This is a genomic window from Pseudomonas sp. TUM25319, from assembly GCF_056388475.1.
In genome coordinates this window covers 3209203-3264087 of sequence record NZ_CM150751.1, presented here as the reverse complement: position 1 = coordinate 3264087, position 54885 = coordinate 3209203, and the positions used below count along the sequence as shown (strand labels likewise).

Sequence of the window (54885 nt, the reverse complement as noted above, 5' to 3'; positions counted from 1 at the left end):
TCTCAGCCCACCGGCGACTTCCGCCGACGTCACTGCTTCGGCTATGGCCAGCTCGACGTTGTGGGCTCCACCCTCCTTGTCAGTGCCGTAAGCGCGCAACCAGTAACGCTGACCGGCGGCGATCCCAGACCATGGCTCCACGGTGATTACAGCATCGCCATTGAAGTCCTGAAGATTGAGCAACCCGTCCTTGACCTGCGGAATCACCGGCATCGGCAAACCTTCCGGCGGGATTTCCATGACCACCAGCCTCAGTTCATCTGAAAGCCGACTCTGGCCTTTACGAACTCGCGCGTAAAACACCTGAATTCCGTGACCGTCACTGGCCTGCAACACATCCGCCGGCACCGGGAAGTCCACGTACCCCTGCGTGCTGCCCGGTTGCTGTGTGCTGTCATAAAGAGGCTTCTCGCCCACAAAGCCCCAGGTGATGGCCAGAATGTCATCCGGCACCATGTCCGCATAACTCACCCGCACCGTCGCGCCCTTCAGCGGATCGAGCAGTCCATCCACCGCTTCCAGCACCACCGGCGCGAGCAGCGGCGCATCCTCTTCCTGTTCCTTGCCAATCTTCAGCCGCAGGCTTTCCGAGTAGCGCGTCGGCTGGCCCGGCTCTTCCACCCGGTACAGCACCTCCACTTCGCCGTCGAGGTTGTCCCGCAACTGTTCGCCATCGACCAGGAAGCGTACCGGTTTGCCAACCGTGAATTCGTTGATCGGCATGGAGTCGCTGAAGTTGCTTCCCGCCGTGGCTCGCCATTCCAGGTGCACGGTCTGCCCGTCGCGCATGTTGGTATAGGGCGCGATCACCACGTCCACGCCGTTGGGCAGCAGGTCCGGGTCGAGCCAGCCATCGCTGGCCGCCGGGCTCACATCCGGAGCCGGTAGTGCGTTCTGTGCTTCGCCGACCTGCAGGTGCTCGCGCTCGGACGTCAGCGGTGCGTCCAGACCGGAGCGGCGAATTTCGTAGTAGACCTCCAGCCGACCACCTTCCAGCGGTTTGATGTAGTTGGCCTGGACGGTGAAAGGCAGGGGTTTGCCTACTCCGCCGGCACTGACTGAGCGCGCTTCGGTGTGCAGCAGCGGGCTACCACTGGCCAGCGTACCCAGCCAGGTCATCGTTACCCAGTCCCCGGCCTGCAGGGCCGCGCCGGGGACCACGACGGTGGCAAGAGGCAAGTCGGGGTCGAGGCTGCCGCCTACCGCTTCGCTGACCGACGGTTTTGGCAATTGCTGTTCCACGCCGATGAAGCTGACAAACGCGCGCTTGGAGGTGACGTCGCTGCCATCGCTGCGGCTGACTTTGTAAGCCGCTACGCCGCGGCCATGGCCCAGTCCCCGGACGTCGGCATTGGGCACTTCGAAGCTCAACACTGCGGGAATTCGCTGGACGTTTTGTGGCTCGGAGGTGTAGCTGATTTCCTGGCCTTGGGCCGTGGTACCGACCCAGGTCAGCGTCACACTGTCACCCACGGCGATGCCGCCGTCGCGGACCACGATGACCTCCACGGGAAGGTCGTCATCGCCCAGTTTGTCCAGGTCGATCACATCGTACGGATCGGCATTGTCGTCGGGGTTGACGATCAAAGGCGCATCCGGCCGGCTGCCATCCACTTCCACCATCACATGGGTGCGTGGCGACCAGTCGCTGGATTGGTTGTGCACCTCGTCCATCACCCGATAGACCAGCACCAGTTCGTCACTGTCGCCGGCCTTGAGAATCACCGCTTCAAGCACGGTGATTTCCACGGCCTGCCCCACCTCGGCGGCCTTTACTGCGTGTGTAAGGAGTTCCCCGCCCCAGCTCAGGGTGATGCGGTCATATTCGCGCATGTTGGGATAGGGCGCGATGCTGACCTTGACGCCGTTGCGTGCGGCTTCTTCGTCGATAATGCCGCTGGGTGGCAGTTCCGGCGCAGGCGGAGCGAGGTTCTGATGGCCTGGCAGGTCCGGTTCAGGGTCGGTGCCGCCGGGCTGGGCGCGGCGTACCAATATCTGCAGCTCCAGCGATAGCTCCTTGTTGCCACTGCCGGAGCGGGTCACGGTGTAGTGCACCTTGTGCAGGCCTTCGGGAATCTTGCTGGCGTTGACGAACAGGGCAAAGCTGGCGCCGATATGCTCTTCCAGAACCAGCCCCGATGCCGCCGAGGCCGAATCGTCACCCCAGTAGACATCGACCCAGTCACCGGCGCGCATGTTGCTGTAGGGCTGCACCAGCACCAGCAGGCCATCGGCGTGCTGATTCAAGGCGGCATCATTGAGGCCGCCATCGGCGCCGGGGGTCTGCATCGGCGTGATCAGGGCCGGGATGTACAAGGGATCAAGGGCCAGGCTGTCGCCCGAGCGGGCGCGGATCTGCTGGCTGAACAAGGCGATCCGGTGAAGAAGACTGCCGGAATCGAGGGGTTCCTGGATGGTCATGACGGGTGCTCTCCGCTAGCGATTGGGAACAACGACTCGGGTGGAACGAGGAGTCATTGAAGAGCCGCGCGGGGAATCGCACAACTGACAAAAATATCAGGTACCCCCCTAGATTAGGAAAACTATCTTCTCATACGCTTAGCAGCACTACTGGCGCATGCTTCTATTTCATATAAAGAAAAATCGGCCCTGCAGCCTAAGCTGCAGAAGCCGACCTCTGAAGTTCAAAGTTCGAAGATCAGATTATCAAGATACGCACCTGTTCCTGATGTCTCCATTACCATAGTTGAAAAGAACTGACCTGGAGGCGCGGTGTATGTATATCTAAAACTCCCACCCGCCGACCCGGACTGTTGACGGAACCGCCCGATTTCCAAACCCTGTGCGTTATAAAAACTACAGATTGTCGGGTACCAAGGATGATAAGTCGCAGAAAATTCTACAGCCCTACATTGGAACTTCAGCGCCATGGAAATCGCTATGACCGAACTCAAAAGCATGCCATCCATGTGAGGCTGATTACCAGAGACCTGTATAACCTCAGCCCAAGAACTAGGCGTAAAAAGCGTGATCGTCATCGTTGAGGTATTAATAGACTCCAGGTAGTTGATCTTCTGAGGAGGCAGATCATTGAAGTTCTCATGAATGGTTCGCTTTTCCACTCGCACCGTCACAACCAATAGCGGGAACCGTGTCGCCAGATCTTCATTACTACCACCACTCAGAGCCACTTTCAGCTCGACCCGCAACTCACTGTAATTGCCCAGCAGTATCAACTCACTTCTGGCAAGGACCAGCTTTAGCCCTCCAGCAATATCTGCCGCCGTGACCGTCTGGCCCACTGCAAGATCGATGGTATGGGCGGTACCGTCTTGCTTCGTCCCGTAGGCTCGCAACCAGTAATATTGACCCACCGCAATTTCCTGCCACGGCTCAACCGTCACATCGGCATTTCCGTTAAAGCTCGTGAGGTCAAGCCCACCCTCCTTGGCCTGCACAATGACCGGCGTCGGCAAACCTTCCGGCGGGATTTCCATTACTACCAGCCTCAGTTCCTCTGAAAGCCGGCTCTGGCCTTTACGAACTCGCGCGTAAAACACCTGTATCCCGTGGCCATCACTGGCTTGCAGCACATCCGCTGGCACCGGGAAGTCCACATACCCCTGCGTGCTGCCCGGTTGCTGTGTGCTGTCATAGAGAGGCTTCTCACCCACAAAGCCCCAGGTGATGGCCAGTATGTCTTCCGGCACCATGTCCGCATAACTCACCCGCACCGTCGCACCCTTCAACGGATCGAGCAGTCCATCCACCGCTTCCAGCACTACCGGTGCGATCAGCGGTGCATCCTCTTCCTGCTCCTTGCCGATCTTCAGGTGCAGGCTTTGCGACCGTCGTGTCGGCTGGCCCGGCTCTTCCACGCGGTACCACACTTCGACCTCACCCTCGGCGTTTTCTTGCAACTGCGCCTGCCCGATGCCGAACGGCAGCGGATGGCCCACCAGGAATTCGTTGATCGCCATGAAGTCGGACGTGCCGCTGCCCACCGTGGCCCGCCATTCCATGTGCACGGTCTGCCCCACACGCATGTTGGCGTACGGCGCGATCACCACGTCCACGCCGTTGGGCAGCAGGTCCGGGTCGAGCCAGCCGTCGCTGGCCGGCGGGGTCACGCCGGGCGCCGGCAGGGCGTGCTGTGCTTCGCCCACCTGCAGGTGCTCGCGCTCGGACTTCAGCGGTGCGTCCAGGCCGGAGCGCAGAATTTCGTAGTAGACCTCCAGCCGCCCGCCATCCAGCGGCTTGAGGTAGTCGGCCAGGACGGTGAACACCAAGGGGGAGCCCGTGCCGCCGCTGCTCACGGGGCGTCGCGCGGTGTACAACAGCGGGCTGCCGCTGGCCTGAATGCCCAGCCAGGTGAATTCCACCATATCCGAAGCCTGCAGCGCCGCACCGGGTACCACCACCGTGGCCTGGGGCAAGTCGGGGTCAAGGCTGCCACCCACCGCTTCACTGACCGTGGGCTTGGGCAGTTGCTGCTCCACGCCGATGAAGCTGACGAACGCGCGCTTGGAGGTGACGTCGCTGCCATCGCTGCGGCTGACCTTGTAAGCCGCCACGCCACGGCCATGGCCCAGTCCGCGCACATCGGCATTGGGCACTTCGAAGCTCAGCACTGCGGGAATCCGCTGGACGTTCTGCGGCTCGGAGGTGTAGCTGATTTCCTGGCCTTGGGCCGTGGTACCGACCCAGGTCAGCGTCACACTGTCACCCACGGCGATGCCGCCGTCGCGGACCACGATGACCTCCACGGGAAGGTCGTCATCACCCAGCTTGTCCAGGTCGATCACATCGTACGGATCGGCGTTGTCGTCAGGGTTGACGATCAGCGGGGCATCCGGTCGGCTGCCATCCACTTCCACCATCACATGGCTGCGCGGTGACCAGTCGCTGGACTGATTGTGCACCTCGTCCATCACCCGGTAGACCAGCACCAGTTCGTCACTGTCGCCGGCCTTGAGAATCACGGCTTCAGGCACGATGATTTCCACCGCCTGCCCCACCTCGGCGGCCTTCACCGCGTGCGTAACGAGTTCACCGCCCCAGCTCAGGGTGATGCGGTCGTATTCACGCATGTTGGGGTACGGGGCGATGCTGACTTTCACGCCGTTGCGGGCCGCCTCTTCGTCGATAATGCCACTGGGTGGCAGTTCCGGTGCTGGCGGCGCGAGGTTCTGATGGCCCGGCAGGTCCGGCTCGGGGTCGGTGCCACCGGGCTGGGCGCGGCGCACCAGTATCTGCAGTTCCAGCGACAGCTCCTTGTTGCCACTGCCGGAGCGGGTGACGGTGTAGTGCACCTTGTGCAGGCCTTCCGGAATCTTGCTGGCGTTGACGAACAAGGCGAAGCTGGCGCCGATATGCTCCTCCAGCACCAGCCCCGATGCTGCCGACGCCGCATCGTCACCCCAGTAGACATCGACCCAGTCACCGGCGCGCATGTTGCTGTAGGGCTGCACCAGTACCAGCAAGCCATCGGCATGCTGACTCAAGGCGGCGTCATTGAGCCCGCCATCGGCGCCGGGCGTCTGCATCGGCGTGATCAGGGCCGGGATGTACAAGGGATCGAGGGCCAGGCTGTCGCCCGAGCGGGCGCGGATCTGCTGGCTGAACAAGGCGATCCGGTGAAGAAGACTGCCGGAATCGAGGGGTTCCTGGATGGTCATGACGGGTGCTCTCCGTTAGCGACTGGAAACAACGACTCGGGTGGAACGAGGAGTCATTGAAGGGCCGCACGAAAAACCGCACAACTGACAAAAATATCAGGTGCCCGCCTGGCCCAGGCCCGAAGTCCCATGGAATCAGGCCGCGACCTGGATGAGCACGATTGCGACCTCACCGCTATGTATTTTCATATATAGCGTTGTCAGCGCACGTCCCTCGCAGCTAGTATTCGCCCCGGCCCGGCTTGTCTGCCGGGTCAGGTATCCGTAAGCACCAGGGATCCGACCATCTCCGGGGAGGGAGATTTCGGGTCTTTTTTACGGCTATCGCTGTATACACGAATATATAACGATGAGGCCGGAAGGCTGTTGCGCGGTGCGTTCGCAGCCCGTCAACAGCAGCGCCGCGCCTCCATAACATGGAGCCGTCATGAAGTCGTTCACCCCTCGCGCCCTGGTAGTGGCCATCGCTGCCGTCCACGCGCAATCCCTTCTCGCTGCCGAAACCAGCCAGCCGTTCAGCCTCGGCGAAATCCAGATTTCCGCCCCTCAGGATGAAAAACTGGCCACCGGCAGCACCGTTGTCGAACTCAAGGACATCCGCCTGCACGACCGCGAAACCGTGGACCGCGCCCTGGCACTCGCCCCCGGCGTGAACCAGAGCTATATCGGCGGCCGGGCCGAGCAGGTGGTCTACGTACGCGGCTTCGACCGCCTGCAGGTGCCGGTGTACATCGATGGCATCCCGACCTACGTGCCCTACGACGGCAACATCGACCTCGGTCGCTTCACCACCTACGACCTGTCGCGCATCGAAGTGGCCAAGGGCTTCGCCTCGCTGCTGTACGGGCCCAACACCCTGGGTGGCGCAATCAACCTGGTGACCCGCCGGCCCACCGAGGCCTTCGAGGGCGAGGTGGGCGGCGGCCTGGAACTCACCGATCACGGCAACGTCAATGCGTACCGCAGCTACGCCAACGTCGGCTCCAACCAGGGCAACTGGTGGATGCAGGGCGGTGTGTCCTACGTCGACTACGACTACAGCCTGCTGCCGGACGACTTCGAGCCCACCAACAACCAGCAAGGCAACGGGCGCCGCGAGAACAGCGACAAGCGCGACGGCAAGTTCAGCTTCAAGCTCGGCTTCACGCCCAATGAAACCGACGAATACGTGCTGGGCTATGTCCAGCAGGAAGGCCGCAAGGGCCAGCCGCCCTATGCCGGCGACCTGCCCGCCACCGGCCAGCGCAAGCGCTGGTGGGAATGGCCGCAGTGGGACAAGACCAGCCTGTTCGTCGCCACCAATACCCGCTTCGGCGAGCACGGCCTCAAGACCCGCGTGTACCACGACACCTTCAAGAACTCGCTGGAGAGCTACGTCTACAACAACGGCATTCCCGGCGCGCTGCAATCGGGCTTCCCGAGCAAGTACGACGACGAGTCCACCGGTTTCTCCATCGAAGGCGACCTGGCCATCACCGAAGGCAACCGCCTGGGCGTGGCCTATCACTTCAAGGAAGACGTGCACCGCTCCCGCGACGGCAGCGATCCACAGACCCATTTCCGCGACCAGACCCAGTCCATCGCCCTGGAAGACACCCTGCGCCTGAACGACATCTTCAGCCTCGTCGGTGGCGTGTCCTACAACTACCGCAAGAGCCTGGACGCCGAGAACTTCGGCACCAACGCGACCTCACCGAGGGTCAAGACGCTGTACGACGAGCCCACCGGCAGCGACGATGCGGTCAACAGCCAGCTTGGCCTGTTCATGAACACCGGCCCGCTGCTGGACATCGACCACAATGGCCAGGTGCGCTTGACCGTCTCGCGCAAGAGCCGCTTCGCCACCATCAAGGACCGCTACTCCACCCGCTTCGGCACGGTGATCCCGAGCCCGGACCTGAAGTCGGAACGTGCCACCCATTACGAGTTGGGCTACAGTGGCGCGCTGACGTCACAGTGGAGTCTGGACGCCGCGCTGTTCGTGGCCAATATCGAAGACTCGATCCAGCAGGTCACCGTCCCGGCGCAAGCCAATTGCGCGGCCCCGTGCGGGCAGTACCAGAACATCGCCAAGGCGCGCAACCAGGGCTTCGAGCTGGGTCTGAAAGGTGATCTGGGCGACTGGGAGCTGGGCGCCAGCTACACCTTCCTCGACCGCGAGAACCGCAGCAATCCCGAGCTGCACCCGATCGACACGCCGCGCCACAACCTGTTCGCCTCGGCCACCTGGAACCATGACGCCTGGCGCCTGACCGGCAGTGCCGAAGCCGCCTCGCGGCGCTACAACACCTCGGATGGCACGCAGATGTCCGGTGGCTACGCGGTGTACAACTTCAAGTCGGGCTACCGCTTCAGCAACGATGTGCTGGTGGAGGCCGGTGTACGCAACCTGTTCGATCGCCTGTACGAATACAGCGAGGGGTATCCGGAAATTGGCCGCAACTACTTCGTACAGTTCAATGTTCCGCTGTAAGGCATGGCTGACGGCCCTGGCCCTGGCGTTCGCTTCGGCGGGCGTCCAGGCCGCGGCGCCGAAGCCGGTGGTGGTGCTGACCAGCTACCCGGAAGAAATGATGAGCCGTTTCGAGGAAGCCTTCGAGCAGGCCAACCCCGGGTATCGCCTGCAGATCCTCTGGCGCCAGGGCTTCGATGCCCTGCCCTTCCTGCGCCAGCCGGACCAGGGCGGGGTCGATGTGTACTGGGCGCCGTCGCCGGGCAACTTTGCCCGCCTGGCCAGGAACAACAGCTGGCAGCCGCTGGGCGTGGACCTCACCGGGTTGCCGGCGCGCATCGGCGGTACTGCCCTGCGCGACGGCGGTGCGCACTACCAGGCCACGGAGCTGGCCGGCTACGGCTTCGCCATCAACCCCGAGGTGCTGGCGGCGCTGAACCTGCCTGCACCGCAGGACTGGACCGACCTGCTCGATCCGCGCCTGAGCGGCCGCATTGCCTTGCCCGACCCGGGCCGGGTCGGCTTTGCTCCGGTGCTGCTCGACATCGTGCTCCAGGCCTACGGCTGGGAGCGCGGTTGGGCACTGTGGAGCGAGATCGCCGGGCAGTCGCGGCTGGTGAGTCGCGGCGGCACCCTGGTCAGCGATGAGGTGGCCAGCGGACGCGCGGCGGTCGGCCTGTCCATCGACTTCTTCGTCGCCTCGGCGGTGAGCAACGGCCAGCCGGTGGACTTCGTCTATCCGGCCCACGGCGGGCTCAACCCGGCGCATATCGCCATCACCCGCGATGCCAGGGATGTCGAGGGTGCTCGGGCCTTCGTGCGCTTCGTGCTGTCCGAGGCCGGGCAGAAGCTGCTGGCCGACCCGGACATCCGCAAACTGCCGGTGCGGCCCAGCGTGTACGCCGGGTTGCCGGCGGGTTACCACGATCCCTTCGCAGCGGCGGCCAAAGGCGCCTACCGCTATGGCGACGACAGTTCTCGCGAGCGCCTCGCGCTGGTGACGTCGTTGTTCGTGCAGTGGCTTGGCCAACCCCATGAGCGGCTCACGGCGCTGTGGACACGGGTACATGCCGGGGAAGCCGCGGGCCGTGACCTGACCGCCGTGCGCGCCTACCTTGGCGTGCCACCGATCAGCGCCGGGCAAGCGGCCTCCACCGACCTGCTCAAGCTGTTTGGCGCCCGCCAGGACAGCGGCATGGAGCACACCCCCGCCAGCGATCAGGATGAACTGGGCAAGTACGAGATCGCCTGGCAGTTCTACAGCGCCACCCGCCACGCCGAGGCGGCGCGGCTGCTCGACGAGATGGGGCTGTGATGCGCGTCTGGCTACTGGCCGCCGCTGCGGCGCTGACTACGTTACACGCCAGCGCCGAGGTCAATCGCGAAGCCTTCGCCCAGCCGCTGGCAGGGATGGACGACGAGGCACAACTGGAACGGTTCTTCCGTGGTCGCGGGCTGTTCCGCCAGGCCTGGGTCATCGCGCCCTCGCGGGACGACGCGGTGGACGGCCTCGGCCCGCTGTACAACCGCATCACCTGCATCGCCTGTCATCCGAAGAACGGCCGTGGCCAGGCGCCGGTCAACGAGCATTCGCCGATGCGCACGATGCTGGTCCGGCTGTCGCTGCCAGGGCGCGACGTCCATGGCGGACCATTGGCCCACCCGGCCTACGGCGACCAGCTCAACGAGCTGGGCATTCCCGGCGTACGCGGTGAAGGTCGCGCGCACATTCTCTGGCAGGAAAAGACGGTCGCCCTCGGCAATGGCGAACGCGTCAGCCTGCGCCGCCCGCAACTGAAATTCAGTGAACTGGCCTACGGGCCGCTGGGGGACATTCGCACCTCCGTGCGGGTTGGCACGCCGGTGTTCGGCCTTGGCCTGCTGGAGGCGGTCAGTGCCGGCACCTTGCAGCGCATGGCCGAGGAGCACAAGCCGGATGGCGTGCGCGGACGGGTCAACCAGGTGTGGAGCGTCGAGCGCCAGCGTCTGGAACCCGGGCGCTTCGGGCTCAAGGCCAACCAGCCGAACCTCAACCAGCAGATCGCCAGCGCCCTGCACGGAGACCTCGGCATTACTTCACCGCTGTACCCGCAGGAAAACTGTGCACCGCAGCAGGTAGCGTGCAGGCAGGCGCTCAGTGGCGGTCAGCCGGAGCTGGATGCGATGCAACTGGGTGAGCTTGGGTTCTACCTGGCTCATCTGGCAGCGCCTCCCCGGCGGGACCGCAACGTGCCACAGGTGAAACGGGGTGAGCAGGTGTTCAACGAGACCGGCTGCAGCCTGTGTCACCGCCCCCGGCTGGAGACCGGGGTGCATCCGCAATACAAGGCGCTGTCGCAGCGCCGGATCGAGCCGTTTACCGACCTGCTGCTGCATGACATGGGCGAAGGACTGGCCGATGGCCGCGAAGACTTTCTCGCCACCGGGCGCGAATGGCGAACGCCGCCGTTATGGGGGCTGGGGCTGATCGAACAGATCAATCCCGGGGCCGGCTACCTGCATGATGGCCGAGCCCGCACCTTGACCGAGGCGGTGTTGTGGCATGGCGGGGAAGCGGCCGTGGCGCGGCAGCGGTTCGTGGCACTGTCGGGGGAAGATCGCGGGGCGTTGCTCGCGTTTCTGAAATCGTTGTAGATCGCTGTTGGCCACCCGTGGGAGCTGGCTTGTCGGGGCGTAGAACCCCAGCGATGAGGCCATCACAGGCAATGATGGTGCCTGCTATGACGCCATCGTCGGCAAGGCCGACTCCCACAGGTATCGAGCCCTGCCCTGGATAGCGCGGCTGGCCCAGAACCCTGTAGGAGCGGCTTCAGCCGCGATTGGGCGCGCAGCGGCCACAAGATCTGGCTCTGCGGGTGTGTCAGGCGGGTCGGGGACTCAGGGGTTGCGACGGTTCGGCGCCCCGAAAAGCTCGCTCCACAGGACACGGAATCAGCGCGTCACTGTACGCATGGTCACGAACTCTTCCGCCGCCGTCGGGTGCACGCCGATGGTCTCGTCGAACTGCTGCTTGGTCGCTCCAGCCTTGAGGGCGATGCCCAGGCCCTGGATGATCTCACCGGCATCCGGCCCGACCATGTGGCAACCCAGCACGCGGTCGGTGTCGGCATCCACCACCAGTTTCATCAGGGTCTTTTCCTGCACCTCGGTGAGGGTCAGTTTCATCGGACGGAAACGGCTCTCGAAAATCTTCAGCGAGTGCCCGGCTTCCAGCGCCTGCTCTTCGGTCAGGCCAACGGTGCCGATGGGCGGCTGGCTGAAGACCGCGGTGGGGATGTTGCGGTAATCCACCGGACGATACTCCTCCGGCTTGAACAAGCGCCGCGCCACGGCCATGCCTTCGGCCAGGGCCACCGGGGTCAGTTGCACGCGGCCAATCACGTCGCCGATGGCGAGGATCGACGATTCGTCGGTCTGGTAGGCGTCATCGACCTGGATGAAACCGCGCTTGTCCAGTTGCACTTCGGTGTTTTCCAGCCCGAGGTTGTCGAGCATCGGGCGACGCCCGGTGGCATAGAACACGCAGTCGGTGACCAGCTCGCGGCCGTCCTTGAGGGTCGCCTTGAGGCTGCCGTCCGCCTGCTGGTCGATACGCGCGATGTCGGCGTTGAACTGCAGGTCGAGGCCGCGCTTCTCCAGTTCTTCCTTCAGGTGCGTGCGCACCGAGCCATCGAAGCCCCGCAGGAACAGGTCGCCCCGGTAGAGCAAGGTGGTATCGGCACCCAGCCCCTGGAAGATGCCGGCAAACTCCACGGCGATGTAGCCACCGCCCACCACCAGCACACGCTTGGGCAGGTCTTTGAGGAAGAAGGCTTCGTTGGAGCTGATCGCCAGTTCGCGCCCCGGGATGTCCGGCACCTGCGGCCAGCCGCCAACGGCAATCAGAATGTGTTTGGCACTGTAACGCTGGCCTTCGATTTCCACTTCGTGAGGGGCAGTGATGCGCGCGTGGCCTTCGAGCAGGGTTACACCGCTGTTGACCAGCAGGTTGCGGTAGATGCCATTGAGTCGCTGGATCTCGCGGTTCTTGTTGGCGATCAGTTGCGACCAGTCGAATTGCGCGTCTTCCAGCGACCAGCCGAAGCCTGCGGCCTGCTCGAAGTCATCGGCGAAGTGGGCGCCGTACACCAGCAGTTTCTTCGGCACGCATCCGACGTTGACACAGGTGCCACCCAGGTAGCGGCTCTCGGCCACCGCCACTTTCGCCCCGTAGCCCGCAGCGAATCGCGAGGCACGCACACCGCCGGAACCGGCGCCAATCACAAACAGATCAAAATCGTAGGCCATCGTATTCTCCATCGGCAGGCCGCCAGCATAACGCCGGTAGTTGCAAGCTGTAAGCTGCAAGCCACAAGAAAAAGCCGACCTGCACAGACCGCTCTTTCTTGCAGCTTGCAGCTTGCAGCTTGCAGCTCGAAACTTGCCGCTCCAAAAGTAAAAAAGCCACCCGAGGGTGGCTTCCTTGCTACAAGCGCAGGCCTCAGTAAGCCTTGCCAGTCTTGTAGTAGTTCTCGAAGCAGAAGTTGGTCGCGTCGATGTAGCCCTCGGCGCCACCGCAGTCGAAACGCTTGCCCTTGAACTTGTAGGCAATCACGCAGCCATTCTGCGCCTGCTGCATCAGGGCGTCGGTGATCTGGATCTCGCCACCCTTGCCCGGCTCGGTGCCGGCAATGATGTCGAAGATGTCCGGGGTCAGGATGTAGCGGCCGATGATCGCCAGGTTGGACGGCGCATCTTCCGGCTTCGGTTTTTCGACCATGTTGGTCACGCGGAAGATGTCGTCGCGGATCATGTCGCCGGCGATCACACCGTACTTGTTGGTTTCCTGCGGATCGACTTCCTGGATGGCGACGATCGAGCAGCGGAACTGCTTGTACAGCTTGACCATCTGGGTCAGGACGCCATCACCTTCCGGGTTGACGCACAGGTCGTCCGCCAGGACCACGGCGAAGGGCTCGTCGCCGATCAGCGGACGGCCGGTGAGAATGGCATGGCCCAGACCTTTCATCTCGGTCTGGCGGGTGTAGGAGAACGAGCACTCGTTGAGCAGGCGACGGATGCCGACCAAGTATTTTTCCTTGTCGGTGCCCTTGATCTGGTTTTCCAGCTCGTAGCTGATGTCGAAATGGTCTTCCAGGGCGCGCTTGCCGCGACCGGTCACGATGGAGATCTCGTTCAGGCCGGCATCCAGGGCCTCTTCGACGCCGTACTGGATCAGTGGCTTGTTCACCACCGGCAGCATTTCCTTGGGCATGGCTTTGGTTGCTGGCAGGAAGCGGGTGCCGTAACCGGCTGCCGGGAACAAGCATTTCTTGATCATATGAGTCCTTAACGAAGGGCTGTGCTTACGAAATTCGGCGCAGTCTAATCAGGCGGCACGTACCTTACAATGCCCCGCAGGACCGCAACCGTTGCCATCATAGAGAAATACCGCAGCGGATAGTTCCCGACCATTGAAAATATTGACTTTGCGTCGTCTCTCCGACATTCGGTAATGACCGCGGGACGCCGTTTCCGATGGGGAAAGCGGCGTCCTGGCCATCATTGTGCGACCGCCTCGGGGGCGGCCTGGCTCACTGGGCGGTGCCCTGCCCGATCAGCACGCCGTCGATGGTCTGGCCGTACAGGTTGACGCCATCGTTGGCATGGAACCTTACGCGCGTCTTCTCCACCGACCCTTCCACCAGGCGCGGGTCCTGCGGGCGCTCGTGGCGGTTGATGTAGGCGGCAACGTCCCAGGCCTGCTGGTCGCTCAGGCTGCCGGGCTTGCCCAGGGGCATGTTGTACTTGATGAAGGAGGCCGCGGTATTGATCCGATGCATCCCGGCGCCCCAGTTGTACGAGTCCTTGCCCCACAGCGGCGGCATCACGTAGTCACCCGCCACCGCCTGGCCTTCGCCTTTCTCGCCATGACAAAGGGCGCACTGTTGCTGATACAGCTTCTCGCCACGCTTCATGTCGTAGCCGGCGGCCGGCTGCGCCACCTCGGGATAACCGCGCCCCGGCGGCTCGATGCCGGTGGGCGCTCTGGTCGAGAGCCAGTAGGAATACACCGACAGTGCCGTGATCTCCGGGCTGTCGGCCGCCGGGGCCTTGCCGTTCATGCTGAACTGGAAACAGCCCTGGATGCGCTCGGCGTAGGTGTTGACCTTGTCGTTTTTCTTGCGGTACGCCGGGTACATCGGATAAGCCCCCCACAGCGGCGCCGAGTGGGCCATGCGCCCTTGATCGAGGTGGCAGTTGCTGCACTTCATGCCATTACCGACATAGGCGGGCGCCAGGCGCGTGGTGTCGACGAACAGTGCATAGCCATCACGGACCATCTTGCCGAACGCGTTGTCGGGCAATTCGCTTTCCGCAGGCGGTGTGAAGAACGGCGTCTTGCCGGCCGGCGGCACGTTCAGCTGTGACTGGTCTTCCATGGCAACCGGTGCGGCGTGAGCCGACACGGCCGCGAGGGTCAGCGCGCAAACAATGAATCCCTTCATGGCTTGACCTCCTGTCCAGCGGCGAAATAGTCAGCGACGGCCTTGATCTCCTGATCGGTCATGGCCTTGGCCACGCCGGCCATCAACTGATTGGGATCACCGCGGCGGCTGCCGTCGCGCCAGGCGTTCAACTGCGCCACCAGGTAGGCGGCCGGTTGATGGGACAACGGCGGGAAATGCTCGCCCACACCGACACCGCCCGGCCCGTGGCATTGCACGCACCCGGGGATTTCCCGGCTCCAGTCGCCATACAACGCCAGGGATTGCACTGCGCTGCGGGCCATCTGCTGACGGCGGTTATCGGGGGTGGCGGGGGCTGGCAGCGCCGCAAGGCTGGCGCTGACCGCCGCGATTTCCGCACCGCTCAGCGCTTTGGCCAAGGGCTCCATGATCGGGTTCTTGCGGGTGCCGTCGCGGAAATCGCGCAGTTGCTTACTCAGGTAAGCGGCCGACAACCCCGCCAGTCGCGGGAATCCGGCGGCGGCCATGCCCAGCCCATCGGGGCCGTGGCAACCCTGGCAGGCCATGGCGGCGGGGTTCTGCCCGCCCCGGGTAAATACATCCTGCCCTTGATCGGCGTGGGCCGCCGGGAGGGCGAACAGCATCAGGCTACTGATCAACCATCGATCCAGTGCAATCATCACGAAGCTCCATCTTCTGGTTATATGCTTAGACTCAAAAAACATAAGCCTATGGATAGTAGGGCTATCCTTTCGCCATTACTACGGCGAAATGCACCGAAAAGGAGCACGCAGATCAGTAAATCGATCAGTTCAGCAGTGAATCCGTGAAAGCGGCGAAATGCGTCCGATCAATCCGATCAACCGGAAATGCAGCGCGTCGCCGCGTTGTTCACATCGGAAAGACGCAGCGGGAAGTTGTTCAGGCGCTCGTGCAGCTTGATGCTGCTGCCACCGGAGCGTTCGCTGATGTCCAGGATCGCCGCCGGGGAATCGGACAGCTTCTGCGGCACGATGGCCCGAATGGCTTTGTCATTGCGGGTCACTTCCAGCGGGTCGCGGCTGTCCTTGAGCTTGTCCTGCACGCATTGCAGGTATTGGTCCGGTGACTTGCCGGAAATCACATCCAGGGTTTCGGGGCTCTGTTCCAACTCGGACACACTGGCGCAACCGGTCAGCGCCAACGCCAGGGCAGGTACAAACCATTTCATCGAATCCCATCTCCTCAAATAAAAATGCTTCGACCGTCATTAGGCCGATTTGCTCCCTGGAATGACACTTTTCTCGTCAGGACTGTGATGAAGTCCTACATTCGGGCCAGTTCTGTTATCGTTTCGCTTTTGCCGAAACACCCCTTGCGGAGCCGTAGCATGAAATTCGTACACCAGCGCGAACACCTCAACGAGGACGACATCGTCGTCATCGAGTGTTCCCAGCGCTGCAATATCCGCCTGATGAACGACGCCAACTTCCGCAGCTTCAAGAATGGCGGCCGGCACACCTATCACGGCGGCGCCTTCGACCGTTTTCCGGCGAAGATCACGGTGCCAAGTACCGGTTTCTGGAACATCACCCTCGATACCGTCAGCCCGCGGGCCATTTCGGTCACGCGCAAACCGACCTTCACCTACAAGATCAAGATCATCCGCCGCTCGTCGTCGCAACTGAGATAAGCCCCATGACCGCAACGATCAAATACGTCATCAAGTACAAACTCGACGGCGAACGCCGCTGGGACTTCGCCCACCTGCCAGACAACTCGCTGGAGCAGGCCCAGGCCGCGCTGCGCAAGATCCATGGCGACGACGCCGGGAAAATCACCGACATCCAGGTCAGCAAGGCACTCTGAAGGCCATCGCCGACCGCAGACAGGAGTTCGCAGACAATGAGTCAATGGCCGGACCACCGCATTCTCGACCTGTTCGGCATCGACCTGCCGATCCTGCAGGCGCCCATGGCCGGCGCCACCGGCTCGGCCATGGCCATCGCCGTCAGCAATGCCGGCGGCCTGGGCGCCCTGCCCTGCGCCATGCTCAGCGCCGAACAGATCCGCCAGGAACTGGAGGCCTTCGCCCAGGCCAGCCGCGGCCCGATCAACGTGAACTTCTTCTGCCACACCCCGCCGGTGCCTGACGCCGAGCGGGCCGAGCGCTGGAAGCAGGCGCTCAAACCGTACTACGAGGAAGTGGGTGCCGATTTCGAGGCACCGACGCCCGTCTCCAGCCGCGCACCGTTCGACGACAGCGCCTGCGCCCTGGTGGAGCAGTTCAAGCCGGCGGTGGTCAGCTTCCACTTCGGCCTGCCCGAGCCACGCCTGCTGGCGCGGGTCAAGGCCACCGGTGCGAAGGTGATCTCCAGCGCCACCACCGTGACCGAGGCGCTGTGGCTGGAACAGCATGGCTGCGATGCAATCATTGCCATGGGCTACGAGGCCGGCGGCCATCGCGGCATGTTCCTCAGCGACGACCTCAACAGCCAGGTCGGCACCTTCGCCCTGGTGCCGCAGATCGCCGATGCGGTACGCGTGCCGGTGATTGCCGCTGGCGGTATCGGCGACGCCCGCGGTATCGCGGCGGCGTTCACCCTGGGCGCGTCGGCGGTGCAACTGGGAACGGCGTACCTGTTCTGCCCGGAGGCGAAAATCTCTCCTGCCCACCGTCGCGCGCTGCACACTGCGAGGGAAAGCGACACCGCGCTGACCAACCTGTTCACCGGCCGCCCGGCCCGTGGCATCAGCACGCGGATCATGCGCGAGCTTGGACCGGTGAGCGACCTGGCACCGGCCTTCCCCCTCGCTGGCGGCGCCCTGGCACCGATCCGCGCCATCAGCGAGCCACAGGGCAACAGCGACTTCAGCAACCTGTGGTCCGGGCAGGCGCTGCGCCTTGGCGTCGAACTGCCCGCCGCGCAACTCACCCGCAAACTGGCAGACGAAACCCACGCATTGATTGTTCGCTGAAAACAGGACTTTCCGTATACAAGGCAATCGCTATATATTCGCTTATATAGCGATTAGCCTTCACTCACCCTCGGAGCTGTTTCATGCGTAAGTGTGCACCTCGTCTTGCCCTGACTACCCTGTTCGCCTTCATGACCCTCAACAGCGCCTGGGCTGATGACGTTCAGGTCGCCGTCGCCGCCAACTTCACCGCGCCGATCCAGGCGATCGCCAAGGACTTCGAAAAAGACACTGGCCACAAACTGGTAGCGGCTTTCGGCGCGACCGGGCAGTTCTATGCGCAGATCAAGAACGGCGCGCCGTTCGAAGTCTTCCTCGCCGCCGACGATAGCACCCCGGCCAAGCTGGAAAGCGAAGGCGACACCGTCAAGGGCTCGCGCTTCACCTATGCCGTCGGCACCCTGGCGCTGTGGTCGGCCAAGCCCGGCTACGTCGATGCCAAGGGCGAAGTGCTGAAGGCCAATGAGTACAAACACCTGTCCATCGCCAACCCGAAAGCCGCGCCTTACGGCCTGGCCGCCACCCAGGTGCTGGCCAAGCTGAACCTCACTGACGCCACCAAGGCCAAGATCGTCGAAGGCCAGAACATCACCCAGGCTTTCCAGTTCGTGTCCACCGGCAACGCCGAACTGGGCTTCGTCGCGCTGTCGCAGATCTACCAGGACGGCAAGGTCACCAACGGCTCCGCCTGGATCGTTCCGGCCGAGCTGCACGACCCGATCCGCCAGGACGCGGTGATCCTCAACAAAGGCAAGGACAACCCGGCCGCCAAGGCACTGGTCGAGTACCTGAAAGGTCCGAAGGCCGCTGCGGTCATCAAATCCTACGGCTACGAACTCTGATGCCGCTGGACGCCAGCGATTTCGGCGCAATCTGGCTGACTCTCAAGCTGGCGTCGGTGACCACCCTGATCCTCCTGGTGGTCGGTACGCCGATCGCCTGGTGGCTGGCCCGCACCCGCTCCTGGCTGCGCGGCCCCGTGGGTGCGGTGGTGGCGCTGCCCCTGGTGCTGCCGCCGACAGTGATCGGTTTCTACCTGCTGCTGGCCCTGGGACCGCACGGTTTCATCGGCCAGACCACCGAGGCTCTCGGCCTCGGTACCGTGGTATTCAGCTTCACCGGGCTGGTGATGGGCTCGGTGGTCTATTCCATGCCGTTCGTGGTGCAGCCGTTGCAGAACGCCTTCACCGCCATCGGCAACCGTCCCCTGGAAGTCGCCGCGACCCTGCGTGCCAGTCCCTGGGACACCTTTTTCAGCGTGGTGCTGCCCCTGGCCCGGCCAGGGTTCGTCACCGCCAGCATCCTCGGCTTCGCCCACACGGTCGGCGAGTTCGGCGTGGTCCTGATGATCGGCGGCAACATCCCCGACAAGACCCGCGTGGTCTCGGTGCAGATCTTCGACCACGTCGAAGCCATGGAATACGCCCAGGCCCACTGGCTGGCCGGCGCCATGCTGGTGTTCTCGTTCCTCGTGCTGCTGGCGCTGTATGGCAGCCGCGGCAAGTCGGCCTGGAGTTGAACATGGCCTCGATGATTCACGCCCGAGTGAAAGTGTCCCGGGACGATTTCACCCTGGATGTCGACCTCAGCCTGCCCGGCCAGGGCGTCAGCGCACTGTTCGGCGCCTCGGGCTCGGGCAAGACCACCTGCCTGCGCTGCCTGGCCGGGCTGGAGCGCGCCGAGGACGCCTTTATCGAGGTCGGCGGCACCGTCTGGCAGGACTCGGCCAGGAAGATTTTCGTACCGCCGCACCAGCGCCCCATCGGTTACGTGTTTCAGGAAGCCAGCCTGTTCAGCCATCTCTCAGTGCGCGGCAACCTGGAATTCGGCTGGCGCCGCATCGATCCGGCCACCCGCCGCATCAGCCTGCAGCAGGCCTGCGAGCTGCTGGGCATCGACCACCTGCTCGAGCGCAAGGCCGACACCCTGTCCGGCGGTGAGCGCCAGCGCGTCGGCATCGCCCGCGCCTTGCTCACCAGCCCGCGCCTGCTGTTGATGGACGAGCCGCTGGCTGCCCTCGACGCACCACGCAAGCGCGAGATCCTGCCGTACCTGGAACGCCTGCACGCTGAACTGCAGATCCCGCTGATCTATGTCAGCCATGCCCAGGACGAAGTAGCCCGACTCGCCGATCACCTGGTACTGCTGGAGCAAGGCAAAGCGCTCGCCAGCGGCCCGATCAACCAGACCCTCGCCCGCCTGGACCTGCCCCTGGCCCAGGAAGAAGACGCCGGCGTCATCATCGAAGGCCGCACAGGCGCCTGCGACGAGACCTATCAACTGCTCGACCTGCACCTGCCCGGCAGCGACCTGCGCCTGCGCATTCCCCACGGGCCGATGCCCGCCGGCACCGCGCTGCGGGTCAAGGTACAGGCCCGGGACATCAGCCTGAGCCTGGCAGAGGACACGCAATCGAGCATCATCAATCGCTTGCCGGTCACCCTTCGCGCACTCAGCCACCAGGGCAATCCGGCGCAGGTTCTGGTCAGCCTCGAGGCCGGTGGTCATCCGCTGCTGGCGCGTGTCACACGGTTCTCCAGTGACCAGCTCGGCCTGCACGAAGGCCAGCAACTCTGGGCGCAGATCAAGGGCGTGGCGCTGCTCGGTCACAGCGGGTGAACGCTTTCTGGACAATGGCCAGTAAAATGCCGGGCCATTCAAGAATGAAACGCATTTAACACCTAAAATAACCCCACACTTTGAACGCTGAATATTAAACGTTCCTCTTTTCACAAGAGAAATTTCCCATATTCGTTCAACCCCCCTATGCTTGCGGGGTGGAACATTTCGCGCGGCGAAAATCCACCTGCCCAGTCGACTCCCAGCCCGAAAAGACTTCAGCAAATATCTTTGCTCGGGGAATTAATTTTCAACGAATGCGTCTTTAATGAAGGGAAAGAGGGAAGCGTCTCCCGGCGCCCCCTCCCTCTGTGGGTTACGCCTGCGAGGCATTTCAAGTTACCAAGGAGAAATACATGCTGATACTCACCCGCAAGGTTGGCGAAAGCATCGTCATCGACGATGACATCAAGGTCACCATTCTAGGTGTCAAGGGGATGCAAGTGAGGATCGGTATCGACGCACCGAAGAACGTCCAGGTGCACCGTGAAGAGATCTACAAGCGCATTCAGGCCGGTAGCCCGGCGCCCGAAAAAGGAGAAGGCAATCAGTAAGTCGATCCCATGACTCGAGTCGCACGGATGCGCTTGGTCCCGTCACGGACCTTCCGCTCGCAGTAAAGGGACTTCACTCCCCAGGCGGCCCGACCAGTTTGTTGACCAGGCGGATCATCTCCTCCGGCTCGAAGGGTTTCTGCAGCACTTCATTGAACAGCTCCGGGTTTTCCCGACCGATACCGGCCTGCGCGCCACTCATGAGAATGATCGGCAAGGCCGTCAGCCCCGGGCGCTCGCGAAGCTCTGTCGCGAGTTGCTTGCCATCCATTTCGGGCATCATGTAGTCGGTGATCAGCAGTTCAACCCGTGTCTTCTGCAACACTTCGAGGGCCTTTTTGCCGCCACTGGCTTTCTCGACCTGATAGCCCGCATCCTCCAGGGCAAAACCGAGGATGTCGCAGATGACGTACTCGTCGTCGACCACCAGAATCGTGCTCATGGTTGCATGCCACGCCCCTCAGGAGCGCTCCACCGGTTGCGCGGTGCCGGACAGCACTGCGGTTGCCTCGTTGAACGCCTTGCGCAACTCCATTCCTGTCTCACCTATCACTACCTCCCGTAGTGCCGGGTCGTAACGGCTGTCACGAACCTTGAGTACCGACAGCACCCGCCGCAGTTCAGACTCCAGTTCGACGAAGCGCATCAGCAGCAGGTTGTCGACGATGCTCGACAGTTCCGGCGCCGGGGCATTGATTTCAGAACCGAACAGGTCACGCATTTCCCAGGTCGCCACGACCGTCACATCGCGGGCACGCAGCTCGCCCATCAGTGCACGGAAGAATTCGTTCAGGCGTTCGGGCCGGGTCGCCAGCCGGGTGAAGGCCCCCAGGTTGTCGATCAGCACGCGCTTGATGCCGTGCTGGCCGACATAGCGCAACAGCCGCGCACCGACATCGTCCAGCAGGCCTTCGGTGGTGGGTTGCCAGGCGATGTGCAGCGCGCCGTCGCGCTCCAGGGCCGGGAAGTCCAGGCCCAGGGCAGCGGCTTTCATGCGCAGGCGCGACGCCGGCTCGTAGAAGCCGAAGTGCAGCCCCGGCGCCTCGACCGTCGAGGCGCCAAGAAAACTCAAACCCAACGACGTCTTGCCGCTGCCTGAAGGCCCCATCACCAATGTCACCGAACTCTGTGCCAGGCCGCCCTGCAACAGTTGGTCGAGGCTGGCAACGCCGCTGCTGACGCGAGCGCAGGTTTCGCTGCCGGTGCCGGAAGGACGGCTATACAGCGCCTCGAGCCGCGGAAAGACCTTCAGCCCGTCGGCGCTGATCTCGCATTCGTGAAGCCCCGACAAGGCGCCGCTGCCACGGGTCTTGCGCAACTGGATACGGCGCACCGCCCGGGCGCCATGCAGGTCTTCGCCCAGCTCGATCACGCCATCGACCATGGTGTGCTCGGGGCTGTCGTCCTCCAGGTGGGTGCTGGTCAGCAGCACCAGCGTGCAACCGGCGAACGCGGCATGGGCCTGCAGTTCGAAAATGAATTTCTTGGTATCGAGCACCGTCTCGGCCCGTGAGCGGGCGGTGAGCAAGCCGTCGACGATCAGCAGCGACGCGCCGTGCCGGGCGATTTCACCCCGCAGCAGACGGACCACCGCTTCGAGGCCTTCCTGGTCCAGCGTATCGAAGGCACTGAGAAACTGGATCTGATCACCGATCTTCGCCGCATCGTAGAACGACAGGGTCGACAGGTACTGGAACAGCCGCTCATGGGACTCGCTGAGCAGCGTCGCCACCAGCACCCGACCGCCGGAGGCGACATGATTGAAGGCCAGCTGGTTGGCGAGAATGGTCTTGCCGGAGCCGGGGCGGCCCTGAACGATGTAGGCGGCGCCAGCGATCAACCCACCCTTGAGCAGATCGTCGAGCCCCTCGATGCCGGTTACTAGACGCTGGAGCTGTTCCACGTTGCCTGGTCCTCTTCGGTGATGGAAACGGGCAGGCACAGGGTCACGCAGGCGCCCTGCCCTGGCTCGCTGTCGACCCAGATCGCGCCGTTGCTCTGCTTGGCGAAGCCATAGGCCTGGCTCAAGCCCAGGCCAGTACCCTTGCCGAATCCCTTGGTGGTGAAGAACGGCTCGAAAATGCGTGGCAACACATGCGCATCGATTCCCCGGCCGGTGTCGGTGACGCCGATCAGCACGAAAGGCCCCGACAGTTCTTCGCGCTCGCCCTGCAACGTCTGGTTGCGTGCCCACAGGCGGATCTCGCCGCTGTCCTGAATCGCATCCCGGGCATTGAGCACCAGATTGAGCAGCACCATCTGCAATTGCGCCGCGTCTACCTCCACCGTCGACAGCCCTTCGTCGTACTGCACCAGCAGGTGGATCTCCGGGGGCAGTGCCTGGTTCAGCAGTGCGCGAATCGACTCGATAACCTCGGGCAGGGCAACCCGCACCACGTTCTGTTCCTTGCGCCGGGCAAAGCTGAGCAGTTGCTGGGTCATCTGGCTGCCGCGCTGGCCGGCATCGAGAATATGGTCGAGCAGGCGCTGCACCCGCTTCGGATCCTGGCTGTTCATCGCCAGCTTGGCCGAGCTGATGATGATGGTCAGCAGGTTGTTGAAGTCATGGGCCATGCCGCCCGTCAACTGGCCCAGGGCCTCGAGCTTCTGCGACTGGAACAGTTGCGCACGCATCGCGTCCAGCTGCAGGGCGGCATCACGCCGGTCGGTGATATCGCGGGTGATCTTCGCCAGCCCTATCACCTCGCCCTCGGGCGAGCGCACCACGTCCAGGGCCACCAGGGCCCAGAAACGGGTGCCGTCCTTGCGTACGCGCCAACCCTCGTCCTGAGCGACGCCGCTGCTCAGGGCCTTGCCCACCAGGTATGCGGGGCGGCCGTCGGCACAATCCTGCTCGGTGAAAAACAGCGAGAAATGCCGGCCGATGACTTCATCGGCCTTGTAACCCTTGATGCGCTCGGCCCCGGCGTTCCAGGAAATGATGTAGCCGTCGAGGTCCATCATGTAGATGGCATAGTCGACGACGGTCTGCACGAGTTGCTCGTACAGACTGCTGTGTTTGTTGTGCAGGTCCAAGCGTTGGGATGGATCCATTTCGGATTCCGCTGGTTATTGTCGAAGTGTAGCTACAGCATACGCTGAGGACGACACCGAGTGCGGCGCTTTCTTACACCAATTCTCGGTAATTCCGACATACACTTCGTGCCATCCACGAAGTGCCCCTGCAACTATTGCGCTGGATCAAGGTATAGCTGCATTGTCGCCGCGCCGCCTCCTGAGCAGCGGGGCAAATTGCTATAGTCTCTGCTCCAGACGGCTTCAACAGGCAAGTGACTGAGGATAAGGATGATCGACAAGCGCATGAAAGGCATTCACGACGACCTGGAGCACACCGCCGACGGCATGGAGCAGTTGGCACGGGGTCTGGCCGGGCATGCCGTTTACCTGCAGGGCTCGATCCATGCCGCCGATGCGGTGGAAGTGAGCGAGCGGGTCAGTGGCCTGAACGCTGCCATCAACGAACTGCGTGCCGTGGCCAGCGCCATCGACCCTCATTGAGCCCTTCCCATGCTGCCTGAACATCCGGCCGGACTGCGCAAGCCACAGGCCGCGCGTCTGTACCGACGCCGGGGCCAGGTCGGCCTGTTCTTCGTCGGCGGCCTCTCGGTACTGGCCGGCATGACCGACGCCATCGGTTTTCTCGCCAGCGGCGATTTCGTCTCGTTCATGAGCGGCAACACCACACGCCTGGCCGTGGCCCTGAGCGAAGGCCAGTTTGCGTTGGTCGCCCGCCTGGCGCTGCTGATTGTCACCTTTGTCATCGGCAATGCGCTGGGGGTCATGATTGCCCGCTCCAGCCGCCGGCGCGCCTGGCCGCTGCTGCTACTCACCACCGTGCTGCTGCTGGGCGCCGCCCTGTGCGGTGAAAGCGCCGAACTGCCGGCGCTGCTGGCGGCGATCCTGGCGATGGGGATGCTCAACGCGGCGGTGGAAGAAGTGAACGGCCTGCCCATCGGCCTGACCTACGTGACCGGCGCGCTGTCGCGTTTCGGCCGTGGCCTGGGTCGCTGGCTGATGGGTGAGCGCCGGCCCGGCTGGCGCATGCAACTGGTGCCCTGGGCCGGCATGCTGTGCGGTGCCGTGCTCGGCGGCTGGCTGGAACACCGGCTGGGATTCGCCGCGCTGCTGGTCAGCGCCGCGCTGGCGGCGGTACTTGCCGTGGTGTCGGTAATGATTCCGCGACGCTGGGTACAGCGTTACATGGCGCGCTGAACAAAGGTCTTACCGGTTGACGCGAATATAACGATGAGTTATAAAGCGCGCTTGCTCGGGGAAGCTCAATGCCTCCTGCCAGAGCCGCGAGTGTGGTGGAATTGGTATACACAGCAGACTTAAAATCTGTCGGCGTGAGCCTTGCGGGTTCGAGTCCCGCCACTCGCACCATCTCCTGAAAAAGCGCCCGCCCCGGCGCTTTTTTCATATCTGCCAATGACTTGGCACACCCTCTGAAACAAATTCGAAAAAACGCGGTCCTACCAGCGCCATCGATTGACCGCCTCCGCGGTCAGAGGACCTGATCGTGCTGACCCGTCTTACACAACTGACCTTGCTGGCTGCCATTCTGGTTTCTGCCGGCTGCGCCCATCACCACCACCATGGCCGCGATCGCGGCGACGACGGCTGGCGCGACCGCGACCATCGCTGGCAGGACGACGATCGTCGTCATTACGATCGCCGCGACTACCGCCGTGATGATCGTCGCTACCGCGACGACGACTGATTCATTTCCTTATCCCCGTGCGTTTCTGATTGCCCCTTTTTTCGAGGTTTCGACCATGCGTTTGTCACTGCCTACCCTTGCTCTAGGTGTTCTGCTTTCCCAGGCCGCGCTGGCCGGTGATGGTACTGCTGCCATCGGCGGCGGCCTTGGCGGTGCCCTCGGCAACGTCGTCGGCCAGCAGATCGGCGGCAGCACCGGCGCGGCTATCGGTGCCGGCCTCGGTGGCGCCGCCGGCAGTGCCGTCGGCGCGAAAAAAGGCAACCGCACCGAAGCGGCACTGGGCGGCGGCCTGGGCTCGGCAGGTGGCTCGCTGATCGGCGGCAAACTGGGCGGCTCCACCGGCTCCACCGTCGGTGCCGGCCTGGGCGGCGCTGCCGGTGGAGCATTGGGCAACCATCTGGCTGACGACAGCCGCGACTCGGGCAAGCGCAAGCACAAGCGCCGCCATCGTCATCGCTGAGCGCTGAGCCACGCAACACGCTGAAGAAAACCGGTAGCGATGAGTTACCGGTTTTTTTTTGCAACCCACCGTGAAATCCCGCCTTGCGACCCTCTGCAAATTTGCACATGGAACCGGCTTTTATGTGAATTCTTAACTCATAAATGCGCGCCTATACTCGGCTCAACCCCCTGCTTCCTGACCAGGCGGGACCGACAACAACAAACAAGGCACGCCTCCATGACCCAAGCCCGCCACGCCTTCCTTGCTGCCCGCGATTTCCTGCTGGCCCACCGTAACGACTACGACACCGCGGCCCGGGAGTTCCGCTGGCCGCAACTCGATCGCTTCAACTGGGCGCTGGATTACTTCGACCACATGGCCGCCGACAACCAGACCAGCGCGCTCTGGATAGTCGAGGAAGACGGCAGCGAACGCCGCTACAGCTTCCACGAGATGTCGCAGCGTTCCAACCGCGTGGCCAACCATCTGCGCGCCTTGGGCGTGAGGCGCGGCGAGCGCATCCTGATGATGCTGGGCAACGACATTGCCCTGTGGGAAAGCATGCTGGCGGCCTTCAAGCTGGGCGCGGTGGTCATCCCCGCCACTGCCCTGCTGACCGCCGAAGACCTGCGTGACCGCGTCGAGCGCGGTCACGTGCGCCACCTGATCGTCGGCGCCGCCAACCTGGAGAAATTCGCCGGCATCGATGGCAGTCTCACCCGCATCAGTGTCGGCAGCCGGACGCAAGGCTGGGTCTGCCATGCCGATGCCGAGGCGCACAGCGACGCTTTCATCGAGGAAGGCACGACCCAGGCCACCGACCCGATGCTGCTGTACTTCACCTCGGGCACAACCTCCAAGCCGAAGATGGTGCTGCACAGCCACCAGAGCTACCCGGTCGGCCACCTCTCCACCCTCTACTGGATCGGCCTGCAGCCTGGCGACGTCCACCTGAACATCTCATCTCCCGGCTGGGCCAAGCACGCCTGGAGCTGCTTCTTCGCCCCCTGGAACGCCGGCGCCTGCGTATTCATCCATAACAACCCGCGCTTCAACGCCGCCTCGCTGCTGCAGACACTGGAGCGCTACCGCATCACCAGCCTGTGCGCACCGCCCACCGTGTGGCGGATGCTGATCCAGGAAGACCTCGCCAGCTACCGCGGCCGCCTGAATCTGCGAGAGCTGGTGGGCGCCGGCGAGCCGCTCAACCCGGAGATCATCGAACAGATCCAGTTGGCCTGGGGCCTGGACCTGCGCGACGGCTTCGGCCAGTCGGAAACCACCGCGCTGGTGGGCAACACACCCGGCCAGTCGCTCAAGCCGGGCTCCATGGGCCGCCCCCTGCCGGGCTATCGCGTCACCCTCCTCGACCCCGACGGCCATCCTGCCACCGAAGGCGAGGTCGCCCTGCCCCTGGCCGAGCGTCCGCTGGGGCTGATGCTGGGCTACGAAGACAGCCCGGAGAAAACCGACGAGGTCATGCGCGGCGGCTACTACCGCACCGGCGACACCGCACAGATCGACGCCGACGGCTACATCACCTTCGTCGGCCGCGCCGACGATGTGTTCAAGGCCTCGGACTACCGCATCAGCCCGTTCGAGCTGGAAAGCGCACTGATCGAACACCCGGCAGTGATGGAAGTGGCCGTGGTGCCGAGCCACGACCCGGTCCGCCTGGCGGTGCCCAAGGCGTTCCTGATCCTCGCCCACGACAAGCCCGGCAGCGCCGAACTGGCCCGTGACATCCTGGCCTTCGCTCGCGAGCACCTGGCGCCGTACAAACGGGTGAGACGGATCGAGTTCGTCGTCGAACTGCCCAAGACCATCTCCGGCAAGATTCGCCGGGTGGAACTGCGGCAAATGGAGAATCAGCGGCGCCAGGGCGATGGTCGCGGCGCGCAAGAGTATTTCGAGGAGGATTTTCCGCAGCTCAAGGGTTGACCGGTTTCCCGGCTCGAGAAATGCCGCGTCAGGTAACGGGGATCTTCAGCGTGAAAAAGATTGAATCCCCTGCGCAAAGCGTCGGTCCAGAACTATGAACGCAGTCAATCTGACGAGGTAACAGCAATGACTATCGAAGCAGAGACACTCGTACAACTGACCGAAGCGCTGAAGAAACGCGGCATGACCCGCATCGCCGAACTGGACTTCACCCGGGCGCCCTACCGCCGGGATCACCGTTGGACCTGCATCGTGAGCAAGCGCAGGGCCAGCGGCAAGTCGGGAGGTACACGGACTTGAACGCGCAGGCGCCATGGCCTGCAGTACCTGGGTTGTCACCCTTGGGCCTTGGCGATGTATTGCGGGTGCGCTGCAACCATATCTGCGGGAGCCGGCGTTGCCGGCGATGAGGCCAGCAGAATCAGCAGTGTTGCCAGGTCAGGCCCTATCGCTTGCAAGCGGAGCGCCGCCCGGCCAGCTCCCACCAGGTGGCGCGTTCATCGGGGAGCCCCGGACAATCAGGGTCAAGAAACAGATAAGGCGTGCCAGCAGCGATACCAGCCATCTTCCTCGGTGATACGCAGATCGGTCTGGTACAGGTCCGACAGGTGCTCGCTGGTCAGCACCTCGGCCTTCGGTCCGTCGGCAACGATACGGCCCTGTTGCAGCAGCACCACCCGCTCGATCTCCGGAATGATCTCGTCGATGTGATGGGTGGTGATGATCATCGCGTGGTCGGCGCCGCAGAAGTTGCGCATCAGCTTGAGCATGCCGAGGCTGGCGCCCATGTCGAGGCCGTTGGCCGGCTCGTCGAGGATCAGTGCACTGGGCTGGTGAACCAGGGCACGGGCCAGCAGCAGCCGGCGCTTCTGCCCGGTGGACAGGCGCTGGAACATGGTCTGCTCATGCCCGGCCATCTCCACCACCGCCAGCAGCGCGCGGGCCTGTTCGATCTGCTCGGCACTCGGCTGCAGGTGGCCGTGGGCACCGATGGCGCCGAAGAATCCGGACACCACCACGTCCAGCGCCTGGGTGAACGGCGTGTAGTCCTCCTGCAGGTCCTGGGAGACAAAACCGAGGCGGCTGCGCAAGGCCCACAGGTTCACAGTGTCGCTGCCGAACAGCTTCAGGTGGCTGCCTTCGCGCTCCACCGGGTACAGCTCGCGGGTGATCAGCTTGAGAAAGGTGCTCTTGCCAGCGCCGTTGGGGCCGAGGATGGCGACTTTTTCGCCGGCACCGATGTGCAGGGAAAAACCGTCGAGCACGCGAGTCTGCTGCTGGTAGGCGGTGACGTTGTGGATGTCGATCATGGGGTACTCATCAGCGCGGGGCGAAAAGACAAAGTAGATGCCACGGACCGGGGCGATCAGTGGCCGGGGCATCTTTTCACGAGTTGCCGATGGAGGCTACAACTGCAAGGCCGGGAATGCTTCGGCCTTGCTGACCGTTTCAGACGACAGGCAAACCGGCAAGCAGCGCAAGGGTACGGTAGTCCAGGCCGGTCGGGGTGGTGTTCAGGTATTCATCAATGGCCTCATCGTCTTCCACTATCGCGAGCATTCGCCGGTGCCGGACATGGATGTCCCGGGACTCGCTGGCCGTCTCGGCCGTCAGCGCCATGTTGGTGAGTGTTTCCCGAGCGAACGCCGGCACCTCCCGGTGATAGCTGTAGCGAGCCGCGCCCGGCAGGATCACCCGGTCCAGCAGGATGAAGTCACCGGTGGGAAGCATGTCCGGGTTTTCGGTTCGGCTCAGGGCGATATCGATCTTCTTGCCGGCGAATTCCAGCCAGCCGTGGGACGCCACGCCCTGCCACGACGGCTCGCCCACCCAGCCGATCACCACCTCGGTGTCGATGTTTCGCTGCTTCTTCAGATAACGCTTCATGAAGAATGACAGGTGATAACAACCGCCGGTCATTCCGCCTTCCATCACCACGCGCTGGTGAAGGCGAGTCGCTACATCCGCTATCGCGCGCTCCTGGGCGCTCAGCGATAACAACCATGCGCCCGACATTTCGTCGAACTGCTGTCTTTCCAACTTCCGTTGTCGTGCCTGGCCCATCCTGTTGCTCCCTGCAAAGTCAGGAAAAATATAGCTGCGCCACTCCAGATAACCATCTGATTACTGCGAACGGCCGCACAAAAAACCAATGAATACAACGGGTTTGATATCAGGTCGCCAGCCTTCGCGACATTCCCCATGGCGTGGGTGCAATCATCTTGCTGCCACGGTGAAGGCTCAACTTAAATGGCGTGAATTATTTTTCATGAGCATCGAGCGATGTTTTCCGTCGGGTTAGCCCTAGCGGCTCGAAGCCCGTCGCGGTACGTCGCATAAAGCGACGAAATTTCCGGCATGTACGACTTTTATGTAGGCCATTTCCGAATCATACTTCCGCGCCTTTCCAGCGGTTGCGCGATGGGAAACAGGTACCTAGGCTTCGCCGGTCGCTGCCAATTCAGCGATCAGGTTTGGTCACCTGAGTCCGATGCGCATCAGCGCCCTCTCTTTGAGTGCGTTTTTTTGCGTCTGCCAGTTCGCTTTATGGCGGCTGTGCGCGGGGCACCCTTGGGTGCGCCGGCTTCCTCGGGCCCGGTTGACCAACCTGCGTACAGTCGCCACCTATCGTTTGGTCACGCAGGTGGTGGCTCCATAGCCCGCAGGAGTTCCACCATGAACAAGATCGTCCCCGATCCACCGCCTTGCCCCACTACCGCCCCTATCGATTTCGGCGTCTGCAAGGGCGCTCATCCGCCGCTGTTTTCCGTGCGTGCCGATGCCGACTTCGAGGATGCGCTGGCTCACCTGTCCGCCGCCCTCACCGCCGCCTTCCAGACCAACGACCAGTTGTGCGAAATGCTCGCCCCGCCCATGGGCGACATCGCCTGGTCCACTTACCAGTCACTGGAAATCTGCCAGGCACTGTGCCGGGCGATGCTGCAAGGGATGCAGCGACAGCGCCTGAGCGCATAGCCAGCGCGCATGAAGAAAGGGCCGCATAGCGGCCCTTTCCCTTGGTTCAGTTCAACGCTCCGTTCAACACTTCGTAGACAATGCCCGTCGCCACCGCCACCAGCACCAGGTCGACCCGACCTGCATCCACTCATAGCCCTGGTAATGCGGCAGATGACCGATCAGGCGGCCATCGAGCTTCTTGGCGATGCCGGGCGGCAGCGGTTTGCCCCGGACAAGATTCTTCTGCACGCCGGGAGGCAGCGCCGGCCCCGGCTTCCAGTAGTCATGATGGTCACGGACGACGCCCAGCACATTGTTTCGGTCGATGGACGGGCCACCGCGGTGCTCGTTGCGATCAGGACCCTTTTTACCGCCGCCGTGGTTGTCATGGCCCTGGGCATGGGGCGGTTTGTCATTTCCGGGGCCGGGCCCCTTACCGTTGCCCGGATCGGCGAAAGACAGGCACGGGCTCAGGGCCAGCGCAATTGAAGTCACCATCGCGACGGTGAAACGGGGCTTGCTCATCAGGGCTTCCTTGTGGAAAGAAATCTCACAGAAATGTAGACGATGACGATGAGATAAGTTCCCCTGGCGCGTAGTATTGGCAGCGGCCGATGCTGCCCGCCGCTCGCTCCGGACTGGAAAGGTGAAAGCATCGCACGACCAACCGCAACCACACATTTCTCTTGCTGGTCGAGGTTTGGCAACGCGAGCACCACAGGCTTCGACACCAGGAGGAACGATGTCATCCATCGAAAACGCCAAGCGCATGGCCAAGGCCCTGCGCCACTCGCTGCACACCCGCGACCACGCGATCAGCCACGCCACCGCGCTGGAACTGGTGGCGCAACAACTGGGCTACAAGGACTGGAACACCGCCAGCGCCCGCCTGCCCCACGAATCGCCCTCGCCTGCCATCCGCTTCGACAAGGCCATCCCGATTTTGCGCAGTTTCGATGAAACCAAGGCGCGAGAGTTCTACCTGGACTTCCTCGGGTTCAGCGTCGAGTTCGAGCACCGCTTCGAGCCGGGTTTGCCGTTGTACCTGGGGATTGAACGGGACGGGTTGCAGCTTCACCTGTCAGAGCATCACGGCGATGCCAGCCCGGGAACAACCCTCTTCGTGCCCATGCACAACATCGAGTTGCTGCGCGACGAGTTGCGGACCAGACAATACGGCTACGGGCGTCCGGATATCGTCGAACAGGGCTGGGGCAAGGTGCTGGAGGTTCATGATCCGTTCGGTAACCGTATTCGGTTCTGTGAAGACTGATTGACGGCGTCCGGGCTCATGAGTCCGGTCGCCGCTACCCTGCTACGTAGAAACTTTCACTACCTCGCTTAACAAAGGAATGAACGTGTTCGGATTTTCATGGGAAGCCTGCATTGGGTTAATAATTTCGTTGTTTATCCTGCTGTTCGCATGCCCGGCAGGTGTAAAGAAAACGGCCGATCAGGTCATTTCTGCCCAGACCTACTATGGCGGAGGCTATCTATCTCTGATCGCCGCGCTGTTAAACGTTGTGATTTATGTAGCCTTGGCTGACCAGGAAATCTCCGGGCCGGTAACGGTCGCACTTTCGATCTGGGGCGCAGTGTTCGGCTCGATTTTTGGCGCGTTTTACTGGACAGCGTTGTGTCTTTACATAATCAAGAAAATAAGAACACGCTCGGGTCTCGCAGTATTGTTTCTCGCGCCGCTTCTGCCGCTCGGCTTGAATTACCTGAACGACATAGAGCGTGTCGTTGTTTCCGAGTATCCGTTAGTTGGACTCAAAGACAGTACCACCGATGCTATCGCCATCGGTCTGTGCCTGACCGCAGTGATTGCCATCAGTTATTGCTACCACCATGTCAAAGGTAGATGGCAAAACCTCTGATCAATAGGGAAAGGGGCTGGCTCGTCCCGCATGCCCGCCCCTTTCCTCACCTTGATATCAATACCGGTGGTATTCCTGACCGCCGCGATCTCCATCGTAATGCCTGTGATGTCCACCACCGTGGCCTCCATGCCAGTACGGCCAGCAGCCACTGAGCAGCAGCGCTGACGACAGGATTACGACCCAAGCAGTTGTTCTCTTCATCGATGTATCTCCGGCCAGGCGAAGCCTGAACTTGCCCTACTTCAGACTCGCGCACAGGGGTGAGGTTCAGGCACTTCGAAAAGCCTTGATACCTCTATTGACCTCACGCGGGCCTTGAACCAGTCTGCGCTGCTGGAGGCTGCACACTGCTGCAGCGAGACGAGCAACAACCGAGCATGGACGCAAGCTTATGAGACCCCTTGAATGCCCCACCCCGGCCGAAGCGCTGGCCATCGCCGAAACGGTGCTGAAAACCCGCTACCCTGATGCCGCGTTCGCCTTTGTCGCGGGCTCGATCATGCGCGGGCAAGGCACCCTGCTTTCGGACATAGACCTGGTTGTGGTGCATGACCATGTGCAGGCGGCGCGCCGAGAGTCGTTCCTGGCTCAAGGGATTCCGGTCGAAGCGTTCGTACACGATCAGTCGACCCTGACCTGGTTCATCAATGAGGATGCGAAACGGGGTCGCCCGAGCATGCCCAACATGGTGGTCGAAGGCGTGCTCATCGGCCCCGCCTGCGATGCGGTGCATGCCTTGCGGCAACACGCTGCAGACCGACTGGAAAGCGGGCCTGCATCACTCACGCCGCAGGCCCTGAACCTTCTGCGCTACGAAATCACCGACGCGATCGACGACCTGCGCGGCGTTCGCCCGGCATCCGAAATCATGGCCATCGGTGCACAGCTGCATGCCAGGCTGGTAGAGCTGGCGTTGCGTGGAAGAGGCCGCTGGTATGGCAGCGGAAAATGGGCGCCCCGGCTGCTGAACGGGGCGGACCCGGCGTTGGCGGCTCGATTCGACGATGCCTTCCGGACCTTATTCGTATCCGGAAATCCAGAGTTGCTCATTGCGCTTGCGGGGGACGAGTTGGCGCCCCACGGGGGCTTTCTGTTCGACGGCGATTGTCGGCTGGCGCCGGCGTCGTGGCGAGCGTAGAACTGTGTCGGCCGATCAGAGGGCGGTGGTTTTCTTCAAGCCCAGCACCGCGAACACAATATTGGGCAGCATCATGATCAGCAACATGCCCCAGAAACGACCTTGCCGGCGCTATGCAGCGAGGCCCCCACCCCGATGAACGCCAGTACGATCACGAAGCGCAGGGAAACGAACTTTTCCAGTCCTCTCATGTCTGTTCCTTGAATTCGCTGAGAAATGGCGGCAATGGTACAGCGCCTACACGAGCAGAACATCCGGTTTGAGTACCGCAGACGCTTCGGCCCTTTGGAAAGAGAAAAGGGGTTGACTGAATGCGGCATTCAGTCAACCCCCTCGAACATCTCACTACGCAACCTGACTCGATACCCCTTGCCAACCCTGCTCGTCACGCTGCGACAGCCATCGACTATCGTCAGTACACTATTACTCTGGATCTGGCAGCCAGCTATCGGATCAGGAAGTCGCAGGCGTCAAGCACTGCAATGCGACAAATAACGACCCAAGGCTTCGCGGGCACGCTGCAGCAGGGCCTGGTATTCCTTCGGCGGCTCATCGCTGCTGGCCAGAGGCTTATCCATCAGATAGGCCCGTACGGCGCAGTAGGTCTGAAGGCATTCTTGTGAGAGTTCACGAGAGACTGCAGAAAAATCAGGTTCCATCACGGGTAGGCTCCTTGGCGAAATACGTGTTTGCCGTTTGTAGGACGGCTTGATACCAAATAATTCAGCAATATTAAAGCGCTATCTCATATTTGTGCGCTACTTGCCCTCAAGCAAGGTGGGTGCCAGCGCCGCAAGTATGCTGCAAACCCGCGCCAGTACTGGCCTTCAACCCGGTATGCGATGGCTGCGTGCGCACCATTGATGATCAGGCAGCACGTGCGGTCTAAGGTCGCACACACCGTAACGCAATGTGTATTACCCGTCGACGAGGGTGGGCCAAGACGCTCGAAACAGACAACGATATAGAGGAACTGCCATTGAAGACGCTACAGGCGATCTCGCAAGTAGCAGGCTATTCATAAACGCAGCTATTGTCCAAGGAAGGTAGAGGAGTTTCAAAAACTCCGAATTGGACATGTCAAAGCTGCTGTTTTATTTTGCGCCCAAACTAAAAGCCCCCGCAGAACTTAATCTGCGGGGGCTTTGAATAGTGGAGGCCGAGGTCGGAATCGAACCGGCGTAGACGGATTTGCAATCCGATAGAGGCCCTCCGGCAAACCGTGCCGCCAACCCCGAAATCCGTTCCAAAACCAATCGGATTTGCCAGGGCTGCAGGCCGCACTCTAGAAGGGGCGCGGCCTGAGTTTTGGAACCGTTTTTTACCCCTCCTCCGGCGTTCTGCCGACCGAACCAAACTCCCCTTTCGCTACATCTCGTCGCTCGGCGCTGGTCGGGAAGCCTATACCGAAATACTGTATGTGCATACAGCTAAATCGAGTACGCTATGGACATTGACACAACAGGCTTTGAGCTCGGCTCACCGACATACGTCGAAACGCTGAAGCACCAAACGCTCATGCTCTGCATCGAAATCGAGCAGCTACGGGCAGACCTTGTGCACGCCAAGAGCTCGGTCACCAGACTCGTCGAGATCAACAGCGAGCTCAACGAGAGAATCATCAGCGAATACCGCCGTGCAAACGGCGCTTACGTCGATTACGTCGACTTGGTGAACTACGCGCGGTGCAGCTACGGGATTGACCTTTGCCGGGACGACGCTGAACGGGAAAAGTCCAGGCGGCTTAACGAGCAATTCAAGGACAGGATCCGCCCACCGGTAGATGAGCCGATGCGTAAGCCATGCCTCTCGCGGCCGCACGGTCTTATGCCCGGCGGCTAAGCTGGGTCTTGGAGGTGATCATCATGTGCGGAAGGCTCACGCAGTATCGAGGGATTCACGACTTCGTTGAGGTGCTCAGCATGCCCGGCGCCTGGCGGAACAATGTCAGCGAGCAACCCCTGGAGCGCTACAACGTAGCACCAAGCACGCCCGTGGCTGTGCTGCGCGATGATGATGTAGGGCTTCGGGCAGACCTGGTGAGATGGGGTTGGCGCCCGCACTGGGCGACTGACCGCGCCGCGCCGATCAATGCGCGCATCGAGAAGGTGGCGCACGGGGCGTTCTTTCGTGCGGTATGGCCGCATCGTGCCGTAACTCCGGTCGATGGGTGGTATGAGTGGGTTGATGAAGGCGGACCGAAGAAGCAGCCGTATTACATCCGCCGGCGGGACGGGCAGCCTTCGTTCTGTGCAAGCATCGGCCGGTTTAATGGCAGCGAGCATGACGGCTTCGTCATCATCACCGCGGACGCCGAGGGCGGAATGGTTGACGTGCACGATCGAAGGCCGGTCGTGCTATCGCCAGAACTGGCGCGCCAGTGGATTGATGGAGGCACATCGCAGGAGGAGGCCGAGCAACTAGCCCTAAATCTCGGCGAACCCCCTGAAGCGTTTGAGTGGTATCGTGTTGGTGTTGCGGTTGGCAATGTGCGTAACCAAGGGCAACAGCTAATTGCTCCTGTTTAATGACGAGTCAGGGGCTGGTGGCCCAATGCGTAAAGTTGGTAGTCAGTCACCGCCTGATAGGCTGACTCGGCGATCAGCCGCAGGCGCTCCACCTGCTCCGGCGCCACGCCGGCGGCCTGGGCTTCGCGGTACTGGCGAAGCGCTGTGATCGCCTCCTGTATCAGCGGCTCACCTGCCTCGACCATTCCCTCGATAGTCCGCTTCATGGGCGCTTCTCCCAGCAATCAGTCGAAGAAGTATAGGGCCGCCTCTGTCACCTGGCTTGCTATGCTTCACCAGCGCTACCGAGGATAGTCAAATGGTAACTGACAAGAAGACGCTGTTTCTGCTTTCGCGCCTGGCAGATGCTCAACTCGCGTTGGCTAAATCGATGAGAGGCGTGCCCCCTGCAAGCCCCGTCTACCCGGTAGAGTCACTACAGCGGATATCTGAAGCCCTTGCCATAGCAGAGGCGGCTCTCCTCGACATCCAGAATACTATCTCCGGTGGCGGCCAGAATGAAGTAACCAAGCTCCATTGAGCGCACGCCTTCACAATCCCTTCACAACTGGACTGGCAAACTCAGCGCTCTCTCGTTTTTAGGCCCGCTCTGTGCGGGCTTTTCTTTACCAGACTCAATGCCTCTCTCAGCGACACACCCTCAGTCCCGCCTCTAGCTGCTTTTCATACCCGATCCGCTGTCGCCGCTCGGCTAATAGCGCCCTCACCTTCACCTCCAGACTATCGGCCTCGCGCAGGCCTGCGGCCGCCCATGGCGGTACCGCGACCTCCGGCGGGCGGCACGGCACCCGCACCGGCACCTCGACGCGAACGAACTGCACCTGCGGCTCAACTTGGCCAGCGCAGCCGGCAAGCGCGAGCACGCCAATGATCAGCACCCTCCTCATAACCCCAACTCCTTGTCGATGATCGACACTGCAGCGGCGCACTGGTCGCCACCGGTGCGCTCTTGCTGCAAGCGGTTCGCCGCGGCGTACTCGGCCTGGGCGCCGGCCTTCGCCTCGCCCACTGCCTGCTCTGCCCTGATCTGGCGCTCGTTCGCAGCCAGGGTCAGGTCGCCCAGGGCCTTGCCCTGCTCCTGTGCCAGGCCGGCGAGGTTGTCGCGCGCGTCGGCGCACACGGAGGCCTTGTCCTGAGCCGCGTCGAGCAGCGGGCGGAAGTGGCTGGTTGTCGCCCAGGTGCCGACCGCCATGCCCAGCAGCACCAGCAAGCCGGCACCGCTGAGCCGCAGCGCCCAGGCGCTCATGCCAGGACCCGCAGCGCCAGGTCGTAGAACGCCTTGCGCTCGGCTGCGCCGACGGGCACACGCCCTGGTTGCCCGGAGTTGATGATGCTGCCGATATCGCTGATCTTGCCGGCATCGGCCAGCTCGTTGAGCCCGTGGGCTTTCCACCACCAGGCGGCAGACTGCGCTGCATGTTCGGCTTGCTCGAGCAACTGCGGCTCATCTAGCAGCGGCAGCCCCAGCGCCTCGGCTGCGGCGCGGTAGTTGTCGCGACCGGTGAGCTGGATCAGGCCGCGGCCCCGGAAGCGCCAGCCGTCGCCGGAGGCTTCGGGACCATTGCCCATACGGCCGCCGTACACCGCATTCGCAAAGCGTTCCGGGTTGCCGGCCAGTTCAGCGGCGCGCGGCACAAGCGACCGCCAGCGGCTGTTAGGTGAGGACGCCAAGCCAATCTCGCGAATCCGGTCGGCGCGGTAGTTCAGGTCTTCCACCAGCGTGCGCAGCTGGCCCGACTCGTGGCCGATCTGCGCGATGAATGCTGCCAGCCGCATCCTGCTGTCGATCTTCCAACGTGCCGTAGCGCGGTTGATTGCGGGAACAAAAAGGCCCGCGACTGGGCGGGCCTTGGGCAAAATCTGTAGCAGTTGTTGCTCAGTGATCGGCATATGCTTCTCCGTTTCGAAAGCTAAGCCCGCCAAAGCGGGCAACAAAAAGCCCCGACAGTGCGGGGCTTTAGGAAGTGGTGCTGACCAGCCAGGACGGCGGTGTCGGTCGCTCTGCAGCGTCCGGAAAGCCTGGCGACTCCGGCCACGCCCTGAGTGCCAGTCGGTACGCTTGCAGCTCGCGGTACTGCTCGACAGTCAGCGTCGTGTCGCGCTCGGCCTCGATCTCGTCGCGATGGCGCACCACCATTCCGTCTGTTGCGCTCAGCGCCGCATCGCGCCACAGACGTTCGCCGTACTCAAGTTCAGCGACAGAAAGTGGCGGCCGCTCCACAGCCTCGGGGGCGCCCGCCGGACTTGCTTGAATCAACCGGCCTTGGGTCTGAGCCTCAAGAAGCGCGCGGTAATCCGCTTCGGCCACTTCGACCAGCTCAGCCGCTTGTGGCAGCGAGCAGTTCACGTTCTCGACCTCAATAAGCGGCGCGACCGCTTCTGCATCATCTTCCGGCCGAATCCATTCAGGGTCAGGAATCCAGAGGGTGCGCGGCCCGTGAATATCGTCGATGTAAAAACCGCAGCTCAGCGCATGAAAGAAAACCATCAGTACCCCTCCGCCTCTACGATCAGTTGTAAGCCCGTTTGCACAAGCCCGCCCCACTCCTCCACCCGCAGCTTGCACCCCGTCCGAGTCAGGCTTGAGTAGGAAGCAACCAGCTGGCCGACCGAACCGTCTGCTGTCATCACTGAGATTTTTACGCTGTCAGCTTGTACGGGAAACGTAACGGGCCACGTGACAGCGCCTGTCCAGATGTTGACAGCATCACCGATGTACACCGCTACTCGCTGCCGCAACAGCCCCGTATCCGCGCACATCCACCAGCCAGGAACGCCCTTCACGCAGGTATTGCGCGGCAGCTGAGCCTGCGCAACCAGGCGCACAAGATCACCGCGATTCGAGCCAAGGTATGGCTCGGTGATCGCGCCCCCGACGAACCCGACCACTGCCACGTTTTCGACGCTGGCTTTCTGAGACAACAGCAAATTCATGGTGGAGATGTTATAGGCGTCAAGGATGCCGTAGCCCTCTAATGACGTCGCCGCCCAGGCCTTCTGGTTGAGCAGAATATTCGTGTATTCACTGGTGTAGGCGTCTGTGATGCCGTACCCGGCCAGCGTCGTGGCTTTTGCCGCCTTGCCCGCGATCGCACTGGCCATGGTGGTGGCAAAGTTCGGATCATTGCCCAGCGCAGTCGCCAACTTTTTCAAGGTGTCGAGCGTCGCAGGCGCGCCTCCAACCAGTGCCGTGATAGCCGCCTGCACCAAATCAGTTGATGCAACTTCAAACCAGCGGGTCCAATCATTGACGTAACGCGCCCGGAACCAGGTCCGAGCAGTGTTGTACTGCGTGTAGATTTGGGTCGTAATGTTCACATTTGCAGCCTGCACAAGCAGCGTGCCAGCGGCCTCGACCGGATAGTTGAGTGCCAGTTGAGCGCTGAGGTTGTCCGACTGCCCATGTGAGCCGGGAGTGCGCACAGTATTAAGGTCAACATTTGCGCCCAGCCCCGGCCGCTCCTTCCCGACCTCTCCCCAGCCAGCAGCGCCGAGCACAGCAAGAATCTCGGAGCCGGTCTGCGCTTTGGTAAACGCATCACCAATCCCGTGGCCCGCAAGCGTCGCGGGATTGCTGCCGGCAACGACCCGGCCGAAGGCGTCAACGGTTACAGCGCCGTACGCACCAGGGGCCACACCCGACTTGCCGCCGACCTGGGCAAAGGTCAGCGCCGTGGTGCCCAGTACTGGCTGTGACGTGTTGATCAGTTGCCAGACCGTACCGGCGTTGACGTTGCCGTCTTGCACCGGGACGGTGTGCCCGGGGATGCATTCGATGCTTTCATTTGCATCATGCGCCCGGGCCCAGGCGCCTACCGCCGCGACATAGATCCAGTTCTGCGACGCCGTCGCCTGATTCTTCACCAGCACCCGGTCACCAACTGCAAGGGCTACCCCGTCGATGGTTTGCAGGCCGCTGAGTGCGATTGCCCCGGTCGTCGCGCAGCGTACTGAACGCTTTGCATCGGTCGCGGTAATTACCTGAATCGCGGTCAACAGCTGACTCAGGTCCGCTTCGCTGGGCGACAAGCCGGCAGCATTAACGACCGCGAGAATCTCTTGCGTGACCGCATTGCCCCAGCTCGCCGGGATCAGCGAGCCGATAGCACCTGTACTGGGGTTTTCGTCCGCGAATTGGCCATTGACCAAGCCAACACCGGGCGTGCTTTTTGGGTAGTCCATCGTTCTTCATCCGTAGTTGATTGTTTCGAGCGTGTGCGCCGGCGCGCTGCGCCGCACCACACATTCCAGGGCGCCGCCCGGGTCAGCCCCGAAGCGCTGCCCCCAAAAGCTCGCACCAAAGCGGCGGCCCAGCCGAAGCCTCGGCCCCGCGTCGAGCGTCCACATAAACTGAGCAGTCCAGGTGCCGAAGTGCGCCGTGCCAAAACGGGCTCGACCGAAGCGCGGCGCCCGGTGCTCGATGACCCGCGCCTGCGGATAGCCGAGACTGAATGCCAGGTCGACGAAGTACGCCGGCGACTGCCCACCGACTTCGACCAGACGCCGGCGCACCGCCAGTTGGCGGTCGTCGAAGCTCGGTGATTCGCCCATGCACGGATCGGGGAGGCTCATCACCCGTTCCCAGTCCGGTACCAACTCGCGGACAGCCTCGGGCGCCGCCTCGCCCAACAGGTCGGCGGCGCGCAAGTCTTCGCGTGCAAGCTCGCGCGCTGCAGCCCCCAGCAGTTGGTCTACCTCGGGGTTGAACTCACGGTCCCAGGCCGGCCCAGAGGGCAGCAGCGCGCGCAACTGCGCGTAGTAGTCGTCTGCCGTCCTCACAACCACAGCACACCCCCATAGGTCAGCAGCTCATTCGCCGCCGCTGGCACATCACCGGCCGGGCCTAGAATCTGGTGATCACGCTCGCCAGATGCGCCGCTGATCGCTTCGCTGATGTGCGTGCCCAACAACCCTTCGCCCAACTCCGACTCGCGGTTGTGCAAGTCGATCAGGGCCGCTTCGACGGCACGACGCACCGCGCTGCTGTCGGGAGTGACCTTGAGCTGGTACTGCACCGGCTTCTCGACCGGCGGCAAGACATACACCTCAGCCGTTACCGGCCGCTCCTGCTCGATATACGCGGCCACGGCAGCGCACGCTTCGGGGGTAGGGATGATGTCGATATCGCCGTCACGCACGATGAACACCCCCACCGTGCCGGGCCCCAGCCAGCGCCGCACGACCCACGCACGGGTCACGCCGGCGACTTCCAGCGCCCAGGTCACGTAATCGCTTTGGGCGCCGCCGTGGGGCACGACGCGGTACGAGCGAATCACTCGGCCGCGCAGCGTCTCGATGCTCTCCTGTTCGGTACCGCCCAGCAGGCCGGGAGCGGCAACGGTGAACACATCGTTCAGACCCAGCACTGGCGATACCAGGCGCAGCGCAGTACCGGCCTCGCTGTTGCCCAAGACCCCGGCATCCAGCGCTTCCAGGGTGGCCACGCCCTGGGCAGCCGTCAGCTTGACCGTGGCTTTCACGCGAAACCGCGCGCCGTCATCCCGCTGCAGCAGCGTGCCGGCATCGAGCAGCGCCGACACAGCGCCCGTGAACGCCGCCGGGCCGGTCGCGGCCACGGCTTCCAGGCGGTCGCGCTTGAGCCGCGCACGGGCCATGCGGCGCAGCGTGTCCTCGTCTGCGGTGTCCGGCAGGATCTGGTCGGCGATGTAGGTCTGGTGCCCGTAGCGCGCAAAGCTCGCGGCGCCGAGCACGCGCGAAAGGACTTCGCTGTCGGAGCGCAGCAGCGAGCTGGAGCCCGCCAGGTCGCTCTGCGCGCGGCCGATCAGGGCGGGTAAAGTCGGAGTTTCAAACGGCATGAATCACCTGCCAGAGGTCATCGAGTTGAACATCTATCGCCGCGCCGTCCGGCATCGACAGCACAACGGCAAGGTCAAGGCGATTGACGCCCCGGGTCGCAGTTACCGTAACGCTGCTGACCCGACCGTCATCCAGCATCCAGGCCAGCGCCTCGCGGGCGAATGCCACCGCATCGCGCTCGGTGTCGGCGGTCAGCGCCCGCCGGCGCAGTTGCCAGAGCCGTGAACCGATCCGGTCATTGGCAAGCGTCGGGAAGCTGTCGCCCCACCAGCCGTAACGCTGGTCGTCATCGAGCACGTCGCCAGCATCGGCGCGGCGCCAGGTCAGCAGGCTGATCACCGTGGCCCGTCGCCAAGCGTTCTCGCCCAGCTCGTCGGTAGTGAGCAGTGCCATGATCAGCCCCCCGGGACCGGTTTCTTGTCGGAGCCTTCGTGTACGTGGGTCGAGGTACTGACCCCGACCGCTACAACGTCGCCCGCGGCTTCGATGCGGCCCGTGGTGCGAATCACTGGCGTGTCGAACTCGACAGCCGTACCCGCCTGCACCTTGAGCGTCAGCGTCTCGACCGAGATTTCCCGGCCGCGCTTGAAGTGGATGCAATCGCCTTCGTCGGTGTAGATCGCCACCTCACCACTCTGCAGGTCCTTGAGCCGAAAGCGCCGGTCAGCAAGGCAAACAACAACACCGTGCGAGCGGTCGCCGTTGACGAAGAGCGCCAGGCCTTCGGCGCCGGCCTGAGGGTTCGACGTGAAGCCATACGGCTCGAAGTGCTCAAGGTCGTCTTTCAGCTCGTCCGCGGTGAGGCGCATCTGTACGCGCTGCATCAAGCCGGACGCATTAGCCAGGGCGAGCACGCCCCGCACCAGGAAGTTTCGGTGTGCCGTCATTGTTCGGGTTTCCAGTCTGCAGGAATGAGGTATTCGAAGTTGTCGGCCTTGCCGCCCTTCTTGAGCTTGCGAGACTTGTGAGGGTCTTTCGGCTCAGGCTCGAAGGCGTCCGGCGGCCCCACCGTGATGTTCGCAATCGTGCCGTTGTCGTCGAGGCTGTACTCGATTTCGCTGATCAGCATGTCGCGGTCGATGCCGATCAGCGGATCGACTACCCGCACGGTCATGTTGGGCAGCCACAGCGCGCCGTTGGACTGCCGCCAGCCCTGCACCTTGTAGTTCAGGGTCAGGGCCTTGCCCATGCGGTTACCGCGTTCCCAGTTCGCCCGCGCCTCGGCAAGTTTCGGGGTCATCTGCCCGCTTTCATGGATCAGCAGAACCCGTTTCCGCGCGGCCCGTGGATCACTGGCCGAGGCCTTAACCTCCGACGCCTGGGCGCCAAACTCGGTGTCCGACCCTGAGCGCTGGCCCGTTACGCGGTATTCAGAAAACACCCCGGAAAAGTCAAGTTGGGCCGAGCCGGTCTTGATGTTCTGCCCCAACTCAAGACGGTCCACCGCACGGCCGGCGCTCCCCGGGCGCACGATCACCAGGCGCCCCCGCGTGTCATCGGTAGACAGCAGCCGGGACAGGGTCAGCAGGCGGTCGATCGACTCGAACACTGTTTCACCTGGCTCGATCGTGTGGTCTGTCAGCTTGCCGGTGTCCGCCACCTGGCTCACCACCTGCACCCCGTAGGGCGTGGCCAGCGCTTCGACGATCTGCTGCACGCTTTGCCCGCGCCACTGCCCAGGCGAGTTGACCGCCGAGCAGTCGACAAGGTCGGACGTCAGCGAGCGACCCGCCACCGCGCGGTTGACCGTGTGTGCGTCGTAGTTGATCGGCGTAGCGTAGATCCAGCCGGTCAGGACAAGGTCGCCACCGATGCGCACCTGGCAGAAGTCGCCCTGCCGCACCGGAATCTCCTGATCCTGCCCCGGCCAGCGCCAGGTCACGTCGAGTTTGAAGTCTCGGCTCTGCCGCTCGATGCCGGCGCTGATGCTGACTTTCTTCCATCCGCGATAATCCAGGCCGTTCACGCTCAGCGTGACAGCGTTCATTTCATCCACGGGGTTTACTCCTGGGCGACGGTCAACGCACCCACGGGCAGGAAGCCGGGGTGATTCACCTTGTTACGCGTAACGATCTCGGCGGCGCGCGTGGCGTCGCCGTAGCGCTGGTAAGCCAGCACCACTGCCGGCAGGCTTTCGTGGGTGATCACCTGCGTCAGGCGCACGCCGGAGCGCGCCACCTCGCTCAGGTGCCCGCGAACGTGCTTGCGCAGCGTCTCCAGCGCTTCGAAATGCCCGTGCGGCACATCCTGCGCGGCGTCCCACAGCGCAGCGCTCAGCGCGTAACGCAGCGTCACGACATCTTCCGTGGCTGGCACGTCCGGCCGCTGGACCGGCATCGCCGCTTGCTGGGCCAGCGACGGGCATCCAGGCAAAGCCGCCGGCGCAGCGACTACCGGCATCACAGCCACGATTCGCGCGGCCTGCACGATCAACGCATCGCGCACCAGCTCGCGGGCAGCCTGCACCACTGCTGCTGTCGCCACGCCGCCGGTGGCATTGTTACTACGTCGGCTCTCGGCCACAGCAGCGCCCAGGGATTGGGCCTGCTCGATCTTCGCTGTGACGTCGCGACCGGCAGCCGTGTAACTCGCGAATACCGGCTCATCCGCTGCAAGGCCCGCCACCGTGCGCGCAAACTCGGGGTCCGCCTCCAGCACGCTGGAGCTGGTGGCCACAGTGCTGGACACGCTGGAGTCGTCTGCAGAAGGCCCCCAGCGGTAACCCGACGACCGCGAATGTCCGCTCAGGTCGGCGAACTGGGCGCGGATCATCGCCGAGAAGTTGCCCGGCGAGTTGATCAGCATATCGGCCAGCGCCTCCACCGATCCGACCAGCCCGGTGATCTTGCCAAACTCCTGATACAGCGCCATCTGCAGGCCGGCTATGCCGTTCTGCAGCGCCACGACAGCAAGGCGCGCGCGGTTGACCACGGCCATTGCGGACTTGTACCGGTTAATCGCCGAGTCGAGCACGCTTTCCGACGACTCCTCGACCTGCCGTGCGGCGTTCGGCACGCCAGCAGGAAAGCCCTTCTCCCCGTCTTCGACGAACTCCAGGTCGAAGCGCACGACACCACCTTCCCGGCGTTCGTGGGTCACGTTGCAATTCGTCGCCGTGACAGTCATGCGCCCGAACCAAGGGTGAATCAGCTCCCCCGGCCCGGGCTGGTCGAGAGCGTTCAGCAGGTCGTCACGCTTGACGAAACAGTCATCACCGACGACAAACGCCACCAGCTTTGTGACGCGGGTCACCCGCCCCATGTCTTCCACCAGCGGCTTGTCGCGCTGGGGGTACTCATGCAGCTGGGTGCGCCGCCCGACCGGCATGCTGTCGCTGTCAACGTGAAATGGCACCCCGCGAAAGGACGCAGGGTGTAATTCATCACGCCAGGTCTTCATGTCACCCCCTTGCAAGCGATCGGTAGCCGACTTGCGGCGTCACTGACAGCCCCGGCTGATTGGTTTCGGCCGGATCAACCCGCATGCCCACCGGAGCATTCTCGAAGCGAACGAGCATCGAGCCCTCCAACTTGGTCTTGTTTGCGGCGGCTTGCTCAACGAGCGAGCCACGCGATGCCGGCAACGTGCCAGGCGCAGCGCCGGGCAACGAAGGGCTCGCGGTGTGCGGGATCAGCGACGGCTGGACCGCCTGCAGACCCTTCATCAGCTCGGCCGTGGTCGCGGCCGGGAGCGGTTGAGGCGTCGCCGGCGCAGCGACAGCCGCCGGAGCAGCCACGGACGGGACCAGGCGCAGCGCCGGCGGTGCGACAGACACGGCCTGCACATTCGGCGGTGCCGATACCGCTGCAGCAATTGGACTCGGCGGGACCAGCGACAAGCGCGCCGGTGCCGACGGCGCGCGCAGCAGGCTGGCCGCTGTCGTCGCCTCGGGCAACACTTGCGGCATCGGCGCCATGGGCTTGACCAGCGCCCCGGGCACGGGCTGGCCGGCACCGTTACGCGCGTTCTGTTCGTCCGTCCACGCCCTGACTTTGTCGGTGGCCGACTGGATCACCCCGTCGCCACCGCCCTCGAAGCCGAGGAATTTCATCATCGGTTCGATGATCGGGCGCAGCTTGTCCCATAGGCCCTTGAAGAATCCGGTAATGGGCTCCCAGTGTTTCATCACCAGGCCCAGCGGCGACCAGTCAAACACCGACTGCAGGAAGCCGAAGAACGGCACCGACAGCGCCTTCACCAGCTCCCACAGGGCGCCGAAGAACTCGGTCAGCGGCCCCCAGTTCGCGACGATCTGGCCCAGTGGCGACCAGTTGAACGCCGCTTTCATCCAGCCCCACACAGCCATAGCGGGCTCGCGGATCAGCGCCCACACGCGCTGGAAGTACGGCGCGACGGTTGACCAGTTGGCGATCAGCACGCCGGCAGTGATCGCGATACCGCGCACGATCATTCCGATCGGGCTCATGCTCGCCACGCCGTTCATCAGCGCCAATGCCGCCGTGGCCCCGGCCGTGGCCAGGCGCAGCACGGTGAAGCCCACTGCCGCACCGAGCACGCCCTTCACAAGCCACGGGTGTGCGGCCGCGAGGCTGGAGACGGCGGTCACCATCGGCCCAACGGTTTCTAGGAAGTCATTGAACGGCGGCAGCAACATCGAACCGACCGTGATGCCCAAGCGCGTGACCCGGTTCTGCAGGAGCTGCAGCGCGTTCTGAGTCGTCGCCGCGCGAGCCGCATACTCGGCCGTCATCGAACCTGCGTACTTGCCATCCTTGCCCACCGCCTTGAAGTTCGTCTGCAGCGTTCCGAGACTGGTCAACAGTGGCGCAATCGCCCCCACCGACTCTTTACCGAACAGGTTGGTCAGCACCGCCGCTTGCTTGCTTTTCTCGACCTTGGCCAGGGTCATCAGCACCTTGTTGATGGTGCCCTCGCTGTCGGTTTGCATGCCCTTGGCGATCTCGTTCGAGTCCAGGCGCAGGGCCTTGTAAGCCTCCTGCTGCGACTTCGTCGCCGCCGTACCAGCGGTCAGGGTCAGCATGAAGTTCTTGATACCCGTGGCCGCCACGTCCTGGGCGATACCCACCCCGGCCAGTGTCGAGCCCATCGCCGCCAGTTGCGCGGCGCTCACACCGGCCACCTCTCCCAACGGGCCGATAGAGGTCAGGATGCTGGAGATTTGCCCGGTGCTCGCCGCCCCCGTGTTACCTAGATGGTTGATCTGGTCGGCCAGCGTGACGACCTCGTCCTGATTCATCTTGAACGCGGTACGCCACTTGGCCATCATTTCGCCGGACTGCGCCGCGGTCTGATCGAACGCTACGCCCATCTTTACCGCGTCTTCCGCGAAGCGGTTCAGCTCGTCGCGGGCAATGCCGGACTGGCCGCCAGCCGCGACGATCTGCGCGATCCCCTCCGCGGCCATCGGCAGTCGCTCGGACAAGCCCAGCACGTCGTCGCTCATCGCTTTGAACTGCTCAGGCGACTCGAAGTTGACCACTTTCTTGACGTCGGCCATGGCGCTCTCAAAGCCCATCGCCGCCTTCACCCCCATCACGAACGGCGCCGCGATTGCGCCCCCCTGCAGGGCCTCGCCGAACGTGATCTTGCCAAGCCCCGAGTTGTTCAGTTGCTTGCGCAGCACGGCCGCGTTTTTCCGTACGCCTTGCAGCACCGGCGACAGCTTGTCGACGCCGGTGATCAAGGCCTTGAGCTGGAAGCGATCAGCCATCTAAGCCCCCTTGGTCAGCTCGTTGATTCGCCAGGCGTTTTCCTCGCTCTCGAACAGCTCGTCGAGCGGCAGGCCTTGTATCTCGCCTGGGCTGGCTTTCCAGAACCAGGCGAGGTCATACGTCAGATCGACGATTCCTCGGACGTCTCCGAATCGGCAGGCAGGAAAAAACCGATAATGGTCCAGATCACCTTGTTCAAGTCCGCCAGGGCCATCTGGTTGACCGAGGTCGGCGGGATCTTCGCGCACACGGCGATGTACTTCGCCGCCGCCTCGACTTCCGCAATGGGGTAGCCGTCGCCACCGATGGTGTACGGCAGCACCTTGATGGCGCGGCATTCCTGAACAGTGGGGCGGCGCAACTCCAGCTCGGTGACTTCTTCACCGTGGGCCTGAATCGGGGCGCTCAGCTTGTGGGTTACGGTGCTCATTACTGCCAGTCTCCTGCGATGCCTTCAAATTTGAGCGGGACCTTCGCGTCGTCGCCGGTCACTTTGGTTTCGTCCACCAGATACGCGCCGGACAGCACATAGACCGAGCCGTCTGCAAACTCGGCGGTGATGGTCATGTTCTGCCCGGCGGCCAGCTTGGCCCGGGGGAAATTGGGGGTTTTCACGGCGTCGACGCTGAGGTAAGGGATCAGGTCTTCTTCCTTGTAATGCCCGCGCACGATGGTTTCGCGTTTCACGTCCGAGAGCGGCGCTTCCACGCCGCCAGTGATGGTGAGCTGATCGCCATCAATTTTGATGTAGCAGGTGCCCGCGACTTTCTGACCCATTGGGGGCCTCCCATAAAAAAACCCGCACAAGGCGGGCTGGAGTTGGTGAGCTGCGTTACGCCGCGTCGGCGTACTGCAGGCGGAACTGGTAGAGCAGCGCGAACACGCGCAGCTGGTTCACCAGGTCCGGCGGGAACAGCACATTCAGGCGGTTCGGGTTGTTCGGGTCGCGCTCCACCACCAGGTTCTGCTTGAACAGCTCGGTGTTCTCGACGATGCCGTCACGCTCCAGCGCGCCGTAGGCTGCGATCAGCTCGCCGCGAATCACGTTCGGCGTGACGATCGCCTGGCCAGCACCAAAGCGCGTGCCGTCGCTGGCCAGCTTGTGACGGGCGTACTTGCTGGTGATGATCGAGCGCAGGTAGCGGATCACATACGCCGACTGGTGCAGCGTCTCACTGTCCAGGTACGAATCGTCCGCCTGCCCGAAGGCGTTACGCTGGTAGGTCGTAACGGCGCGCTCGATGCGGTAGCTACCACCGTTGTAGCTGGCCGTGGCCATACCACTGGTCAACAGCGATTGACGCTCAGTCAGCAGGTAGCGATCACTGGCCTCGGCCGGGTCGAGCCCGGTCAGCACGCCGGTCTGCGTCGGCCGGGCCGGGTCCGCGCTGATGAACACTGCGGTACGGGCCATCCAGGCGGCAGCGACTTCCCACGCCGGTTGCGGCACCCCGGCTTCGAAACTGTGGATAGTGACGTGCGGATCGTTGCGCAGGCGGCCAGCTGCGACCTGCTGGCCGAGCGTGCCGCGCTGCGCGCTGTAGACATGGCCATAGAGCTGCTTGGCCCACGACCAGCGGCCGGTGCTGTCATCCATGATGGCTTGCCAAGCATTCAGCGTGGTGGTGTCGGTCCACGGCTGCGCAATGAACTCGAATTCCTCGTCACCGAGCGCGGCCAGCGCCTGGGCGATCTCCGGCGTACCGGCGCCGCCGGTCATCGCCGTGGTGACAAGGGTCAGGCCCGCCGGCGTTACTTCACCGTTGGTGCGCCCGAGGCGGTTGAGCTGGACGCGAATGTCATTGCCCAGGTCGCCCTTGAACTTAGCCGTCAGCGTGACGACTCCTGCAGCTGCAGTAGCGGTCACAGGCAGTTCTACGGCGGCGTTAACCGCCGCCGCCAGACTGGTGGCCACCGCATCCGCTGTCGCGCTGGCCACCACCACCGCACGCACACGCTGGCCAGCCACGTACAGGTTGACCAGGCCAGCCGCCGTGGCCGTGCCCGTTACGGTAACGCTCGCCGTGGCGACAGTGCCGGTGCTGACTTTCAGCGGCAGGCACCAGACTTCGCCGGCGACATCGATCGCGCGAACGCGAGCGTGCATTGCCGCGAGCATCGAGCCGTCACCGGCGATGGTACGCGCCTCGGTCGTGCGCGATACCAACGTCAGGCGACCGATCTCGGGTCCGGTCACGTCGTCATTGACCTGGCCGACAAGCAGGCGGCGCAGAGTGGATGCGCCGCTGTTCGCCATCGAGTTGTCCACCTCGGCGTAGAACAGCGGGACGCGGATATCGCTCGGAATATTGCTGAAACTGACGCTCATGCCTTGGTTCCTCGGCGGGGGGTCGCAGGTTTAGCGGCAGGCTCTGCCGCGTCTTCGGCGGCCGGCACCTCCGGATCTGGCGGCAAGGCATCGCCGTCGTTGATCCGGCGCTGCCAGTACGCAGTCAAGGGCACATCGGCGCCCTTTTCGGGCAGCAGTTCGCCGCCCTTCTCCGGCATCGGGCAGGCACGCCCCGGGGCCGGTCGCAGGTGAATAGTGGTCACTGGGGTAGATCCTCTCGGGTTTCTAATTTGATCAGCGGGTCGGTGAACACATAGCGGGTATCCACGCCCTCCAGCGCGGGCAGACCGGCGAGGACCAACTCTTGCCAGGTCTGCGGCTTGCCCTCGCCGTCCCACTCAAGCCGACCCAACTGGAAGTCGGCATAGAAGCGGTAGCGGTAGACCATGCGGCCGCGCTCAAGCAGCAGCAGTTGGCCACCGTCGTAGATCAGCGGACCCGACTCATCGTCAGGCTCAAAGCCGACCAGGGCACGCCACAACTGGGCGCGCACGTCGTGCAGGACATCAGCGACCGACTGCCCTCGCTCGTCATCCGTGGGCAGCACGACACACACGTCGATCGCGTCGCGCACGTCCTGGGTGATCACGTTCTGCGCGACAGGCTCGTCGGCCGAGTCACCAACCCCAATCACATAGGCCGCCGGCGGCGGCATCTTGGCGCTGTCATTGGTCGGGTCCCAGTTCAGGCCACCAGCCACGCGCCCCTCAAAGCCGGGCGCGTAGGCTTTCAGCTGCTCGATCACAGGGGTGATTTTCATGCGGGTGTACTCAGTTGAGCAGCGCGGCGGCGAAGGCCTGCTGCAGGATGCGTTGCACCTCCGATCGGCTGTCGGTCAGCGCGTCGGTCATGTAGTTGTCGCGTGGGGTGATACGCCAGCCGTTTTGCCGCCGAGCATCCAGCAGTTCTTGCCGCTTGCCCCGCGCCCGGCGAGCCATGCCAGGGCCACGGCCTCGCACTTTCGAGCCCTTCCGCACACCGTAGTGCAGGTAAGCCGGGTAGAACTCTTTCATGCTGCTGGTCTTGCTCGGCGCGACACGCACCAGAAACCCCGAGCGCGACAACTTGAAACCAATGGAATCGGTCGTCACCCCGGTGCGGTTGACCGGATAACCCTCTTGACCACCGCCGAGCGCCAGGTTCATCTGCGCCCGGCCCGTGATCAGCTGGCCGACCTTGCGCATCCCTGCGCGGATCTTCCGCTTGTTGAAGGCTTCACGGTCGAACTGGTCGAAGCCCTCGACGTGCAGGTAGCCGTCAATCGAAACTGAGTTGGCCATGCGGCTGTCCCCCTTCTCGATTTTCCGAACCCAGCTCCTCGACCTCGACTACTGACCAGACACGCCGGCCGCCAAGGTCGGTGGGGCGCTTCACACGATAGACTCGACCGCGTCCGACAAACTCGCAGTCGGCATCCAGATCGGGGATGAAGTGGCAGTACAGACGATGGGTGATGGTCGACTTGGTCTGCTGGGTACTGGCATAGGTCGCCGTGCCAAGCGGCTCGACCTTGACCCAGCGCCCACAGATGGGCGTGAACTCAGGCGCCAGCCCAGGACCAGCCGGTTTGTCCAACCTCCGCCGAACAGCCATGCGGTGCGTCAGCTCGCCTGACGCAGGTGCTCGTATCGCCATAGCTAGAACCTCGGCGGAACGGTGATATCAGCCAGCAGATGATCAACAAAGCTGCTCGGGACTTCGGCCAGAGACTGCCCCACGATCAATTGTCCGCGATGGGTGAACGCCGTTTCAGCCGCCATCAGCAGCCAGCTGATAACCCCGGGGTGGGACTCAAGATCCACACCGGCACGGTAGCGAATCCGAAGACGCCCCACAGGACGGCCACCAGGGAACTCCAGGCAGCTTTCTTTGCTACCCGATATCAGTTCCACCGGCCCCGAGAACGGTACCGGTGCGCCGGCCCCTATGACATGGACAGACTCGACGGCGACCACCTGGCCAACGTCCAGCGAATGCCCCGACGGATAGTGCGCCGGCCAGTCCTCTTCATAGGTAGCCTCACGAATCGCAGCGCCTGTTTTCGACTCGCACTGAGCGACCACGCCGGGGATGATCACCAGCTCAATCAGTTCGGACTGCAGATCCTCGGGCTCCGCCCGACACTGAAAGGCAACCTGCTCCAAAGTGAGAACAGGATCGCCTATATAGGCTACGCGGCGCGCCATGATTAAGGCTTACCGCTATCGCCCGCGGGCTCACTGGTACTCCCAGCGCCTGCCTTACCTGCCTCCGTCTTTTTCTCAGTTGGCGCAGCGCTTTCTGCAGCAGCTTTCCCCTTCTTGGCTGCTTGCTTGCCGGCCTCGATTGCGTAGCCAGCCTCGACCAGGCTTTCCGCCACATCCGCCGCGAAGCCAGCGGTTTCCCCGGCGGCATAGCCGCGCCAGTTTTTCTCGAAGGTAACAATGATCTTGCTCATGGGATGCTCCCGATTTCTGGATTTGGAACGCCCGGCGCGCCGGGCGATTTGCCTTACAGGGAGCTACCCCACTTGACATCGGTCATGACGGCTACGGACTCGATGTGCCGCGGCCCGAAGTCGTGCTTCGCGATCACCCGTACAAGCGTCTGGTCACGCTGGAATGCGCTGATGACGTTGCCGTTGCTGTCCTTGTAGGTGGCCTCCTTACTGAAGTCGATCACCATGGCGTCGTCCTCACCGATGAAACAGTCAGCAAAGTCAGCGAAGTGGATTTCCGAGGCGTCTCCATCGGCGCCCAGGTTGATCGGCACCTGCGTGGTGCTGCCCACAGGGAAGCCTTTGAGCATGTTCTGATCCAGCTCGGGATAGGCCTTGTTGCCGTTACCATCACGCAGGGCTGACAGCCAGCGCTTGGTGCGCGGGGCCATGACAAAGCCCGGTGCGGTCATGTTGGAGTTGGCATTCTCCAGGCGGAGGATGAGCGCAGACAGGGCCAGCTCGACCGACTGCAGGGTGATCTCTGCCGGTGCCGCGAATACGTTGAACGACGGGGCCCAGAAACGGAGGCCTTTTGGCAGGTTGCCAGTGCCGGCGCCACGCAGGAACGACAGGTCTTCTGCAGTGGCGACAGACGAGACCAGGTCGTTCACTACCAGGCGGTCCACGCTCGGATTGGTACCGGAATACGCCAGAAGGTCGTTGCTGATCGGTACAAGAGCCGCGAGCTTTTTGGACGACAGCTTGAGATCGTCGAACTGCATATCGGTAGTCGGCATATCCTCCTCGGTACCGATGTAGCCCACGACCGCGCCGCCTTTGATGCGTGGCACGGTAAGGTTGCCGTTTTGCAGCGGCAGCGAAACAGCACCGAGGCTGCGCACTACGGACTTTGGTCGCAGCAGCTCGATGACCTCGCTGGAGAAGCTCTGCGGCACAAGCACACCGCCGGCGCCAGGGGTAACCGTGCTGAGTGCCATCGCAATTTCAGGGTTGTAGCCAGAGTCAGTTGCCATCTTCGCAGCCATGTTCTGATCGCCTCGAGCGGCGGCTAGGACGCGGACCATTTGAGCCATGTTGGCACCAGCTACCGGTTTGGCGGTGAAAGGACCACTGATGTTGCTGGGCGGCCCGTTCAGGCCTTGGGCGCTTTCGTCTACAGGCACAGCGTTGGCAGCTGCCATCCGTTCTGCAGCCTCGGCGCGCTTGAGCTTGTCGGAAAGCTCGTTGAATTGGTTGCTGAGCTGTTCGAACTGGGCCAACTGCTCTGCACTGAGCGCAGTGCCTCCGGCTTCGAGCTGAGCAAGCGCCTGGATCTGACCGTTGATCGTGGCGCGTTCGCTACGCAGTTGTGTTACGAGGGACATACTGCCTCCTGGGCATAAAAAAACCGCCCGAAGGCGGTTGTGGTCACTGCCGCGAACGCGGTCAGAGTTGAGATTGAATGGCCGAAGCCGCAGCCTGGACAATGATTCGCTGCCGGGCCTGAGCGCCTTGGCGCTGTGTTCGGCTGAGCGCCACCGCCCGAGACAGGTTGTCCACGGCCAGTTGCGGGGCTTCCAGGCGATCGGCAAGACCCACTGCGATAGCTGCCGAGCCGCGGTAGCAAGCCGCCTCGGTCGCGATGATGTCAGCCACATCACGATTGCGGTAATCGGCGACATGGGTCGTGAACAGCTGATAGCTCTCCTGCACGATTTCGTTGAGCACCTGCAGCGATTGTTCGGTCAGCGGCTCGGTCGGGCTCAGGTCATTCTTGTGAGCTCCTGCGAACACCGTGGTGACCTTGACGCCCATCCCCTCGACCATCCTGGAGCGATCCATATGGCTGGCAATCACCCCGATCGACCCCACGCCCGAAGTCAGACTGACCACCACTTCGGTGCAGGCAGACGCAATCAGGTAGCCGCCGGAGTACGCCATGTAGTTGACCAAGCCAGTGATGGGTTTGATCTTGGTTGTAGCACGGATGTCAGCGGCCAGTTCGAAAGCGCCGACCGCGCTGCCACCTGGGCTGTCAATATCGAAGACGATGTGCTCAACCATGGGGTCTGCGACGGCCTGATTGAGCGCCGCGCGCAACCCCTCGTAACTGGTCATCGTCTCACACGCGTTCAGATGGCTGCCGCGGCTGACCAGGATGCCGTGAACCCCGATCACCTCCACACCGGTTTGCGCAATGGCGGCCCGGCGCTGCTCCTCCCGTCGATCCTGCTCAGCCTGGTAATCATCGTCGTCGTAGAACATCGATGGTGTTGTGGTTGCACCGCCCATGCTCAAGTTGAC

Annotated in this window: 60 protein-coding genes, 1 tRNA gene and 1 pseudogene (2 of these 62 cut by a window edge); 24 read left to right on the top strand and 38 right to left on the bottom strand. The window is 63.0% G+C overall.

Annotation, left to right across the window (positions count from 1 at the left end):
- Together AC05QJ_RS15420 and AC05QJ_RS15415 are read right to left on the bottom strand one after the other, a co-directional pair.
- On the bottom strand, positions 1-2421 hold the 5' portion of the coding sequence (locus AC05QJ_RS15420; RefSeq protein WP_476747684.1) for a hypothetical protein. The gene continues 540 nt to the left of window position 1, outside the view; the window shows 2421 of its 2961 coding nt (coding positions 1-2421); it begins with the start codon at positions 2419-2421; its stop codon lies off the left edge, out of view.
- 224 nt (positions 2422-2645) lie between these two features.
- Positions 2646-5639 (bottom strand): hypothetical protein, encoded by a 2994-nt coding sequence (locus AC05QJ_RS15415; RefSeq protein WP_476747683.1) that lies wholly within the window; start codon positions 5637-5639, stop codon positions 2646-2648.
- 427 nt (positions 5640-6066) lie between these two features.
- Here AC05QJ_RS15415 and AC05QJ_RS15410 point away from each other — a divergent pair, with 427 nt between their 5' ends.
- The 3 genes from AC05QJ_RS15410 to AC05QJ_RS15400 are packed head-to-tail and all read left to right on the top strand — an operon-like array spanning position 6067 to position 10725.
- Positions 6067-8112 (top strand): TonB-dependent receptor plug domain-containing protein, encoded by a 2046-nt coding sequence (locus AC05QJ_RS15410; RefSeq protein ID WP_476747682.1) that lies wholly within the window; start codon positions 6067-6069, stop codon positions 8110-8112.
- Positions 8099-9406, top strand: a complete 1308-nt coding sequence (locus tag AC05QJ_RS15405; RefSeq protein ID WP_476747681.1) for an ABC transporter substrate-binding protein — start codon at positions 8099-8101, stop codon at positions 9404-9406. Before AC05QJ_RS15410 ends, AC05QJ_RS15405 begins: the two co-directional genes overlap by 14 nt.
- Positions 9406-10725 carry a di-heme oxidoreductase family protein gene (locus tag AC05QJ_RS15400; protein ID WP_476747680.1) on the top strand — a complete coding sequence of 440 codons (1320 nt, stop codon included), beginning with the start codon at positions 9406-9408 and terminating at the stop codon, positions 10723-10725. The genes AC05QJ_RS15405 and AC05QJ_RS15400 overlap by 1 nt, the downstream gene beginning before the upstream one ends.
- Positions 10726-11022: 297 nt before the next feature.
- Here the strand turns inward: AC05QJ_RS15400 and gorA are convergent, their stop codons facing one another.
- From gorA to AC05QJ_RS15375, 5 genes are all read right to left on the bottom strand, one after another.
- Complete coding sequence (gene gorA / locus AC05QJ_RS15395; RefSeq protein ID WP_476747679.1) at positions 11023-12378, bottom strand: glutathione-disulfide reductase; 1356 nt, start codon at positions 12376-12378, stop codon at positions 11023-11025.
- Between the two features lie 193 nt (positions 12379-12571).
- Positions 12572-13411: a UTP--glucose-1-phosphate uridylyltransferase GalU gene (gene galU, locus AC05QJ_RS15390; RefSeq protein WP_476747678.1), complete on the bottom strand. Its 840-nt coding sequence runs from the start codon at positions 13409-13411 to the stop codon at positions 12572-12574.
- A 253-nt stretch (positions 13412-13664) separates the two neighbouring features.
- The gene (locus AC05QJ_RS15385) at positions 13665-14579 is read right to left on the bottom strand and encodes a c-type cytochrome (protein ID WP_476747677.1); all 915 of its coding nucleotides are present in this window, start codon (positions 14577-14579) and stop codon (positions 13665-13667) included.
- The gene (locus tag AC05QJ_RS15380; RefSeq protein WP_476747676.1) at positions 14576-15220 is read right to left on the bottom strand and encodes a c-type cytochrome; all 645 of its coding nucleotides are present in this window, start codon (positions 15218-15220) and stop codon (positions 14576-14578) included. The genes AC05QJ_RS15385 and AC05QJ_RS15380 overlap by 4 nt, the downstream gene beginning before the upstream one ends.
- A gap of 179 nt (positions 15221-15399) precedes the next feature.
- Entirely contained in the window at positions 15400-15750 is a 351-nt protein-coding gene (locus tag AC05QJ_RS15375) for a hypothetical protein (RefSeq protein WP_476747675.1), read from the bottom strand.
- A 159-nt stretch (positions 15751-15909) separates the two neighbouring features.
- Between AC05QJ_RS15375 and AC05QJ_RS15370 the strand changes: the two genes are divergently transcribed.
- The 7 genes from AC05QJ_RS15370 (at position 15910) to csrA (ending at position 20671) form a co-directional block, all read left to right on the top strand.
- Positions 15910-16212 (top strand): DUF1883 domain-containing protein, encoded by a 303-nt coding sequence (locus AC05QJ_RS15370; protein ID WP_476747674.1) that lies wholly within the window; start codon positions 15910-15912, stop codon positions 16210-16212.
- A 5-nt stretch (positions 16213-16217) separates the two neighbouring features.
- Positions 16218-16388, top strand: a complete 171-nt coding sequence (locus tag AC05QJ_RS15365; protein ID WP_476747673.1) for a hypothetical protein — start codon at positions 16218-16220, stop codon at positions 16386-16388.
- A gap of 36 nt (positions 16389-16424) precedes the next feature.
- On the top strand, positions 16425-17498 hold the full coding sequence (locus AC05QJ_RS15360; protein WP_476747672.1) for an NAD(P)H-dependent flavin oxidoreductase: 1074 nt from the start codon (positions 16425-16427) through the stop codon (positions 17496-17498).
- Between the two features lie 83 nt (positions 17499-17581).
- A complete protein-coding gene (modA, locus tag AC05QJ_RS15355; protein ID WP_476747671.1) occupies positions 17582-18340 on the top strand; it encodes a molybdate ABC transporter substrate-binding protein in 759 nt (252 codons plus the stop codon).
- A complete protein-coding gene (gene modB, locus AC05QJ_RS15350; RefSeq protein ID WP_476747670.1) occupies positions 18340-19017 on the top strand; it encodes a molybdate ABC transporter permease subunit in 678 nt (225 codons plus the stop codon). Before modA ends, modB begins: the two co-directional genes overlap by 1 nt.
- Before the next feature lie 2 nt (positions 19018-19019).
- On the top strand, positions 19020-20117 hold the full coding sequence (modC, locus tag AC05QJ_RS15345) for a molybdenum ABC transporter ATP-binding protein (RefSeq protein ID WP_476747669.1): 1098 nt from the start codon (positions 19020-19022) through the stop codon (positions 20115-20117).
- 356 nt (positions 20118-20473) lie between these two features.
- Positions 20474-20671, top strand: a complete 198-nt coding sequence (gene csrA, locus AC05QJ_RS15340) for a carbon storage regulator CsrA (RefSeq protein ID WP_476747668.1) — start codon at positions 20474-20476, stop codon at positions 20669-20671.
- Positions 20672-20744: 73 nt separating this feature from the next.
- On the opposite strand, the gene AC05QJ_RS15335 is transcribed toward csrA, so the two are convergent.
- From AC05QJ_RS15335 to AC05QJ_RS15325, 3 genes are read right to left on the bottom strand one after another with little or no spacing between them, the layout of a single operon-like run.
- Complete coding sequence (locus tag AC05QJ_RS15335; protein WP_476747667.1) at positions 20745-21113, bottom strand: response regulator; 369 nt, start codon at positions 21111-21113, stop codon at positions 20745-20747.
- A gap of 18 nt (positions 21114-21131) precedes the next feature.
- Positions 21132-22574, bottom strand: coding sequence for an ATPase domain-containing protein (locus AC05QJ_RS15330; protein WP_476747666.1), 1443 nt, complete (start codon positions 22572-22574; stop codon positions 21132-21134).
- The gene (locus AC05QJ_RS15325; protein WP_476747665.1) at positions 22553-23725 is read right to left on the bottom strand and encodes a two-component system sensor histidine kinase NtrB; all 1173 of its coding nucleotides are present in this window, start codon (positions 23723-23725) and stop codon (positions 22553-22555) included. Before AC05QJ_RS15325 ends, AC05QJ_RS15330 begins: the two co-directional genes overlap by 22 nt.
- Positions 23726-23977: 252 nt before the next feature.
- Between AC05QJ_RS15325 and AC05QJ_RS15320 the strand changes: the two genes are divergently transcribed.
- The 7 genes from AC05QJ_RS15320 (at position 23978) to AC05QJ_RS15290 (ending at position 28095) form a co-directional block, all read left to right on the top strand.
- A complete protein-coding gene (locus AC05QJ_RS15320; protein ID WP_476747664.1) occupies positions 23978-24190 on the top strand; it encodes a hypothetical protein in 213 nt (70 codons plus the stop codon).
- Positions 24191-24199: 9 nt separating this feature from the next.
- On the top strand, positions 24200-24904 hold the full coding sequence (locus AC05QJ_RS15315) for a YoaK family protein (protein ID WP_476747663.1): 705 nt from the start codon (positions 24200-24202) through the stop codon (positions 24902-24904).
- Positions 24905-24990: 86 nt separating this feature from the next.
- Positions 24991-25075: transfer RNA gene (locus tag AC05QJ_RS15310), tRNA-Leu, on the top strand.
- A gap of 136 nt (positions 25076-25211) precedes the next feature.
- Positions 25212-25412 carry a hypothetical protein gene (locus tag AC05QJ_RS15305; RefSeq protein ID WP_476747662.1) on the top strand — a complete coding sequence of 67 codons (201 nt, stop codon included), beginning with the start codon at positions 25212-25214 and terminating at the stop codon, positions 25410-25412.
- Positions 25413-25467: 55 nt separating this feature from the next.
- Positions 25468-25872, top strand: a complete 405-nt coding sequence (locus AC05QJ_RS15300; RefSeq protein ID WP_476747661.1) for a glycine zipper domain-containing protein — start codon at positions 25468-25470, stop codon at positions 25870-25872.
- 219 nt (positions 25873-26091) lie between these two features.
- Entirely contained in the window at positions 26092-27795 is a 1704-nt protein-coding gene (locus AC05QJ_RS15295; RefSeq protein ID WP_476747660.1) for an AMP-binding protein, read from the top strand.
- 126 nt (positions 27796-27921) lie between these two features.
- The gene (locus tag AC05QJ_RS15290; RefSeq protein ID WP_476747659.1) at positions 27922-28095 is read left to right on the top strand and encodes a hypothetical protein; all 174 of its coding nucleotides are present in this window, start codon (positions 27922-27924) and stop codon (positions 28093-28095) included.
- A gap of 224 nt (positions 28096-28319) precedes the next feature.
- Here the strand turns inward: AC05QJ_RS15290 and AC05QJ_RS15285 are convergent, their stop codons facing one another.
- Both AC05QJ_RS15285 and AC05QJ_RS15280 read right to left on the bottom strand, forming a co-directional pair.
- Positions 28320-29105 carry an ABC transporter ATP-binding protein gene (locus AC05QJ_RS15285; RefSeq protein ID WP_476747658.1) on the bottom strand — a complete coding sequence of 262 codons (786 nt, stop codon included), beginning with the start codon at positions 29103-29105 and terminating at the stop codon, positions 28320-28322.
- Between the two features lie 139 nt (positions 29106-29244).
- Positions 29245-29859 (bottom strand): hypothetical protein, encoded by a 615-nt coding sequence (locus tag AC05QJ_RS15280; protein WP_476747657.1) that lies wholly within the window; start codon positions 29857-29859, stop codon positions 29245-29247.
- A gap of 612 nt (positions 29860-30471) precedes the next feature.
- Here AC05QJ_RS15280 and AC05QJ_RS15275 point away from each other — a divergent pair.
- Entirely contained in the window at positions 30472-30771 is a 300-nt protein-coding gene (locus AC05QJ_RS15275; RefSeq protein ID WP_476747656.1) for a hypothetical protein, read from the top strand.
- A 46-nt stretch (positions 30772-30817) separates the two neighbouring features.
- On the opposite strand, the pseudogene AC05QJ_RS15270 reads toward AC05QJ_RS15275, so the two are convergent.
- Positions 30818-31278, bottom strand: a pseudogene (locus tag AC05QJ_RS15270) (anti-virulence regulator CigR family protein).
- A 217-nt stretch (positions 31279-31495) separates the two neighbouring features.
- On the opposite strand from AC05QJ_RS15270, the gene AC05QJ_RS15265 reads away from it, so the two are divergent.
- From AC05QJ_RS15265 to AC05QJ_RS15255, 3 genes are all read left to right on the top strand, one after another.
- Positions 31496-32026: a glyoxalase superfamily protein gene (locus AC05QJ_RS15265; RefSeq protein ID WP_476747655.1), complete on the top strand. Its 531-nt coding sequence runs from the start codon at positions 31496-31498 to the stop codon at positions 32024-32026.
- Positions 32027-32111: 85 nt separating this feature from the next.
- Positions 32112-32633, top strand: a complete 522-nt coding sequence (locus tag AC05QJ_RS15260) for a hypothetical protein (protein ID WP_476747654.1) — start codon at positions 32112-32114, stop codon at positions 32631-32633.
- Between the two features lie 394 nt (positions 32634-33027).
- A complete protein-coding gene (locus AC05QJ_RS15255; RefSeq protein ID WP_476747653.1) occupies positions 33028-33774 on the top strand; it encodes a nucleotidyltransferase domain-containing protein in 747 nt (248 codons plus the stop codon).
- Positions 33775-34244: 470 nt separating this feature from the next.
- On the opposite strand, the gene AC05QJ_RS15250 is transcribed toward AC05QJ_RS15255, so the two are convergent.
- On the bottom strand, positions 34245-34436 hold the full coding sequence (locus tag AC05QJ_RS15250) for a hypothetical protein (protein ID WP_476747652.1): 192 nt from the start codon (positions 34434-34436) through the stop codon (positions 34245-34247).
- Between the two features lie 784 nt (positions 34437-35220).
- Here AC05QJ_RS15250 and AC05QJ_RS15245 point away from each other — a divergent pair.
- Together AC05QJ_RS15245 and AC05QJ_RS15240 are read left to right on the top strand one after the other, a co-directional pair.
- The gene (locus AC05QJ_RS15245) at positions 35221-35616 is read left to right on the top strand and encodes a hypothetical protein (protein WP_476747651.1); all 396 of its coding nucleotides are present in this window, start codon (positions 35221-35223) and stop codon (positions 35614-35616) included.
- A gap of 23 nt (positions 35617-35639) precedes the next feature.
- On the top strand, positions 35640-36302 hold the full coding sequence (locus tag AC05QJ_RS15240) for an SOS response-associated peptidase (protein WP_476747950.1): 663 nt from the start codon (positions 35640-35642) through the stop codon (positions 36300-36302).
- On the opposite strand, the gene AC05QJ_RS15235 is transcribed toward AC05QJ_RS15240, so the two are convergent.
- On the bottom strand, positions 36299-36508 hold the full coding sequence (locus tag AC05QJ_RS15235; RefSeq protein WP_476747650.1) for a hypothetical protein: 210 nt from the start codon (positions 36506-36508) through the stop codon (positions 36299-36301). The two genes, AC05QJ_RS15240 and AC05QJ_RS15235, sit on opposite strands and share 4 nt — an antisense overlap.
- 92 nt (positions 36509-36600) lie before the next feature.
- Between AC05QJ_RS15235 and AC05QJ_RS15230 the strand changes: the two genes are divergently transcribed.
- A complete protein-coding gene (locus AC05QJ_RS15230) occupies positions 36601-36822 on the top strand; it encodes a hypothetical protein (protein WP_476747649.1) in 222 nt (73 codons plus the stop codon).
- A gap of 106 nt (positions 36823-36928) precedes the next feature.
- On the opposite strand, the gene AC05QJ_RS15225 is transcribed toward AC05QJ_RS15230, so the two are convergent.
- The 23 genes from AC05QJ_RS15225 to AC05QJ_RS15115 form a co-directional block, all read right to left on the bottom strand.
- The gene (locus tag AC05QJ_RS15225; protein WP_476747648.1) at positions 36929-37189 is read right to left on the bottom strand and encodes a hypothetical protein; all 261 of its coding nucleotides are present in this window, start codon (positions 37187-37189) and stop codon (positions 36929-36931) included.
- A complete protein-coding gene (locus AC05QJ_RS15220) occupies positions 37186-37548 on the bottom strand; it encodes a hypothetical protein (protein WP_476747647.1) in 363 nt (120 codons plus the stop codon). Before AC05QJ_RS15220 ends, AC05QJ_RS15225 begins: the two co-directional genes overlap by 4 nt.
- Positions 37545-38192, bottom strand: coding sequence for a glycoside hydrolase family 19 protein (locus AC05QJ_RS15215; protein WP_476747646.1), 648 nt, complete (start codon positions 38190-38192; stop codon positions 37545-37547). The genes AC05QJ_RS15220 and AC05QJ_RS15215 overlap by 4 nt, the downstream gene beginning before the upstream one ends.
- 67 nt (positions 38193-38259) lie before the next feature.
- The gene (locus AC05QJ_RS15210) at positions 38260-38790 is read right to left on the bottom strand and encodes a phage tail assembly chaperone (protein WP_476747645.1); all 531 of its coding nucleotides are present in this window, start codon (positions 38788-38790) and stop codon (positions 38260-38262) included.
- Positions 38790-40484, bottom strand: a complete 1695-nt coding sequence (locus AC05QJ_RS15205; protein WP_476747644.1) for a pyocin knob domain-containing protein — start codon at positions 40482-40484, stop codon at positions 38790-38792. Before AC05QJ_RS15205 ends, AC05QJ_RS15210 begins: the two co-directional genes overlap by 1 nt.
- A gap of 6 nt (positions 40485-40490) precedes the next feature.
- Positions 40491-41087 carry a YmfQ family protein gene (locus AC05QJ_RS15200; protein WP_476747643.1) on the bottom strand — a complete coding sequence of 199 codons (597 nt, stop codon included), beginning with the start codon at positions 41085-41087 and terminating at the stop codon, positions 40491-40493.
- Positions 41078-42118 carry a baseplate J/gp47 family protein gene (locus AC05QJ_RS15195; protein ID WP_476747642.1) on the bottom strand — a complete coding sequence of 347 codons (1041 nt, stop codon included), beginning with the start codon at positions 42116-42118 and terminating at the stop codon, positions 41078-41080. Before AC05QJ_RS15195 ends, AC05QJ_RS15200 begins: the two co-directional genes overlap by 10 nt.
- Positions 42108-42512, bottom strand: a complete 405-nt coding sequence (locus AC05QJ_RS15190) for a phage GP46 family protein (RefSeq protein ID WP_476747641.1) — start codon at positions 42510-42512, stop codon at positions 42108-42110. The genes AC05QJ_RS15195 and AC05QJ_RS15190 overlap by 11 nt, the downstream gene beginning before the upstream one ends.
- Positions 42513-42514: 2 nt before the next feature.
- Positions 42515-43006 carry a phage baseplate assembly protein V gene (locus AC05QJ_RS15185; RefSeq protein WP_476747640.1) on the bottom strand — a complete coding sequence of 164 codons (492 nt, stop codon included), beginning with the start codon at positions 43004-43006 and terminating at the stop codon, positions 42515-42517.
- On the bottom strand, positions 43003-44106 hold the full coding sequence (locus AC05QJ_RS15180; protein WP_476747949.1) for a phage baseplate assembly protein: 1104 nt from the start codon (positions 44104-44106) through the stop codon (positions 43003-43005). The genes AC05QJ_RS15185 and AC05QJ_RS15180 overlap by 4 nt, the downstream gene beginning before the upstream one ends.
- A 14-nt stretch (positions 44107-44120) precedes the next feature.
- Complete coding sequence (locus AC05QJ_RS15175) at positions 44121-45518, bottom strand: DNA circularization protein (protein WP_476747639.1); 1398 nt, start codon at positions 45516-45518, stop codon at positions 44121-44123.
- Between the two features lies 1 nt (position 45519).
- Entirely contained in the window at positions 45520-47811 is a 2292-nt protein-coding gene (locus AC05QJ_RS15170) for a phage tail tape measure protein (protein WP_476747638.1), read from the bottom strand.
- A 122-nt stretch (positions 47812-47933) separates the two neighbouring features.
- Positions 47934-48242 (bottom strand): phage tail assembly protein, encoded by a 309-nt coding sequence (locus AC05QJ_RS15165; protein ID WP_476747637.1) that lies wholly within the window; start codon positions 48240-48242, stop codon positions 47934-47936.
- Positions 48242-48589, bottom strand: a complete 348-nt coding sequence (locus AC05QJ_RS15160; RefSeq protein ID WP_476747636.1) for a phage tail tube protein — start codon at positions 48587-48589, stop codon at positions 48242-48244. The genes AC05QJ_RS15165 and AC05QJ_RS15160 overlap by 1 nt, the downstream gene beginning before the upstream one ends.
- 55 nt (positions 48590-48644) lie before the next feature.
- Complete coding sequence (locus tag AC05QJ_RS15155; protein ID WP_476747635.1) at positions 48645-50141, bottom strand: phage tail sheath subtilisin-like domain-containing protein; 1497 nt, start codon at positions 50139-50141, stop codon at positions 48645-48647.
- Entirely contained in the window at positions 50138-50365 is a 228-nt protein-coding gene (locus tag AC05QJ_RS15150; protein WP_476747634.1) for a DUF2635 domain-containing protein, read from the bottom strand. The genes AC05QJ_RS15155 and AC05QJ_RS15150 overlap by 4 nt, the downstream gene beginning before the upstream one ends.
- Positions 50362-50922: a phage tail terminator protein gene (locus tag AC05QJ_RS15145; protein WP_476747633.1), complete on the bottom strand. Its 561-nt coding sequence runs from the start codon at positions 50920-50922 to the stop codon at positions 50362-50364. Before AC05QJ_RS15145 ends, AC05QJ_RS15150 begins: the two co-directional genes overlap by 4 nt.
- Before the next feature lie 10 nt (positions 50923-50932).
- Positions 50933-51442: a hypothetical protein gene (locus AC05QJ_RS15140; protein WP_476747632.1), complete on the bottom strand. Its 510-nt coding sequence runs from the start codon at positions 51440-51442 to the stop codon at positions 50933-50935.
- Entirely contained in the window at positions 51420-51797 is a 378-nt protein-coding gene (locus AC05QJ_RS15135; RefSeq protein WP_476747631.1) for a head-tail adaptor protein, read from the bottom strand. The genes AC05QJ_RS15140 and AC05QJ_RS15135 overlap by 23 nt, the downstream gene beginning before the upstream one ends.
- A gap of 2 nt (positions 51798-51799) precedes the next feature.
- Complete coding sequence (locus AC05QJ_RS15130; protein WP_476747630.1) at positions 51800-52348, bottom strand: hypothetical protein; 549 nt, start codon at positions 52346-52348, stop codon at positions 51800-51802.
- Positions 52349-52350: 2 nt separating this feature from the next.
- Positions 52351-52599, bottom strand: coding sequence for a hypothetical protein (locus tag AC05QJ_RS15125; RefSeq protein WP_476747629.1), 249 nt, complete (start codon positions 52597-52599; stop codon positions 52351-52353).
- A gap of 53 nt (positions 52600-52652) precedes the next feature.
- Positions 52653-53966 carry a phage major capsid protein gene (locus AC05QJ_RS15120; protein WP_476747628.1) on the bottom strand — a complete coding sequence of 438 codons (1314 nt, stop codon included), beginning with the start codon at positions 53964-53966 and terminating at the stop codon, positions 52653-52655.
- A 61-nt stretch (positions 53967-54027) separates the two neighbouring features.
- A protein-coding gene (locus tag AC05QJ_RS15115) for a S49 family peptidase (RefSeq protein WP_476747627.1) crosses the window boundary here: on the bottom strand, positions 54028-54885 show its 3' portion. The gene runs 114 nt beyond the window's last position; the window shows 858 of its 972 coding nt (coding positions 115-972); the start codon falls outside the window, past its right edge; it ends in the stop codon at positions 54028-54030.

What these genes read in the sequence shown, in the direction of transcription:
- AC05QJ_RS15415 (WP_476747683.1), bottom strand. Translation starts at nt 5,639, where the DNA reads ATGACCATCCAGGAACCCCTCGATTCCGGCAGTCTTCTTCACCGGATC.
- AC05QJ_RS15410 (WP_476747682.1), top strand. Translation starts at nt 6,067, where the DNA reads ATGAAGTCGTTCACCCCTCGCGCCCTGGTAGTGGCCATCGCTGCCGTC.
- AC05QJ_RS15405 (WP_476747681.1), top strand. Translation starts at nt 8,099, where the DNA reads ATGTTCCGCTGTAAGGCATGGCTGACGGCCCTGGCCCTGGCGTTCGCT.
- AC05QJ_RS15400 (WP_476747680.1), top strand. Translation starts at nt 9,406, where the DNA reads ATGCGCGTCTGGCTACTGGCCGCCGCTGCGGCGCTGACTACGTTACAC.
- gorA (WP_476747679.1), bottom strand. Translation starts at nt 12,378, where the DNA reads ATGGCCTACGATTTTGATCTGTTTGTGATTGGCGCCGGTTCCGGCGGT.
- galU (WP_476747678.1), bottom strand. Translation starts at nt 13,411, where the DNA reads ATGATCAAGAAATGCTTGTTCCCGGCAGCCGGTTACGGCACCCGCTTC.
- AC05QJ_RS15385 (WP_476747677.1), bottom strand. Translation starts at nt 14,579, where the DNA reads ATGAAGGGATTCATTGTTTGCGCGCTGACCCTCGCGGCCGTGTCGGCT.
- AC05QJ_RS15380 (WP_476747676.1), bottom strand. Translation starts at nt 15,220, where the DNA reads ATGATTGCACTGGATCGATGGTTGATCAGTAGCCTGATGCTGTTCGCC.
- AC05QJ_RS15375 (WP_476747675.1), bottom strand. Translation starts at nt 15,750, where the DNA reads ATGAAATGGTTTGTACCTGCCCTGGCGTTGGCGCTGACCGGTTGCGCC.
- AC05QJ_RS15370 (WP_476747674.1), top strand. Translation starts at nt 15,910, where the DNA reads ATGAAATTCGTACACCAGCGCGAACACCTCAACGAGGACGACATCGTC.
- AC05QJ_RS15365 (WP_476747673.1), top strand. Translation starts at nt 16,218, where the DNA reads ATGACCGCAACGATCAAATACGTCATCAAGTACAAACTCGACGGCGAA.
- AC05QJ_RS15360 (WP_476747672.1), top strand. Translation starts at nt 16,425, where the DNA reads ATGAGTCAATGGCCGGACCACCGCATTCTCGACCTGTTCGGCATCGAC.
- modA (WP_476747671.1), top strand. Translation starts at nt 17,582, where the DNA reads ATGCGTAAGTGTGCACCTCGTCTTGCCCTGACTACCCTGTTCGCCTTC.
- modB (WP_476747670.1), top strand. Translation starts at nt 18,340, where the DNA reads ATGCCGCTGGACGCCAGCGATTTCGGCGCAATCTGGCTGACTCTCAAG.
- modC (WP_476747669.1), top strand. Translation starts at nt 19,020, where the DNA reads ATGGCCTCGATGATTCACGCCCGAGTGAAAGTGTCCCGGGACGATTTC.
- csrA (WP_476747668.1), top strand. Translation starts at nt 20,474, where the DNA reads ATGCTGATACTCACCCGCAAGGTTGGCGAAAGCATCGTCATCGACGAT.
- AC05QJ_RS15335 (WP_476747667.1), bottom strand. Translation starts at nt 21,113, where the DNA reads ATGAGCACGATTCTGGTGGTCGACGACGAGTACGTCATCTGCGACATC.
- AC05QJ_RS15325 (WP_476747665.1), bottom strand. Translation starts at nt 23,725, where the DNA reads ATGGATCCATCCCAACGCTTGGACCTGCACAACAAACACAGCAGTCTG.
- AC05QJ_RS15320 (WP_476747664.1), top strand. Translation starts at nt 23,978, where the DNA reads ATGATCGACAAGCGCATGAAAGGCATTCACGACGACCTGGAGCACACC.
- AC05QJ_RS15315 (WP_476747663.1), top strand. Translation starts at nt 24,200, where the DNA reads ATGCTGCCTGAACATCCGGCCGGACTGCGCAAGCCACAGGCCGCGCGT.
- AC05QJ_RS15300 (WP_476747661.1), top strand. Translation starts at nt 25,468, where the DNA reads ATGCGTTTGTCACTGCCTACCCTTGCTCTAGGTGTTCTGCTTTCCCAG.
- AC05QJ_RS15295 (WP_476747660.1), top strand. Translation starts at nt 26,092, where the DNA reads ATGACCCAAGCCCGCCACGCCTTCCTTGCTGCCCGCGATTTCCTGCTG.
- AC05QJ_RS15290 (WP_476747659.1), top strand. Translation starts at nt 27,922, where the DNA reads ATGACTATCGAAGCAGAGACACTCGTACAACTGACCGAAGCGCTGAAG.
- AC05QJ_RS15285 (WP_476747658.1), bottom strand. Translation starts at nt 29,105, where the DNA reads ATGATCGACATCCACAACGTCACCGCCTACCAGCAGCAGACTCGCGTG.
- AC05QJ_RS15280 (WP_476747657.1), bottom strand. Translation starts at nt 29,859, where the DNA reads ATGGGCCAGGCACGACAACGGAAGTTGGAAAGACAGCAGTTCGACGAA.
- AC05QJ_RS15275 (WP_476747656.1), top strand. Translation starts at nt 30,472, where the DNA reads ATGAACAAGATCGTCCCCGATCCACCGCCTTGCCCCACTACCGCCCCT.
- AC05QJ_RS15265 (WP_476747655.1), top strand. Translation starts at nt 31,496, where the DNA reads ATGTCATCCATCGAAAACGCCAAGCGCATGGCCAAGGCCCTGCGCCAC.
- AC05QJ_RS15255 (WP_476747653.1), top strand. Translation starts at nt 33,028, where the DNA reads ATGAGACCCCTTGAATGCCCCACCCCGGCCGAAGCGCTGGCCATCGCC.
- AC05QJ_RS15245 (WP_476747651.1), top strand. Translation starts at nt 35,221, where the DNA reads ATGGACATTGACACAACAGGCTTTGAGCTCGGCTCACCGACATACGTC.
- AC05QJ_RS15240 (WP_476747950.1), top strand. Translation starts at nt 35,640, where the DNA reads ATGTGCGGAAGGCTCACGCAGTATCGAGGGATTCACGACTTCGTTGAG.
- AC05QJ_RS15235 (WP_476747650.1), bottom strand. Translation starts at nt 36,508, where the DNA reads ATGAAGCGGACTATCGAGGGAATGGTCGAGGCAGGTGAGCCGCTGATA.
- AC05QJ_RS15230 (WP_476747649.1), top strand. Translation starts at nt 36,601, where the DNA reads ATGGTAACTGACAAGAAGACGCTGTTTCTGCTTTCGCGCCTGGCAGAT.
- AC05QJ_RS15225 (WP_476747648.1), bottom strand. Translation starts at nt 37,189, where the DNA reads ATGAGGAGGGTGCTGATCATTGGCGTGCTCGCGCTTGCCGGCTGCGCT.
- AC05QJ_RS15220 (WP_476747647.1), bottom strand. Translation starts at nt 37,548, where the DNA reads ATGAGCGCCTGGGCGCTGCGGCTCAGCGGTGCCGGCTTGCTGGTGCTG.
- AC05QJ_RS15215 (WP_476747646.1), bottom strand. Translation starts at nt 38,192, where the DNA reads ATGCCGATCACTGAGCAACAACTGCTACAGATTTTGCCCAAGGCCCGC.
- AC05QJ_RS15210 (WP_476747645.1), bottom strand. Translation starts at nt 38,790, where the DNA reads ATGGTTTTCTTTCATGCGCTGAGCTGCGGTTTTTACATCGACGATATT.
- AC05QJ_RS15205 (WP_476747644.1), bottom strand. Translation starts at nt 40,484, where the DNA reads ATGGACTACCCAAAAAGCACGCCCGGTGTTGGCTTGGTCAATGGCCAA.
- AC05QJ_RS15195 (WP_476747642.1), bottom strand. Translation starts at nt 42,118, where the DNA reads ATGCCGTTTGAAACTCCGACTTTACCCGCCCTGATCGGCCGCGCGCAG.
- AC05QJ_RS15190 (WP_476747641.1), bottom strand. Translation starts at nt 42,512, where the DNA reads ATGGCACTGCTCACTACCGACGAGCTGGGCGAGAACGCTTGGCGACGG.
- AC05QJ_RS15185 (WP_476747640.1), bottom strand. Translation starts at nt 43,006, where the DNA reads ATGACGGCACACCGAAACTTCCTGGTGCGGGGCGTGCTCGCCCTGGCT.
- AC05QJ_RS15180 (WP_476747949.1), bottom strand. Translation starts at nt 44,106, where the DNA reads ATGAACGCTGTCACGCTGAGCGTGAACGGCCTGGATTATCGCGGATGG.
- AC05QJ_RS15175 (WP_476747639.1), bottom strand. Translation starts at nt 45,518, where the DNA reads ATGAAGACCTGGCGTGATGAATTACACCCTGCGTCCTTTCGCGGGGTG.
- AC05QJ_RS15170 (WP_476747638.1), bottom strand. Translation starts at nt 47,811, where the DNA reads ATGGCTGATCGCTTCCAGCTCAAGGCCTTGATCACCGGCGTCGACAAG.
- AC05QJ_RS15165 (WP_476747637.1), bottom strand. Translation starts at nt 48,242, where the DNA reads ATGAGCACCGTAACCCACAAGCTGAGCGCCCCGATTCAGGCCCACGGT.
- AC05QJ_RS15160 (WP_476747636.1), bottom strand. Translation starts at nt 48,589, where the DNA reads ATGGGTCAGAAAGTCGCGGGCACCTGCTACATCAAAATTGATGGCGAT.
- AC05QJ_RS15155 (WP_476747635.1), bottom strand. Translation starts at nt 50,141, where the DNA reads ATGAGCGTCAGTTTCAGCAATATTCCGAGCGATATCCGCGTCCCGCTG.
- AC05QJ_RS15145 (WP_476747633.1), bottom strand. Translation starts at nt 50,922, where the DNA reads ATGAAAATCACCCCTGTGATCGAGCAGCTGAAAGCCTACGCGCCCGGC.
- AC05QJ_RS15140 (WP_476747632.1), bottom strand. Translation starts at nt 51,442, where the DNA reads ATGGCCAACTCAGTTTCGATTGACGGCTACCTGCACGTCGAGGGCTTC.
- AC05QJ_RS15135 (WP_476747631.1), bottom strand. Translation starts at nt 51,797, where the DNA reads ATGGCGATACGAGCACCTGCGTCAGGCGAGCTGACGCACCGCATGGCT.
- AC05QJ_RS15130 (WP_476747630.1), bottom strand. Translation starts at nt 52,348, where the DNA reads ATGGCGCGCCGCGTAGCCTATATAGGCGATCCTGTTCTCACTTTGGAG.
- AC05QJ_RS15125 (WP_476747629.1), bottom strand. Translation starts at nt 52,599, where the DNA reads ATGAGCAAGATCATTGTTACCTTCGAGAAAAACTGGCGCGGCTATGCC.
- AC05QJ_RS15120 (WP_476747628.1), bottom strand. Translation starts at nt 53,966, where the DNA reads ATGTCCCTCGTAACACAACTGCGTAGCGAACGCGCCACGATCAACGGT.